The organism is Paraburkholderia caribensis, assembly GCF_002902945.1.
Classification (GTDB): Bacteria; Pseudomonadota; Gammaproteobacteria; order Burkholderiales; family Burkholderiaceae; genus Paraburkholderia; species Paraburkholderia caribensis.
Window position 1 is genome coordinate 2,757,614 of the sequence record NZ_CP026102.1, and the last position, 57,671, is coordinate 2,815,284.

At 61.9% G+C, this 57,671-nt stretch carries 49 protein-coding genes and 1 pseudogene (2 of these 50 running past the window's edge); 24 read left to right on the top strand and 26 right to left on the bottom strand.

Going from position 1 to position 57,671, the window contains the following annotated elements; translation table 11 throughout:
- The 4 genes from C2L66_RS28890 to C2L66_RS28905 form a co-directional block, all read left to right on the top strand.
- On the top strand, positions 1 to 183 hold the 3' end of the coding sequence (locus tag C2L66_RS28890) for a porin (RefSeq protein WP_060604784.1). It extends 933 nt beyond the left edge of the window; only the last 183 of its 1,116 coding nucleotides appear in the window; the start codon falls outside the window, past its left edge; its stop codon occupies positions 181 to 183.
- Between the two features lie 60 nt (positions 184 to 243).
- On the top strand, positions 244 to 594 hold the full coding sequence (locus tag C2L66_RS28895) for a BON domain-containing protein (RefSeq protein WP_054933325.1): 351 nt from the start codon (positions 244 to 246) through the stop codon (positions 592 to 594).
- A 217-nt stretch (positions 595 to 811) separates the two neighbouring features.
- On the top strand, positions 812 to 1,771 hold the full coding sequence (locus C2L66_RS28900; protein ID WP_060604781.1) for a GlxA family transcriptional regulator: 960 nt from the start codon (positions 812 to 814) through the stop codon (positions 1,769 to 1,771).
- A gap of 81 nt (positions 1,772 to 1,852) precedes the next feature.
- Positions 1,853 to 2,602 (top strand): SDR family oxidoreductase, encoded by a 750-nt coding sequence (locus C2L66_RS28905; protein WP_060607042.1) that lies wholly within the window; start codon positions 1,853 to 1,855, stop codon positions 2,600 to 2,602.
- Positions 2,603 to 2,648: 46 nt separating this feature from the next.
- On the opposite strand, the gene C2L66_RS28910 is transcribed toward C2L66_RS28905, so the two are convergent.
- The 17 genes and pseudogenes from C2L66_RS28910 to C2L66_RS28985 form a co-directional block, all read right to left on the bottom strand.
- Positions 2,649 to 3,224, bottom strand: a complete 576-nt coding sequence (locus tag C2L66_RS28910; protein ID WP_158512173.1) for a nucleotidyl transferase AbiEii/AbiGii toxin family protein — start codon at positions 3,222 to 3,224, stop codon at positions 2,649 to 2,651.
- 115 nt (positions 3,225 to 3,339) lie between these two features.
- Complete coding sequence (locus C2L66_RS41860; protein WP_231950077.1) at positions 3,340 to 3,657, bottom strand: hypothetical protein; 318 nt, start codon at positions 3,655 to 3,657, stop codon at positions 3,340 to 3,342.
- 45 nt (positions 3,658 to 3,702) lie between these two features.
- Positions 3,703 to 3,861 (bottom strand): annotated as a pseudogene (locus tag C2L66_RS42415) (helix-turn-helix domain-containing protein); the annotation flags it as partial.
- Positions 3,862 to 4,208: 347 nt separating this feature from the next.
- Positions 4,209 to 5,612 (bottom strand): MFS transporter, encoded by a 1,404-nt coding sequence (locus tag C2L66_RS28920; protein ID WP_054933320.1) that lies wholly within the window; start codon positions 5,610 to 5,612, stop codon positions 4,209 to 4,211.
- A 26-nt stretch (positions 5,613 to 5,638) separates the two neighbouring features.
- On the bottom strand, positions 5,639 to 6,895 hold the full coding sequence (locus tag C2L66_RS28925) for an NAD(P)/FAD-dependent oxidoreductase (protein ID WP_060604775.1): 1,257 nt from the start codon (positions 6,893 to 6,895) through the stop codon (positions 5,639 to 5,641).
- A complete protein-coding gene (locus tag C2L66_RS28930) occupies positions 6,888 to 7,853 on the bottom strand; it encodes a VOC family protein (protein ID WP_060604770.1) in 966 nt (321 codons plus the stop codon). The genes C2L66_RS28925 and C2L66_RS28930 overlap by 8 nt, the downstream gene beginning before the upstream one ends.
- A 13-nt stretch (positions 7,854 to 7,866) precedes the next feature.
- Complete coding sequence (locus tag C2L66_RS28935) at positions 7,867 to 9,363, bottom strand: aldehyde dehydrogenase (protein ID WP_060604768.1); 1,497 nt, start codon at positions 9,361 to 9,363, stop codon at positions 7,867 to 7,869.
- A 24-nt stretch (positions 9,364 to 9,387) separates the two neighbouring features.
- The gene (locus C2L66_RS28940; protein WP_054933316.1) at positions 9,388 to 10,218 is read right to left on the bottom strand and encodes an aspartate dehydrogenase; all 831 of its coding nucleotides are present in this window, start codon (positions 10,216 to 10,218) and stop codon (positions 9,388 to 9,390) included.
- Positions 10,211 to 11,869, bottom strand: coding sequence for a thiamine pyrophosphate-binding protein (locus C2L66_RS28945; protein WP_060604765.1), 1,659 nt, complete (start codon positions 11,867 to 11,869; stop codon positions 10,211 to 10,213). Before C2L66_RS28945 ends, C2L66_RS28940 begins: the two co-directional genes overlap by 8 nt.
- Positions 11,862 to 12,668, bottom strand: a complete 807-nt coding sequence (locus tag C2L66_RS28950) for an SDR family oxidoreductase (RefSeq protein WP_060604762.1) — start codon at positions 12,666 to 12,668, stop codon at positions 11,862 to 11,864. The genes C2L66_RS28945 and C2L66_RS28950 overlap by 8 nt, the downstream gene beginning before the upstream one ends.
- Positions 12,668 to 13,528: an IclR family transcriptional regulator gene (locus C2L66_RS28955; RefSeq protein ID WP_054933339.1), complete on the bottom strand. Its 861-nt coding sequence runs from the start codon at positions 13,526 to 13,528 to the stop codon at positions 12,668 to 12,670. Before C2L66_RS28955 ends, C2L66_RS28950 begins: the two co-directional genes overlap by 1 nt.
- Positions 13,525 to 14,418, bottom strand: a complete 894-nt coding sequence (locus tag C2L66_RS28960; RefSeq protein WP_054933313.1) for an alpha/beta fold hydrolase — start codon at positions 14,416 to 14,418, stop codon at positions 13,525 to 13,527. Before C2L66_RS28960 ends, C2L66_RS28955 begins: the two co-directional genes overlap by 4 nt.
- Before the next feature lie 25 nt (positions 14,419 to 14,443).
- Positions 14,444 to 14,983, bottom strand: a complete 540-nt coding sequence (locus C2L66_RS28965) for a cupin domain-containing protein (RefSeq protein ID WP_035999007.1) — start codon at positions 14,981 to 14,983, stop codon at positions 14,444 to 14,446.
- A 35-nt stretch (positions 14,984 to 15,018) separates the two neighbouring features.
- Positions 15,019 to 15,777 carry an SDR family oxidoreductase gene (locus tag C2L66_RS28970; RefSeq protein ID WP_054933312.1) on the bottom strand — a complete coding sequence of 253 codons (759 nt, stop codon included), beginning with the start codon at positions 15,775 to 15,777 and terminating at the stop codon, positions 15,019 to 15,021.
- Entirely contained in the window at positions 15,770 to 16,858 is a 1,089-nt protein-coding gene (locus C2L66_RS28975) for an aromatic ring-hydroxylating dioxygenase subunit alpha (protein ID WP_060604759.1), read from the bottom strand. Before C2L66_RS28975 ends, C2L66_RS28970 begins: the two co-directional genes overlap by 8 nt.
- A gap of 54 nt (positions 16,859 to 16,912) precedes the next feature.
- A complete protein-coding gene (locus C2L66_RS28980) occupies positions 16,913 to 17,224 on the bottom strand; it encodes a recombinase-like helix-turn-helix domain-containing protein (protein WP_035999001.1) in 312 nt (103 codons plus the stop codon).
- Between the two features lies 1 nt (position 17,225).
- Positions 17,226 to 17,543, bottom strand: coding sequence for a non-heme iron oxygenase ferredoxin subunit (locus C2L66_RS28985; RefSeq protein ID WP_035998998.1), 318 nt, complete (start codon positions 17,541 to 17,543; stop codon positions 17,226 to 17,228).
- Positions 17,544 to 17,984: 441 nt separating this feature from the next.
- On the opposite strand from C2L66_RS28985, the gene C2L66_RS28990 reads away from it, so the two are divergent.
- A complete protein-coding gene (locus C2L66_RS28990; protein WP_060604756.1) occupies positions 17,985 to 19,058 on the top strand; it encodes a porin in 1,074 nt (357 codons plus the stop codon).
- 108 nt (positions 19,059 to 19,166) lie between these two features.
- Here the strand turns inward: C2L66_RS28990 and C2L66_RS28995 are convergent, their stop codons facing one another.
- The 9 genes from C2L66_RS28995 to tssB all read right to left on the bottom strand — a co-directional run bounded on the left by C2L66_RS28995 (position 19,167) and on the right by tssB (position 29,876).
- Positions 19,167 to 20,102, bottom strand: coding sequence for an IclR family transcriptional regulator (locus tag C2L66_RS28995; RefSeq protein ID WP_054933309.1), 936 nt, complete (start codon positions 20,100 to 20,102; stop codon positions 19,167 to 19,169).
- Between the two features lie 69 nt (positions 20,103 to 20,171).
- On the bottom strand, positions 20,172 to 20,576 hold the full coding sequence (tssE, locus tag C2L66_RS29000) for a type VI secretion system baseplate subunit TssE (protein ID WP_060607039.1): 405 nt from the start codon (positions 20,574 to 20,576) through the stop codon (positions 20,172 to 20,174).
- 26 nt (positions 20,577 to 20,602) lie between these two features.
- A complete protein-coding gene (gene tssH / locus C2L66_RS29005) occupies positions 20,603 to 23,332 on the bottom strand; it encodes a type VI secretion system ATPase TssH (protein WP_060604753.1) in 2,730 nt (909 codons plus the stop codon).
- Between the two features lie 101 nt (positions 23,333 to 23,433).
- Positions 23,434 to 23,919 carry an Hcp family type VI secretion system effector gene (locus C2L66_RS29010; protein ID WP_042304470.1) on the bottom strand — a complete coding sequence of 162 codons (486 nt, stop codon included), beginning with the start codon at positions 23,917 to 23,919 and terminating at the stop codon, positions 23,434 to 23,436.
- 12 nt (positions 23,920 to 23,931) lie between these two features.
- The gene (locus C2L66_RS29015) at positions 23,932 to 25,635 is read right to left on the bottom strand and encodes an OmpA family protein (RefSeq protein ID WP_060607031.1); all 1,704 of its coding nucleotides are present in this window, start codon (positions 25,633 to 25,635) and stop codon (positions 23,932 to 23,934) included.
- A 5-nt stretch (positions 25,636 to 25,640) separates the two neighbouring features.
- Positions 25,641 to 26,324: a DotU family type IV/VI secretion system protein gene (locus C2L66_RS29020; RefSeq protein WP_054933307.1), complete on the bottom strand. Its 684-nt coding sequence runs from the start codon at positions 26,322 to 26,324 to the stop codon at positions 25,641 to 25,643.
- Positions 26,321 to 27,673 carry a type VI secretion system baseplate subunit TssK gene (tssK, locus tag C2L66_RS29025; protein ID WP_082670464.1) on the bottom strand — a complete coding sequence of 451 codons (1,353 nt, stop codon included), beginning with the start codon at positions 27,671 to 27,673 and terminating at the stop codon, positions 26,321 to 26,323. The genes C2L66_RS29020 and tssK overlap by 4 nt, the downstream gene beginning before the upstream one ends.
- A 118-nt stretch (positions 27,674 to 27,791) precedes the next feature.
- On the bottom strand, positions 27,792 to 29,339 hold the full coding sequence (tssC, locus tag C2L66_RS29030) for a type VI secretion system contractile sheath large subunit (protein ID WP_060604750.1): 1,548 nt from the start codon (positions 29,337 to 29,339) through the stop codon (positions 27,792 to 27,794).
- Between the two features lie 30 nt (positions 29,340 to 29,369).
- Positions 29,370 to 29,876, bottom strand: a complete 507-nt coding sequence (gene tssB / locus C2L66_RS29035) for a type VI secretion system contractile sheath small subunit (RefSeq protein ID WP_054933305.1) — start codon at positions 29,874 to 29,876, stop codon at positions 29,370 to 29,372.
- Positions 29,877 to 30,141: 265 nt separating this feature from the next.
- Between tssB and C2L66_RS29040 the strand changes: the two genes are divergently transcribed.
- From C2L66_RS29040 to gsiD, 19 genes are all read left to right on the top strand, one after another.
- Complete coding sequence (locus C2L66_RS29040; RefSeq protein ID WP_082670415.1) at positions 30,142 to 32,478, top strand: type VI secretion system Vgr family protein; 2,337 nt, start codon at positions 30,142 to 30,144, stop codon at positions 32,476 to 32,478.
- On the top strand, positions 32,471 to 33,403 hold the full coding sequence (locus C2L66_RS29045) for a DUF4123 domain-containing protein (RefSeq protein ID WP_060604744.1): 933 nt from the start codon (positions 32,471 to 32,473) through the stop codon (positions 33,401 to 33,403). The genes C2L66_RS29040 and C2L66_RS29045 overlap by 8 nt, the downstream gene beginning before the upstream one ends.
- A gap of 8 nt (positions 33,404 to 33,411) precedes the next feature.
- Positions 33,412 to 36,339 (top strand): T6SS effector BTH_I2691 family protein, encoded by a 2,928-nt coding sequence (locus tag C2L66_RS29050; RefSeq protein ID WP_148654607.1) that lies wholly within the window; start codon positions 33,412 to 33,414, stop codon positions 36,337 to 36,339.
- Between the two features lie 167 nt (positions 36,340 to 36,506).
- On the top strand, positions 36,507 to 37,448 hold the full coding sequence (locus C2L66_RS29055; protein WP_148654606.1) for a DUF6708 domain-containing protein: 942 nt from the start codon (positions 36,507 to 36,509) through the stop codon (positions 37,446 to 37,448).
- A 78-nt stretch (positions 37,449 to 37,526) separates the two neighbouring features.
- Positions 37,527 to 38,630 (top strand): DUF6708 domain-containing protein, encoded by a 1,104-nt coding sequence (locus tag C2L66_RS29060; protein WP_148654605.1) that lies wholly within the window; start codon positions 37,527 to 37,529, stop codon positions 38,628 to 38,630.
- A gap of 78 nt (positions 38,631 to 38,708) precedes the next feature.
- Positions 38,709 to 39,812, top strand: coding sequence for a DUF6708 domain-containing protein (locus tag C2L66_RS29065; protein WP_148654604.1), 1,104 nt, complete (start codon positions 38,709 to 38,711; stop codon positions 39,810 to 39,812).
- Positions 39,813 to 39,862: 50 nt separating this feature from the next.
- Positions 39,863 to 40,126, top strand: coding sequence for a PAAR domain-containing protein (locus C2L66_RS29070; RefSeq protein WP_060604733.1), 264 nt, complete (start codon positions 39,863 to 39,865; stop codon positions 40,124 to 40,126).
- An 87-nt stretch (positions 40,127 to 40,213) separates the two neighbouring features.
- On the top strand, positions 40,214 to 41,314 hold the full coding sequence (locus C2L66_RS29075; RefSeq protein WP_148654603.1) for a hypothetical protein: 1,101 nt from the start codon (positions 40,214 to 40,216) through the stop codon (positions 41,312 to 41,314).
- Positions 41,315 to 41,676: 362 nt separating this feature from the next.
- Positions 41,677 to 44,901 carry an ImcF-related family protein gene (locus C2L66_RS29080; RefSeq protein WP_233444988.1) on the top strand — a complete coding sequence of 1,075 codons (3,225 nt, stop codon included), beginning with the start codon at positions 41,677 to 41,679 and terminating at the stop codon, positions 44,899 to 44,901.
- Positions 44,902 to 44,937: 36 nt separating this feature from the next.
- A complete protein-coding gene (gene tssA, locus C2L66_RS29085; RefSeq protein ID WP_060604724.1) occupies positions 44,938 to 46,545 on the top strand; it encodes a type VI secretion system protein TssA in 1,608 nt (535 codons plus the stop codon).
- 51 nt (positions 46,546 to 46,596) lie between these two features.
- Positions 46,597 to 48,396 (top strand): type VI secretion system baseplate subunit TssF, encoded by a 1,800-nt coding sequence (gene tssF / locus C2L66_RS29090; protein ID WP_060604721.1) that lies wholly within the window; start codon positions 46,597 to 46,599, stop codon positions 48,394 to 48,396.
- A complete protein-coding gene (gene tssG, locus C2L66_RS29095; protein WP_082670414.1) occupies positions 48,393 to 49,469 on the top strand; it encodes a type VI secretion system baseplate subunit TssG in 1,077 nt (358 codons plus the stop codon). Before tssF ends, tssG begins: the two co-directional genes overlap by 4 nt.
- A 31-nt stretch (positions 49,470 to 49,500) precedes the next feature.
- The gene (tssJ, locus tag C2L66_RS29100) at positions 49,501 to 50,163 is read left to right on the top strand and encodes a type VI secretion system lipoprotein TssJ (protein WP_060604718.1); all 663 of its coding nucleotides are present in this window, start codon (positions 49,501 to 49,503) and stop codon (positions 50,161 to 50,163) included.
- 314 nt (positions 50,164 to 50,477) lie between these two features.
- On the top strand, positions 50,478 to 51,431 hold the full coding sequence (locus tag C2L66_RS29105; RefSeq protein ID WP_060604716.1) for a MurR/RpiR family transcriptional regulator: 954 nt from the start codon (positions 50,478 to 50,480) through the stop codon (positions 51,429 to 51,431).
- The gene (locus C2L66_RS29110; protein ID WP_060604713.1) at positions 51,428 to 52,423 is read left to right on the top strand and encodes an isoaspartyl peptidase/L-asparaginase family protein; all 996 of its coding nucleotides are present in this window, start codon (positions 51,428 to 51,430) and stop codon (positions 52,421 to 52,423) included. Before C2L66_RS29105 ends, C2L66_RS29110 begins: the two co-directional genes overlap by 4 nt.
- A 34-nt stretch (positions 52,424 to 52,457) precedes the next feature.
- The gene (locus C2L66_RS29115) at positions 52,458 to 54,380 is read left to right on the top strand and encodes a dipeptide ABC transporter ATP-binding protein (RefSeq protein WP_098021617.1); all 1,923 of its coding nucleotides are present in this window, start codon (positions 52,458 to 52,460) and stop codon (positions 54,378 to 54,380) included.
- Between the two features lie 99 nt (positions 54,381 to 54,479).
- Entirely contained in the window at positions 54,480 to 56,042 is a 1,563-nt protein-coding gene (gene gsiB, locus C2L66_RS29120; RefSeq protein WP_054933290.1) for a glutathione ABC transporter substrate-binding protein GsiB, read from the top strand.
- Positions 56,043 to 56,132: 90 nt separating this feature from the next.
- Entirely contained in the window at positions 56,133 to 57,053 is a 921-nt protein-coding gene (gene gsiC, locus C2L66_RS29125; RefSeq protein ID WP_054933289.1) for a glutathione ABC transporter permease GsiC, read from the top strand.
- A gap of 7 nt (positions 57,054 to 57,060) precedes the next feature.
- On the top strand, positions 57,061 to 57,671 hold the 5' portion of the coding sequence (gene gsiD, locus C2L66_RS29130) for a glutathione ABC transporter permease GsiD (protein ID WP_054933288.1). It continues 295 nt past the right edge of the window; 611 of the gene's 906 nt are visible here — the first part of the coding sequence; it begins with the start codon at positions 57,061 to 57,063; its stop codon lies off the right edge, out of view.

Below are 57,671 nucleotides of genomic sequence, written 5' to 3' on the forward strand. Positions count from 1 at the left end.
GACAACACATGGGGCGTGCAGATCGGCGCAGACCACAGTCTCTCCAAACGCACAGCGCTGTATGCACGCGGCGGCTACATGCGCAACAACGGAACGGCCACGATGAGCTGGCCGGGTGTCGCGGTGTCGAGCCCCGGCACGAGCCAGACACTTGCGGTGGCCGGGATGACCCATCGCTTCTGAACGCGGCTTCGAGGCGCGGATTGCGCCGCCCAACCATTCAACCGATAAAAGGACAGCAAATTGAAGATCATTCGAGCCGCTCATATCGTGGCTGGCGCCGTGGCCATCGCGATTTCGTGTCATGCATGCGCGCAGGCAAGCAGTGCCGCAAGCGCATCCGGAACAGTGGCGAGCCCGGCCACGCAATCGGGCAAGGCAGCTGACCGGGCACTGCGCAAGCGCGTGCTGACAGCGCTGGCGCGGGCAAAAGGTCTGCGCGCGACGGGCATTACGGTGCGCGCGCGCAACGGAGCGATCCTGCTGGAGGGCTGGGTACCCGAGGAAGAACAGGTCGACCTGGCAACGCGCGTCGCCCGAGGCGTGCCCGGCGTGGCTTCCGTGGAGAATGCGCTCACCCTTTCGACATTCTGAGAAGCTCGACCCATCTTAAGAATGCCCGTCGGGGTCGCGACCGATCCTGCATGGTCGCGCGGTCCCTCATCGGGAGATCCAAAGCCGGGGTTCGTGTGAGACGGCACCCGGCCTTCTGCCCGCGCCGAATCAGCTAACAAGCATTTTTGCTATCCTCTTCCCTCGCGCAAGTCGTCTGCTGTCGTTTTCCATCACGCGTTGTCTGCGAGGTCACTGAATGCCGAGCGTTGCCATAGCGATCTTTCCGGGCGTCCAGGCGCTGGATGTCGCGGGTCCTCTCGATGTGTTCGCCGAGGCTAATCTGTTCATCGACGGCAAGGCGCGCTATGAAGTGACGCTGCTCGCGGCGGACAGCGAACCGCTGCGCGCGTCGAACGGCATCCGGTTCGTCGCCGACGAAACCTTCGACCAGCAGCGCAGCACGTTCGATCTCGCCCTGATCGCAGGCGGTCCCGCCTTGCCGGAGAGCACGCCCGACGCGCGTCTCACGCACTGGCTCGCGAACGTCGCGTCGCGATGCGAACGCTACGGCTCGATCTGCACGGGCGCGTTCGCGCTGGGTCACGCGGGCCTGCTCGACGATCGCAACGTCACGACACACTGGCAGCACGCGCAGCAGCTCGCGGCGCAATTTCCGAAAGCGCGCGTCGATTTCGACCGTATCTATCTGCGGGACGATCGGCTCGTGACGTCGGCGGGCGTGACGGCGGGCATCGACCTCGCACTCGCGCTCGTCACCGAAGATCACGGCCCGCAGACGGCGTTGAAGGTCGCGAAGCGCCTCGTGGTGTTCTCGCAGCGCCAGGGCGGGCAATCGCAATTCAGCCCGTACCTCACCGCACCCGCAGACGAAACGTCGCCTGTTGCGAAAATCCAGACCCATGTGATGGCGAACATTCGCGACAACTTTACGGTCAGGCAACTCGCGGATGTGGCCGGTATGAGCGCGCGTAATTTCGCGCGCATCTTCGTGCAGGAAACGGGCGTGACGCCGCATGAGTTCGTCGAGCGCGCGCGGATGGATGCTGCGCGCAAGCTGCTGGAAAGCAGCGGCGCCGCGCTCAAGACGATCGCCTACGATTGCGGCTTCGGCACGGCGGACCGCATGCGTATTGTGTTCACGAAGCGCATCGGCGCGACGCCCAAGCAATACCGCGAGCGCTTTCGGCACGAGTAAGCGAAGCGGCTGCACACGTCGAATGCGCGTGAGAAAATGATGAACTGGTCAACGGTCTCATTGAATATCGGGCACATCGACATGAACGCTACTACTTCCGTTCGCGCCATCGTCACAGGTCATACGCGCGGCCTCGGCGAGGCGATCGCACAACGGCTGCTGGCACAAGGCATCGCCGTGCTCGGCATTTCGCGCTCGCGCAACGAAGCGCTCGCGAATCAGGCCGGCTTCGAACAGGTCGCGGTCGATCTGGCGGATGCCGAACGCCTGACGCAATTTCTCGCGGGCGACACGTTGCGCAACTTCCTGAAAGGCGCGCAAACCGCATTGCTGTTCAACAATGCAGGGATGGTGCAGCCGGTCGGCCCCATCGAAGCGCAAGACGTTGCGGCGATTGCGCAAGCCGTGACGCTGAACGTGTCGGCGCCGCTGATGCTGGCGAGCGCGTTCGCCACGGCGAGCCCGGACGCAGCCGACCGGCGCATCGTGCATATTTCGAGCGGCGCGGCGCGGCATCCGTATTCGGGCTGGAGCATTTACTGCGCGACGAAGGCCGCGCTCGATCACCATGCGCGTTCTGTCGCGCTTGACCAGAATCGCGCGCTGCGCATTTGCAGCGTGGCGCCGGGTGTGGTCGATACGAACATGCAGGCGGAGATTCGCTCGACAGGCCTGGAGAAATTCCCGATGCGCGAGAAGTTCGAAGAACTGAAGCGAGAGGGGAAGCTGGCGACGCCGGAAGAGTCGGCGGGCAAGCTGGTTGATTACGTGTTGAGCGAGACGTTTGGGGCGGTCGCGACGGCGGATGTGAGGGAGTTGCCGCAGGGGTGAGGACTCCGTGAACAGTGCGTCGAGTTTTTGCTCGAAGCACCGCACATCAACCCAACGAAGGCCGACGCTTCGAACGCGACGACTTGTTGCGCGCCTCCCGTTTTGACTGCGACAGGAACGCGACCACCGTATCGTAGCAATGCTGAAACGTCGGCCTGTACTCCAACGTAATGATCTTGTCGAACTCCGCCTCCAGCCGCTCGCGGTGTTCCTGCAGGCGATCAATAATTATCTGCGCGCGCTCGCGCAAGACCTTGGCCTCGCGCTCACAGTCATCAGGGCACCGTTCGAGCACGAGCGCCATGTCGAACAGATCTCGACTCGTGAAGCCAGCCGCGCGATAAAAAGCCCTCTTCGCGACGATCTCGACGGGCGTTTCCGTCGTCACTGTTCTGCCGCGAATCTTCCTGACGGCCGTCGGCTCACTCGTCAACGTCGGTGAGATGACGAAATCAATGTCGCCGCCCTTGCCGATTATCTTCAGATAGTGCGCGGCTTCGACGTACTCAGTCGCAAACTCCTCGGCTGTGTCGTTGAGGCGCGGCGAAAAGAACGTCAGGTATTGTGGATCTGTGATGAAGATATCGATGTCCTTGCTGTACCTATGATTGAAGTCCAGCATCAGCATCGTCCCACCGCCAAACCGCCATTTTGGCGGGCGTTCGCCAACTTTCTCGCAAGTGTCGATTAACGCGACGGCATGATCGAACAGGCTCTCCCACGTTTTCGTATCGATATCAGGCAAGGCAGAATTCCTCGGGGACATTCAGTTTGCGCCGCGCGGCCCATTCCTTGAGCTTTTCGCGAATCAATTTCCGCGTTGCTGCGTCGTATCCGGCTATCACCTTCTCGAACAGCATCGGCGGCGACTCCTCAACTGCGTAGTCGATGTGCGTTCGCCAGCGCGGCGGCACGTCGCCCGTCAGCAGGAAGTTTTCCATGATCAGCGGTGGCAGGTCGCCGGCATAGCTCGTCGAAGCGGTCTGGCACAACGCGAGCAGCGCTTTTGAAAAGCTCCCGGCTTCGTCGGGAACGATTTCGATGCGCTCGCCCAACCGCGAGAGCACCGTCAGAAGTACATGCGTGCCGACATTCCGCCCTGCTTCCAGATCCGCGACCACACGACGGTTCACGCCTGCCACGCGTGCAAGCGCGTCTTGCGTCAGACCGGCAAGTTTCCTTCGTTGCCTGATCTGCTCCCCGACGGCAGCGGGGGAATGGGATGGGATGTGCGCGCTCATGTACGTTTTATAGTACATTTTTCGCAGGTGCACAACGACGCGAAACAGACGTTCACGTGACGGCGATCACCCTCGAAGATCGCGATCGCGCGAAATCAATCTCCTGAAAACTCTCACCTTTGGGTCACATGCGAGTATCCCGAGTTACATGAAGCGCAGGTCGTTGCCTCCCCGCTGCAGCCAAAAGCGCGGAATCTCGGGCAAAACCGGGCTTTTTCGACCCTGCGATCGCGACAGACCACGCATGCGGTGAGTGAACATCATCTCCCTCGCCTCACTCCCGAAAACCCTCACCTCAAAGCAACTCGGGCCACGACGCGCAACACCCGCGCATCGTGGCCCGATCTTGAACACGTCAGCGAAACTTAAGCCTCCAGCTGCTCCAGCACCTTGCCCTTCGTCTCGATCCCGAGAAACTTCACGGCGAGCGCCGCGCAAAACGGCACGACGGCGAGCAGATAAAACGCCATATCGAGATTCCCGCCAACCATCGTCTTCGACACCAGCGTCGGCGCAAAAATCGCCGCAAGCTTCAGCCATGCGCCGCCGACACCGCACCCAAAGGCGCGAATACTCGTCGGATACAGCTCAGGCGTGTACACATAAGCCGTGATGAAACCACACGCCAGCCAGCCGAGCGCGAACGCACAGCACGTCGCGACCACGTACACGGAAGCGTCATGGAACACGCCCGCCAGCACCAGCGACAACGCGCACAACATGAACGACCAGTTGATGATCGGCTTGCGGCCCACCTTGTCGACCAGCATCGCGCACAGCAGCGAGCCAAGCACGCCGAGCACGGAAGCCGCGACAGCCAGATTCAGCGCGAGCTGCAACGGCGCGTGATACACCGTGCGATAGATCGTCGGCAGCCACGTCGACAGACCATACTGGATCACGCCGCACGTCATCCACAGCATCGCGACAGCCACCGAGCGCCTCCAGTACGCCTTGCCGAACAGATCGCTCATCTTGCGCTTCGGGTGACGCGCAGCCATCGCTTCGAAACCAGCGGGATCTTCCATCGGCGGCAGCGCGCTTTTGGCGGTACGCTCGAATGCGTGCACGGCATCGGCGGCTTCGTTCATGCGGCCACGTTCAGCGAGCCAGCGCGGCGATTCGGGTACGAGCCTGCGCAGCACGAAGAACAGAATCAACGGCATGCCGCCGATAAAGTACATCGCCTCCCAGCCAAAGCGCGGCACGATCCACGCGCCCAATGCATTCGACGCCAGCAGGCCGACCGGGAACACGATCTCGTACAGCAGCACGAAGCGCCCGCGCCCATGCGCGCGGCAAATTTCATTGATGTACGTCGCGGCCACGGGCAACTCGCCGCCCAGCCCGATGCCCTGCACGATGCGCAACACGAAGAACACCGCAAACGTCGGCGCGAAGCCGCAAGCAATACTCGTAATGCCGATCAGCCCTGAACTCAGCGCGATCGCCTTCACGCGGCCGTGACGCTCCGCATACCACGGAAACAGAAACGCGCCGATCAGCTGACCAACCGAACTCGCACCGATCATCAGGCCCACGTCCCACGGCGTCAGATGCCATTTGCCGATCAGGATCGGCAGCGTCGCGGCGATCGCGATGACGTCGAAGCCGTCGAAGAACGTCGCGAGACCGATCAGTATGCGCGCGCGCACCAGCATCGCGTTCGCGGGCAAGCGTTCGAGCCGCGCAATGATCGAGCCGCGCGTCGCGGGATGGGAGACACCGGCGCTGCTGTGTGCCTCAAACGTATTGTCGATAGTGCTCATGCGTCGTTTCTCCGCCCCGTACTGTGTTAGGCAAGCGCCTTGTCGGCATCGGCCAGAGCCGCGACATCGACCGTGCGCCCCTGGGTCATCCATTTGCGCGCGAGCTTCAGGTCGCGCGGCGTGTTGATTGCGATCACGCCGCGCACGCCACCGTCCGCGACATGAAAGAGCGTGGCGCGGCGCGCGCCGACATCGCCGCGCACGACGAGTTCGGCATCGGCGGGAATGTCGCCGAGAATCTGCAGATTCACGTCGTATTGATCCGACCAGAACCACGGAATCTCCGCATACGGCTCGAACTGGCCAAGCGCGGCCTTCGCGACGACGATCGCCTGGTTCTGCGCATTCGCCCACGATTCGAGGCGCACGCGCCGTTTCAACCATGCGCTCGGATGATTCGCCACATCGCCGCAAGCGAAGATGCGCGGGTCGTTCGTCATGCCGTGTTCGTCGACGACAATGCCGTCGTTCACGGGCAAGCCCGCCGCTTCGGCAATCGATGTATGCGGCGTGAGCCCGATGCCCGCCACGGCGAAATCGGCATCGATGGTCGAGCCGTCCGCGAGCGTCGCGCGTACTTTGCTTGCGTCTTCAGGATGCGTATCGAGCGACGTCAATGCCGCGGACAAACGCACGTCGACGCCATTCGAGCGATGCAGATCCAGCAGAAAGTCCGACACGACCGGCGGCACCGAACGCGCACACAGACGCGGCGCGCCTTCCACGACCGTCGCCGCCACGCCGAGCTTGCGCGCCGTCGCCGCGACTTCGAGCCCGATCCAGCCACCGCCGATCACGAGCACATGCTGGCTGGCGCGCAAACGTTCGCCGAGCGCCGACGCTTCGTCCAGGGTGCGCAGATACGCGATGTAATCCGTCTTCACCAGCGACGCCGGCAACTTGCGCGCCGCGCCGCCCGTTGCGATCACGAGCCGGTCGTACTGCACTGCGCGGCCCGATTGCGTGCGCACGATGCGTTGCGCGCGATCGATCTGCGTCGCGACATCGGGTTGCCATGCTTCGACATCGAGCGAAGCAAAATCGTCGCTTGCGAAGAGGCGCACGGTGTCGATATCGGCATCGCCCGACAGCACCGCTTTCGACAGCGGCGGCCGCTCATAGGGCAGATGAATTTCATCCGCGATCATCACCAGACGGCCTTCGAAGCCTGTCTTGCGCAGCGTCTTCACGACCCATCCCGCCGCCTGTCCGCCGCCGATCACGACGATGGTCTGCGGTGCGTCCGCGTCGCTGGCAGCGTGTGAAATGACAGCGTCAGTCATGTTTGCGCTCCGTCATGAACTTGCCTTCCGGCGCCTTCGCGTTCTTCTGACGACGCGTGTTGCCGTCGATGCCGCCGTCGATCGCCCATTCGGCGAACACGGTCGGGCCGGGTTCGAAATCGCGCGGCTGCCATTCGGGCGTCAGTTGATCTTCGTCCGCGTAGTACTCGATCAAACCGCCCGCCGGATTCTGGAAGTACCAGAAATACGCGGACGAAACGGGGTGACGCCCCGGCCCGAGTTGCGTGTCCCAGCCGCAACGGCTGACGTGCATGCCGCCGCCGAATACTTCGTGGATGTCGCGCACGGTGAACGCGACGTGGTTCAACCCGCGCTTGCCGGTCGGCAGTTGCAGCAGAAAGATGTCGTGGTGGCCGCCGTGCGGCGCGCAGCGCATGAATGCCCCGCGGCCCGGATAACGGTCCGACATTTCGAAGCCGAGCCGTTCGTGATAGAACTTCTCCTGCTCGGCGAGACAGTTCGTGAAGAACACGACGTGGCCCACTTCGACGGGTTCTGCGCGCTCGTAGACCGGGCTGGGCGTATCGACGCGCAGCGTCTGGCCCCACACGTTCGAGGGCGAGCCGTGCACCTCGACCGCGCGCTTGCGCGTCACCTCGATGCGGATCGCCATGCCGTTCGGATCGATACAGCCGACGGCGTCGTCGCTCGCGTAGTAGCCTTGCGCGCCTTCGAGGCTCGCGCGATATGTGTCGAGATCGGACGGCGTGGCGACGCCCCACGTCACTTCACGCAGCGTCGGGCCTTCTTCAAAGGCGGGCGGCAGCGACGGATCGTTCGCGATCACCGCGAGCACCGTGCAGCCGTTCAACGTTTCGAAGCGTGCGCGCGTTTCGTCGTGCGCGGTTTCCTTCATGCCCCAATCGGCGAAAAAGCGCCGACAGGTCTCGAGATCCGTCACACCGTACGTGATCTGTTCAATGCCGAGAATGCTCATGTTGCGTGCCTTTTCAGTTCGCCCACGCAAGCGGGGCGTCGTTCAAGCCCCAGTAGAGGCTCTTTTGCTGCATGTACTCACGAATGCCCAGGCGGCCTTTTTCGCGGCCCATGCCGCTTTCTTTCCAGCCTGAGAACGGCGTCGAAATCGAGAACAGCTTGTACGTGTTGATCCAGACCGTGCCCGCTTCCAAAGCGCGCGCGACGCGCCATGCGCGCTTGTAGTCGCGCGTCCAGATGCCGGCGGCGAGACCGAATACGCTGTCGTTCGCTTCTTTCAGCAGCGACGCTTCGTCGTCGAACGGCATCGCGACGAGCACGGGCCCGAAGATTTCTTCCTGGCAGATACGCGCGCAATTCGACAGGCCTTCGAGAATCGTCGGCTGATAGAAGAAGCCTTGTTCGCGCCTGTCGCCCACAGGCCGCTCGCCGCCGCACAGCAGACGTCCGCCTTCTTCGAGACCCAGCGCCACATAGCGCTCAACCGACTCGCGATGCTTCGCGGAAATCAGCGGCCCCATCTGCGTGTTCTCGCTCGCGGGATCGCCGACGCGCAATTCACGCGCTTTCGCGGTGAGGCGCTTCATGAACTCGGGATAGATCGAGCGCTGCACGAACAGACGCGAGCCCGCAATGCACGCCTCACCCGACGAACTGAAGATGCCGTACAGCACGCCGTTCACCGCGTGATCGAGATCGGCGTCGTCGAAGACCATCGTCGGCGATTTGCCGCCGAGTTCGAGCGACACGGGCATCAGCTTGTCGGCAGCGATGCGCGCGATGCCGCGCCCCACTTCCGTGCCGCCCGTGAACGACACTTTCTTGACGAGCGGATGACGAACCAGCACATCGCCGATTACCGAGCCCTTGCCGGGCAGCACGCTCAACACACCCTTCGGCACACCCGCTTCCTCGCAGATGCGCGCAAGCGCGAGCGATACGAGCGGGGTGATTTCAGCCGGCTTCAACACGACGGCGTTCCCGGCTGCCAGCGCGGGCGCGAGCTTTTGCGCATCGGAAGCGATGGGCGAATTCCACGGCGTAATCGCCGCGATCACGCCGATCGGCTCTTGCACGCTCATCGTCAGATAGTCGCCGCGCGAAGGCGTCACCTCTTCGTCGAGCGTTTCGAGGCATGCTGCGAAATAGCGAAACGTATTCGCCGCGCTCGCGACCAGCACACGTGTTTCGCCAATCGGCTTGCCGTTGTCGCGGCGTTGCAGCTGCGCGAGTGCTTCGTGCTTCGCCATGATCAGATCGGCGATGCGATACAGGATCAGCGCGCGCTGATGCGGCTTCAGACCGGACCAGTTCGGCTTGCGCCACGCCATGTCGGCGGCCTCGATGGCTTCGCGCGCGTCGTCGGCATCGGCCGTCGTGATTTCGGCGTTGACCGAGCCGTCGGCGGGATAGACGCTCGCGTACAGTGCGCCGCGGCCACGCTTCCATTCGCCGCCGACGAAGATATCGGCGGTTGGCACGAGGCTCGAAATGATGTCGGTGTGGGGCATGTAGTACTTCCTTTGACTGTCAGATCAGATCACGCAGCGGGCCGCGCGATTGCGCAGCGCGCGGATCGCGCTGAACGCGGTCAATGCAGAGGTCTTCGGATTGTCGGGCAGCGGCTTGCCGCTCATTTCGAGCGACATCTCGCCGAACGCGCCGCGCGCGACGATGCGATGCACGTTGCGCGTCACGGCAGGATCGGCGATCAGACGCACCATCGTCTGATCAAGGCCGAGGCCTGCAAGCGCAACAGTTGCCGCAACGTTCGCGTTCTTCGGATACAGGCGTGCCGCTTCGCGCGCGCTGCCTTCGAAAATCACGCGCGCTTCCGTCAACGTCTGCAGATCGCAGAGTTGTTCGGCGGGCGTGCCGAGCCAGCCCGTCGGCGGTTTGCGGCCGATGTACTGCACTTCGTCGAGGCCGCCGAGCTTAGCCGCCGCAAGCGCGTCGATGCCGCCAATTGCGCCTGACAAAAGCGTCACGGTTGCGTGGCCTTCATCGGCGGCGGCGTTCAGCGCTTCGAGCAACGCAAGGTCCGACAGCGCGCCGATCGAAGCAACCGCGCAATCCGTGCCCGCCTTCAGCAGCGGCACGACGTGGCTCACCAGCGCGCCGTGCCCCGCGCATTCGAGCGCGAACTGCGGACGCGACTTCAGCGCATCGACGGACCACACGACATCCACATCCGGTCCGACCTGCTCGCGCACGGCGTTGGCCTGATGCTCGGGCACGATCACATGCGACACATGAACTTGCGGATCGGCGGCGACGGCGTGATACACCGTCTGACCGATGGCGCCGAAGCCGATCATCGCGATATCGATGGGCGCGTGACGATTGATGCCCGCAACGTTAGGCATGTTCAGGCTCCTGTTTGCGCACGGGCGGGCCGGCGAATGCCGTGGCGAATGAACCGACAGACAGCATGTCCACTTCGACCAGCACCGGGCCGCTCTTCGCGATGCCTTCGCGGATCACGTCGTCAGCCTGATCCAGCGACGAAATGCGATAGTGGGTGAGGCCGAAGCTCGCGCAGAACTGCGCGAAATCGGGTTGATGCAGTTGCACGTAGCAGCGGCGGCCGCCGTAGTGCGCGTCCTGAATGTTGCGGATCACGCCATAGCATTGATCGTTCATCAGCACGATCATCACGTTCGCGTTTTCCTGCACGGCCGTCACCAGTTCGCCGACGTTGACCATCAGACCGCCGTCGCCGACGAGGCACACGGTCTTCGCCGCCGCATCCGCGAGCGCCGCGCCGATCGCCATCTGAATGCCCTGGCCGATGCCGCCACCGAGCGCATGCACGCCCGCGCGCGGCTGGAAGATCTTCAGCATGCGGTTGCCCCACGTGCTGTTGGAGATCGTCACGTCGCGCACCCAGTTGTAGTCGCGGCCCACGGCATGTTGCAACACGTCGACGAGGCGCTTGTACGGTCCCAGGCCCTTACCCGTTTCAGCGACAGCGACCTCGCGCGTCGCGGCGAGATCGCCTGCAAATGCCGGGTCGATCTTCATGCGGCCTTCGAGCAGCGTCGCGAGTTGATCGAGCACGGCGGCTGCGTCGCCATGAATGAACAGTTCGTTGCGATAGCCACGGTTGTCGGCGAGCGCATCGGCATCGACGCGGAACAGCGGCTGCGGCAGCGCGAGCTTGTACTTGAGCGTTTCGTTGCCGCGCAGACGCGAGCCGACCACGAGCAGCGCATCGCAGCTCTTGTAGAACGTCTCGACAGTCGGCTGCACGTTGAATGCGCCGAGCGTCGCGGGATGATCTTCGGGCAGCACGCCACGGCCCTGCACGCTGGTCACGACGCCGAAGCCGAGCTTCACGAGGCGCTCGACCTGAGCACGCGCATGACGCGTGCCGCCACCGAGCCACAGCAACGGACGCTTCGCCTTCGCGAGTTCGTCGGCGAGTTGCGCGACGCGTGCCGTGTCGTGCGTCAGCGTGTTGATGTGCGGCGCCGCCATGTCGACGGGCCATTCGATCTCGGCGGCCTGGATGTCGATTGGGATCTCGACGCTGACAGGGCCGCTCGGCGCGGTTTGCGCGACGCGCACGGCTTCGCGGATCGTCGCCAGTGCGGTCTCGACGGAGCGCACGCGGTACGCGGCCTTCGAAATCGACGAGAGCATCGCCAGTTGATCGGGTGCTTCGTGGATGTACGCGAGGTCCTGATCCAGATACGTCGACTCGATCTGACCGGTGATATGCACGAGCGCCGTGCCTGCCGTCAGCGCTTCGACCATCGCGCCCGCCGCGTTGCCGGCAGCCGTGCCCGTGCTCGTGAACGCGACGCCGAGGCCGCCCGACACGCGCGCGAGACCATCGGCCATGTTCAGCGCGCCCGCTTCGCCGCGCGCGCCGACATAGCGGATGTTGCCGCGCGAATGGATCGCGTCGAGGATCGGCATGTTGTGAATCGAGATCACGCCGAATGCGGTTTTGACGCCACATTGCTCGAGAAAAGCGGCGATCAGTTCGCCGACGGTGGTTTTGTTAGACATGACGTGCAACGCCTCCGGAGACATCGATATGGCTTCCCGTCGTGTACGACGACAGGGGTGTAGCGAGATAAAAGAGCGCTTGTGCTGCCTCTTCAGGAAGGCCTAAGCGGCCGAGCGGAATGTTTTTCTTGCGCGCGAGTTCGCGGGTCCAGTCTTCCCAGCTTTGGCCCGGCTGCGCCTGCGTTTGATAACGGCGTCGCCACTGACCCGACTCGACCAGACCGATCAGAATCGAATTGACGCGAATGCCCTGCGGCGCGAGCTCGACGGCCAGCGACTTGATCAGGTTCTGCACGCCTGCCCGCGCCGAAGACGTCGCGACCATGTGCGGCTCCGGCTGCAACGCGAGCAGCGAATTCACGCAGACGATCGAGCCGTTGCCATGCTGCGCGGCTTGCGTGAGCATCGGCAGAAAGGCGCGCGTCGGGCGGATGACGCTGAAGTACTTGAGGTCGAGTTCTTCGCGCCACGCTTCGTCGGTCGTGTCCGCGAAGGTCGATACGCGGCCCTGGCCTGCGTTGTTCACGAGCATGTCGGCGCGGCCAAACCGTTGCTGCACCTCGTTCGCGAACTTCGTCACTTCGTCTGCATCGAGCACGTTGCAGCGTGCAGCAAGCAATTGCGCTTGCGGAAACTGGGCGCGCAAAGCAGCTTCGGCGCTTGCGAGCCGGTCGGCATCGCGTCCGCAGATCGCCACGGATGCGCCCGCGCGCAAAAAGAGTTCGGCGGTTGCGAGGCCGATGCCGGACGAACCGCCCGTCACCACGGCAACCTGTCCGGTGAGATCGATTTGAATCATCAGAGCCCCAATGCCTTCATGTACCTGCTTTCCGCCGACGGCCGGTAGTTCAGCCGCAGCGACAATTGCTCCGCCGCGCCGCGCACCTTGTCGATCAGGCCGCCGTCGAGCAGCGCCGCGTCGATCTGCGGGCGCGGAATGGTGGTGGTGATGACAGCGGCGATGCGGCCCGTGTCGTTGCGCACGGGCGCACTGATGACGGAGATACCGTTTTCGAAGGACGATTCGCTGATCGCGAAACCGCGCACCGCGTCGTCCCTCACGCGCTCGTATAGTTCGTCAACGGTAGCGGGCGTGTGTTTCGTGAAGCGTTCGAGCGTCTTCTCCGGATACAGCGCGCGCAGTTCGTCGAGCGAGAGATCGCCCATCAGCACATGACCGTGCGTAGTCGCATGCGCGGGTAGCCGCGTGCCGACGTTGACCTTCACCGAACTGAACACGGGCGCATGACTCTGCGCCTTCGCGACGAACACCACGTCGCGGCCGTCGCGGATCACGATGTGCGTGGTCAGCCCCGTTGCATCGCGCAAAGCTTCGATCAACGGCAAGCCGAGATCGGTGAGTTCGAGCGAACTGAGATATTCGAAGCCGAGGCGCAGCACCGCGACGCCCAGGCGATAGTTGCGGTCGCGATCCGCGCGCTCCAGAAAGCCCAGTGATTCGAGCGTCTGCAGCAGACGGAACACCGTCGTGCGCGGAATGCCGAGGCGCTTCGACAATTCGGGCGCGCCGAGCACCGGTTCGCGCGGCGAGAACTCCGTGAGAATGCGCAGGCCGCGTTCGAGTCCGGGCACGCGATAGCCCGCGTCGTTGCGGTCGTCTTCTGCTTCAGGCGCAGTGCCCGTCAATTCGGGGGTCATGCTTTGCTCCATTGACCGTCGCTCGCGCGGCAGAATGCGTCGATGAGCGCGGTGTATTCATTGGCCGCTTCGATGTAGCCCGCGTGACCCGCGCGCGGGATGATCTGCAGGCGCGTGCGCGCCGCCTGTGCAATCCGCTCGCATGACGACGGCGGGGTGATCGAGTCCTCCGCCCCGACCGCGACGGCGATTGGGCCGTTGACCCTCGCGACATCGCTGGCGAGATCCGCGTTGGCGAGCAGATGCGTCGCCTGCGCGTAACCCGTCGGCACGATGCGCGACATGTTCCAGCGCACCCAGTCGCGTGATGCTTCATCGGCGTACGGCGACAGCATGTTGGCGCTGCGTTGGTCCGCGAGACCTTGCGGGCCGAGTTCGGCGAGCATCGCGAGACGGCTGTCGCGCTTCGACGCGCGCACGTCTTCGGATGCCGTGCCGTAGCCTGCCGCGGGCGAAATCAGCAACAGCCCCGCGACGCGTTGCGCACGCGATGCCGCGTACGAGCCCGCGATGATCGCGCCGAGCGAATGGCCGACCAGTACGCAACGTTCTACGGCGAGCGCATCGAGCCATGCGTCGAGCGCGCCGGCATATTCATCTGCTTTGGGCGAAGCCGATGCAACAGGCGTCGATTCGCCATAGCCCGGCGCGTCCCAAGCGAACACGCGGCGCGTCGTGCCCAACGCGTCGAGTTGTTGCACCCACGAAGCCGCGCCCGAACCAATGCCGTGCAACAGCACGAGCGGCAACGCATCGGCGTGCCCAGCACCCGCTTCGCGATAGCCGATCGCGCATTGCGGCGCAATCGCGATCCGCCGTGCCGGGAAGTGCGAGAGGCGCGTTTCCAGCGTGACGGTTCGATCGACAGTGACGGGCAAGGCTGCGGACATGGGCATGACTTCGTGAGTGGTGGGATTACTTCGCGAGATCGCGCTTGATCTTTGCGAGCGGCGAATCGGGCGGATACGTCGGCGTGATCGGCTTCGACGAACCGAGCATCACGCACATCAGCGCGTCTTCTTCACCGATGTTGATTTCCGTGCGATACACGCCCGGCGGCACCGAGATCAGATCGCGTTCTCCGAGCACGGCTTCCCATGTTTGCCCGTCGCGCTCGCAGATCACTTTCATCTTGCCGCGCAATACGAAGAAGATTTCTTCGACATCGGTATGAATGTGGCTCGGCCCGATGTTGCCGGCGGGAATGACCATCGTCGAAAACGTGAAGTTGCCTGCGGGCACGGTGTTCATGTCTTTAGCGACACCCGTGCCGCCCGTGCCGACATAGCGCATTTGCGCGCGACGGTACTTCGGGTCGTAGTCGGCCTGGAACTTCAGCGCGTCCCAGTCGTAGCGGCGCGTTTCGAACCGCGCGACGCGCGTGTCCATCCATTGTTCGAAGCTTGCGTCGGCGGGTTGATCCCACGATTTGCGTTCGAGATCGGCGTCGGCCATTGTTTTCTCCATGTGGTTTGCTGGTTCGAGCAAGGTCAATTCATCACGAAGCCGCCGTTCACGGGCAGCAACTGGCCCGTTACGAAGCGGGCGGCATCCGTCAGCAGGAAAAGCACGGGGCCCGTCACGTCGTCGGGCACCTGGGCGCGCGTCAAGGCACGGCCTTTCAGGTAATACTCGTGGCGTTCGGCGGGCACGTAAGCGGTGGCTTCGACTTCCGTCAACCCGGGCGCAATGGCGTTCACCGTGATGCCGTGCGCGCCGAATTCGCGCGCCAGCGAGCGCGTCATCGCGATGACCGCACCCTTGCTCGCGACGTACGCCAGCAACTTCGGCGCGCCCCACATCGCCGTGTCCGACGCGATGTTCACGATCGCGCCGCGCTTCGAGTCGCGCAGATGCGGCAGCGCTGCTGTGCACATCAGCCACGTGCCGCGCACGTTGACGTTCATCACGGCGTCCCACGTTTGCGTGGTCAACTCCTGCGCGAAACGTCCGCCTGAGTTGGTGATGGCGGCGTTGTTGATCAACGCGTCGATGCCGCCCATCTTCTGCGCGGCTTGCGCGACGAATGCATCGATGCTGTCGGGACTCGCGAGATCGAGTGAAATGAAGTGGACCTTCGCGCCCAGCTTCTCCGCAAGCGCGCTGCCTTCCGCTTCGAGCACATCGCCGAACACGACATGCGCGTCTGCTTCGGCAAGCGCCTCGATGAACGCTGCGCCAAGCCCGCGCGCGCCGCCTGTCACGACGACACGCCGTCCACTCAGGCCGGAGACCGTGACATCAGGCATGAGCGTGCCCCGTCGACGTCAGCGCGCCTGCTTCCGCCTGCTTCGCATTGAGCGCTTCGAGATCCGCGAAGTGCTGTTGCGCGCGTTGACGCAGCATGCGGCGCACGCGCGTCATGCCGACATCGTGTTGATAGAGGAATTCGTGAGCACGCGCATTCGGTGCCAGGCTTTCGAGCACATAGCGATCCTGTTCGAGCACCGCCCAGTGCAGCCCTTCGAGACGATTGCGATACAGGAAGCGCCATGCGTCGCGCTGCCAGCCGCTCACCTTGCGCGTGCGCCAGAAGTAGACCTGGCAGTTGTCGTTATCGACGGGCACTGCAAAGCCGACAATGCCAAAGCTGCCGCCCGGGCCGAACTTCTTCTTATAGGGAATCGCGAGACGCATCCACAGGCAACCCGTTTCACCGAGTTCGACCCAGTCGAAATTCACGTCGCGCTGGCCGACCTTCTCGAACATGAGGCCAGTCTCTGTTTTACGCACGCGCATGTCGGCCTGCTTGTCGCCTTCTGCCATCGAATGAGACGTCGCGTGCAGATACGCGCCGTGCATCGGGTCCATCACGTTGTCGATCGCATACTGATAGTTGCACTTCCAGTTCGATACGCACAGGAACTGCGAGTACTCCGCGCCGACCAGTTCTTCGGGCAGGGCGAGCGGCGTCGGCTCCTTGTGCGCCTCGTCGCCGAACCACAGGAAGATCGCGCCCGCATGTTCCTCGACGGGATACGACTTCACGCACTTCTGGCCTTCGAGCGGACAGGCCGACACGGCAGGCACGGACTGCACAGTGCCCGAGCCGTCGACTTCGATGCCGTGATACCAGCATGCGACGCGATTGCCGAGATTCCAGCCGAGCGACAGACGCGCGCCGCGATGCGGGCAGCGGTCTTCGAGCGCGTGGACTTTGCCGTCCTGATCGCGCCACAGCACGATCTGCTCGCTGAGTCGCGTGAGACCGATGGGCGCATTGCCTACCTGCCAGCTCGGTGCGACGGGATACCAGTAGTTCTTGATGCCGCGGTCGAGATAAGCCTGAATCGGATCGGCCGCGGGGCTCGTTGTATTGAGAGACGTCATGGGGAAACTCCGTGTTCGCTTGGGTCGTGCGCTGGGTGGTCGAATCGCGCGGCGTTACTCGGCGAGCAGCCGCAGTTCCGCTGCGAGACGCTCTTCGCTCCACTGCGCGCCTTCCGGCGTGCGGAATCCAACGCCGTTCAGACCTGCCACCACTTCGTGCAATTCGACGGCACCTGCTTCGAACACCTGTTCCAGTGCATTGCCGAAGTCGTTTTCGTATTGCGTCGGCTCAGCCTTGCGCGTCTGCCAGATCATGTTCCCGGTCTCGCCCGGCTTTTCGATCACGCCCTTGCCGGCGACGTTGTTCGGCTGCGGCGCGAGCCACGGCTTCAGGAAAGGATTGAAGTTCACGACGGCTTCTTTCATGTCATTCCACCTTGATCTGGATTTCTTCACCCGCGAGGCGCACCGCGTACGTCTTCAGGTCGCGGCCGCCCGGTTCCTTCAGACACTTGCCCGTCGGAATATGAAAAACGGCTTCGTGCAGCGGACATTCGACCGTGTCGCCGTCGATGAAGCCTTGTGTCAGCAGCGCATACGCATGCGGGCAGACGTTCTCGAGCGCGTAGACCTCATCGCCCACCTTGTAGATGCCGATTTCCTTGCCGTCGCCGAGCTTGAACTCGACGGGCGCGTCTTCGGATAACGCGCCGGCGTGTCCGGCGCAAAGCCACTGTTCACTCATTTCTCACCTTCTCCGACCAACCGGTTCCGACCGTTTGACGTTCCACCTACGGAACATCAGTTTATGTATGGTCAATTATAGGAAGATGTTTGCGCGGACAAAATAAAAATTCTGCGCTTCCAGGGAAAACACCGACAGCGGCTTTTTCGCAACGTAAGAAGGCCGTAAACCGGGCCAAATCAATGGGTTGCTGCGCATAAAGAGCGCGCGCGTACGGCATCCGGGTCATCCGACGAATGAGGGTTTTCACTGTCGCAAAAACTTTTTTGATCGCGCTATTGACTCTCTATACTTTCCATAGGCGATACATAAGCCCATAGGTGGAACACGAAGCGGATAGCCAACTCAGCAGGCGACCAGAAGGCCATCCAGAGAGATGACAGGCAAAGGAAGAGAAACCGGCACGTCCGGCTCTCGACTACACGATCAGGAGTACCAAGGGTGAAACGCATCATCGCTGCGGGCGCGGCAGGACTTGTGGTGACATCGACGGCATGGGCGCAAAGCAGCGTCACGCTGTACGGCAGCCTCGATGCCGGCATTGCTTACGTGAGCAACGTCGGCGGGCATACGAAGTGGATGGAGGAGCAAGGCAACATGCAGCCGGACCGCTGGGGCCTGCGTGGCGTCGAAGACCTGGGCGGCGGTCTGCACACGGTCTTCCAGCTGGAAAACGGCTTCTATACGAACACCGGCAACTTTGCGAAAGCGGGCACGCTGTTCAACCGGCAGGCTTACGTCGGCATCAGTTCCGACCAGTTCGGACAGGTCACGCTCGGCCATCAGACGCCGTTCAACTTCGACATGCTCGGCCCGCTCAGCACCGCGTATCTCGCGGCGAGCTGGTTTGCGTTCCACCCGGGCAATATCGACGAACTGGCCGACACGGGTGTCGTACCGTTCGACAACTCCGTGAAGTTCAAGTCAGCCAGCTACGCGGGCTTCACGGTCGGCGCGATGATGGGCCTCGGCAATACGACGAACTTCTCGACAGGCAAGACGATGAGCTTCGGCGTGAACTACGCGAACGGCCCCTTCAAGGCAGCGGCCGTGTATTCGAACGAGCACAACCGCACGCCTTCCATCATCACGACGGGCATCAACAGGTTCCAGGGCGTGCCGGCCGCAACCTACTCCGCCGACAAGGTCGAGAACATGGGCGCGGGCCTGTCGTACCAGCTCGGCAAGCTGCTCGTGCATGCGCTGTACACGCGCGTGAAGTTGCAGTCGAACGGATTCTCGGACACGTATCAGAGCTGGGACGCGGGCGCGAACTATCAGTTCACGCCGGCCAACACGCTCGCGGGCGGCGCCGCGACGACCACGCTGTCGGGCCGCCGCTGGACGCAGTTCGAAATCGGCGATATTTATGCGCTGTCCAAGCGCACTCAGGTCTATGTGAACGTGCTCTACGAGCATGCGAACGAGAATGCGAACGCTGCGTTCTTCACGGCCGGCGTGTCGGGCGGCCGCAATCAGGCGATCGTGCTGACGGGCATTCATCACTCGTTCTGAGCGATGTTGTGAGGCCTTTTTTAAGGCTCGAAATGAAACAGGCGGCCCATCGAGGCCGCCTGTTTTCGTCTTCTGCCCCGCTTTTGCGACGCGACAGAGAGGCCGCGTCTAGCGACGCGTTTGCGCGAGCGTCGGATCGTCGGCGGACGGTCGATAGTTCAGGCGCGCCGACAGATCGAGCGCCGCGCTGCACACCTTCGCGACGAGCGGTGCGCGTTCGTCGTCGCCGATATCGGAACGCGGCACTGTCGTCGTCATCGCCGCGACGATCTTGCCCGTCTGATCGCGCACGGGCGCGCTGACCACGGATATGCCGCGCTCGAACGATGCCTCGCTGATCGCGTACCCCTGGGCGGCCGTTTCGCGGATTCGCTCGTACAGTTCGTCGACGGTGGCGGGCGTGCGGTCGGTGAAGCGTTCGAGTTGCTGCTCGGGATACAGCTGACGCAATTGCATCAGCGAGAGATCGCCCATCAGCACCTGGCCGTGGACGGTCGCGTGCGCGGGAAGCCGCGTGCCGACGTGCACCTTCACCGAACTGAACATCGGATCGTGCGTCTGCGCCTTTGCGACGAACACCACATCACGCTCGTCGCGTATCAGCAGATGCGTGCTCAAGCCTGTCTGATCACGCAGCCGTTCGAGGATCGGCGTGCCGAAGTCGGTCAGTTCGAGTGAACTCAGATACTCGAAGCCAAGGCGCAGCACCGCGACGCCAAGACGAAAATGCCGGTCGCCATTCGCGCGTTCGAGAAAACCGAGTGCTTCGAGCGTTTGCAGCAAACGGAAGGTGGTCGTGCGCGGAATGCCGATGCGCTTGGACAGCTCGGGCGCGCCGAGCACGGGTTCGCGCGCCGAAAACTCGGCGAGAATGCGCAAGCCGCGTTCGAGGCCGGGGACGAGATAGGTCGAGCCGCCGCCGGCTTCCTCTTCGGCGGATTCCGCGATTTCCGTGCTGCTCGCGGTGTCCTCGTCGGCCGATGCGCGCGCCGCCTGAGGTCCCGCAGCCCGGTGTCCCACTCCTGTCGTATTTTCTCTTGCCATGTCCGGCTGTGTCGTTGAACCGTCGAAGATAGAGATGATAGCGCGAAGGGGTGGGTGGGGAGGCGAGAGTCAAAACCGGTCTATATCCCGGTTCAGCATCTTCAGCCGGGTGCGCCCGTCCGGCGTGAAGTGCGTGCCGAACCGCACCAGCCCTTGCTTGTGCAGATGGCACGACATCGTGAAGCTCAACAGCATGCCAGCCTCGGTGTCGTCGATCCTGATGTCGATGCGAGCCAGACGCGGTTCATATTTGAGCAGCGTCACCTCGATCTCGCGTCGAAGTTTGTGCGCCGACGCCGGCAAGTGCCGGTAAATCTCCGACAAATCGGCGAGACCATAGTCCGGCAGATGCACAAGTCCGTCGCGGCGACTATTCAGAATGCGATGGATGTTGTCCTGCACGGACAGAAACGTCTGTGTCTGCGCGTCGAACTCGTCGACGGCTGCGCCGTTCGCGAAGTGCCCGGTCACCATTTCGAAGAGCCCGGGACCGCCTCCGTTCACGCGACAGCCTCATCGGCAAGCAACGTTTCTTCGAAATCGACGATCACGCCTTCCGTCTCGCTAACCGACACCCTTATCGTGGCTGGCAACTTGCCTTGCGCCGATCGCACCAGCAACTCGCGCGACAGCACGGGCAGAATCTGTTGATCGAGCAAGCTGTCGATATTCCGTGCGCCCGAGTCTGGCGTCTGGCAGGCACGGACAATTTCATCGATCAGCGTGTCGTCGCAGATCAGCGCGACTTCGAAACGTTTCGCGATCCGGTGCGCGACCTTATCGATCTTCATGCGTACGATCGTCGCAAGCGTCGAAGTCGAAAGCGGCCGGTAGATCACCGATTGAAACCGCGCGAGCAAAGCCGGTTGAAAGTGCTCGACCAGCACGGGACGAACACGGTCCATCAGCAGCGCGTCGCTCACAGGCACATCTTGCGCAATTTCGCTCGCGTCTTCATTGGCCGTTTCGATCGCGGTCACGATTTGCTCGCTGGCCAGATTCGACGTCATCAGAATTACCGTGTTGCGGAAGTCGATGATGCGCCCTTCGCCGTCGCGCATGAAGCCACGGTCGAACACCTGATAGAACAGGTTCAACACATCCCGGTGTGCCTTCTCAACCTCATCCAGCAAGATCACGCTGTACGGCCGCTGACGCACCGCTTCTGTCAGCACCCCGCCCTGCCCGTAACCGACGTAGCCGGGCGGCGAACCTTTGAGTTGCGATACGGAGTGCGCCTCCTGATACTCCGAAAGGTTGATCGTAACGAGCGCGCGTTCGCCGCCGAACATCAAGTCGGCCAGTGCACGCGCCGTCTCCGTCTTGCCGACGCCCGAGGGCCCCACCAGCAGGAATACGCCAAGCGGCGACTCTTCGGACCTGAGACCCGCTTTCGCCGTGCGCAGGCTCTTGCCAAGTACGGCAAGTGCGTCGTCCTGACCGACGACGACCCGCGCGAGCCGCGTTTCGAGTTCGACCAGCGTCGCGAGTTCGTCTTCGAGCAGACTGCCGGCGGGCACGCCTGTCCAGTCGGCAATCACGGACGCGATCGCGGCTTCGTCGACTTCCGCGTGAACCAGCGCCTCGACGCCGTGCCGCGTAAGCGCCGCGTGGGCCTCGCGGATGGACTGCTGCAGTGTGCCGCGCGTTGCTTCGTCAGTGGTTGCCCGCCATTGCTCGCGTAATTCGACGACCCGCGCCGCCGCTTTCTTTTGCGTGGCGAATGCGGATTCCAGTTCGTGCAGCCCGGCGCGTAGTTCATCGAGCTGTTTGTCGATGGTGCTCACGCGCTCGCGGACGTCTGCGGATGCCGCCGCCTGATCCTCGATCAATGCGAGGCGCTCGACTTCGAGCGCCGCTTTCTCTGCCTCACGCGTGGAAATGGCCAAAGGTGTCGCCTCACCGCTCATTCGCACGCGTGCGGCGGCCGTATCGAGAAGATCGACGGCCTTGTCCGGCAACTGGCGCCCTGTCAGATATCGACGCGACAGCTTCACAGCGGACGCCACGGCCGCGTCGGTGATATGCACGCGATGATGTTGCGCGTAGCGCTCTTTCAACCCGCGCAACATCAGACACGCATTGTCATCGTCGGGCTCGTCGACCTTGACCATCTGAAAGCGCCGCTCCAATGCGGCATCGCGCTCGAAATACTGCTTGTACTCCGACCATGTGGTCGCAGCAATCGTGCGCAACTCGCCGCGCGCGAGTGCCGGCTTGAGCAGGTTCGCTGCGTCCGCGCCGCCCGCGGAATTGCCCGCGCCGATCAAAGTGTGGGCTTCGTCGATGAACAGCAGAATCGGCACTGGCGATTGCTGCACGGCCTCGATGACGTTTTTCAGGCGCTGCTCGAATTCGCCTTTGACGCCCGCGCCCGCCTGCAGCAGACCCAGGTCGAGCGTCAACACGCTGACGTCGCGAATCGCCAGCGGGACATCGCCTTGCGCGATTTTCAACGACAGACCTTCCACCAGCGCCGTCTTGCCGACTCCGGGGTCGCCCACCAGAATCGGATTGTTCTTGCGCCGCCGCGCAAGAATGTCGACCATCTGGCGAATCTCGACGTCGCGGCCGAACACCGGGTCGATTCGCCCCTCGCGCGCCTTCTGCGTGATATCGATGGTGAAGCGCGAAAGCGCGTCATTCGAATGCTGACGGCCGGACGCGTGAGCGCTTCCGTGTCGCGAGACCGGGTGCGGCGCCGCTTCGGCCTGTGACTGCGCTGCCGCGTTCGCGTCGCCGCGCGGCGCTTCGATAGAAATCCCGTCGAGCTCCGGCATCACGCGTTCGATCTGCGCAGGCGATACCGACAGCAATGCCCACGCATCCGGCGCGCGCAGCAGCGATGGCGTATCGGCCAGTGCTGCCAGCAGATGCGCCGAGCGAATGACGGTGCTGCCCGTTCCTGGCGAGTCCAGAGAAGCACGCATCCACGCTGCTTCGAGCAACTGTCCAAGACGGTTCGACAGGCCAGGCTTGCCGCGCAACTCATGCGGCAAGCGGTCGATTGCACTCAGCAAACCGTTCCAGATAGCGTCGACGTCCAGTTCATAGCGCCGTATGAGCGCCACGAGGTCTCCGTCTCCGAGTTCGAGCAGCTTGATGAGCCAATGCTCGACCTCGATATCGCGATGGGCGCGGGTTTCGCACAGGCTCGCGGCGTCGGCGAGGGCGTGTGCGCAATGCTCGTTCAGGCGGCGCAGGAACAGGGAGAAGTCTCTGGCGATCATGGCAGAAGGTAGGCGGGGCACAGGCCGGTCCGCACAAGCGGACCGGAGACGATGACGGTCCCTCGAGGCAGTCGCCAGACCGGACCGTCATGTTCGAACGCTTATGAGCGCTCGTTCCACGTATCGCCGTGGATGATGTTGCCATCCTTGTACGACCACGTGATCTTTTCGTAGCGCAGTTCGATTTCTTCGAGATGGTTGTGCTTCTCGAATTCGGGGATCTTGATGTCGAGCATCTTCGGACGCACGGCCACGACCTTGACGTTGTCGAGCTTGGTGTTGAAGTATTCCTTCTCCTTGCCCGCGTCGTCGATCTTGTACCACTTGATTTCGACCGACTTCAGCGTCTGGCCGCTGGTCACGGCCTTGTACAGGTACGGCGTCGACGCGTCGGTTTCCTTCGTGAAAGTGATCGGCGCGTGGACGCGTGTGCCCGTCAGCTTGCCCGTGTTGCCGTCGGTCGGAATGTGGATACCGTGATCGAACTGGACCACTTCCACGCTGCCTTCGCGATCGTGAACGGTGACCGAGCCCTTGATGTCGGCGCCGCCATCATCCTTGAGCCACATATATGCGGGAATTGCCATTTCTTCTTCTCCTTATGAGCAGGCCGGTTGGCCATGGGTAAAACCGTCGCCGCGATCGGCACGGCAGTCGGGTACTAGAGTGATCTCGACGCGCCGGTTCGCCGCGCGTCCCGCCTCGCCGTCATTCGACGCTTTGGGGCGCGTGTCGCCGTAACCCTGTATCGCAAAGCGCGTGACGGACAGGCCGGACGCATCCGCAAGCCAGTCGCGGACGGCAGAGGCCCGGGCCTCCGACAGCGCCAGGTTGCCGCCCCTGCTACCGACGGAATCTGTGTGGCCGGCAATCAAGATCCGCTTGTCCGGGTGCGCCTTGATCATTTCGAGCGCGCCGATCAACGCGCGGTTTGAGCCGGACTTGAGCTTCGGACTACCGCTGTCGAAGAGCGACATGCTGTCGAGTTCGATCGTCGACGGCGCGGGGGCGGGCGGCTGATAACCAGCAATCAGCCGATTGACGACAGGCAGCAATGGCGCGCCGCGATACAACCCGAGACCGAGCCGCGGCGGCACACCCGCACTTGCGTATTGCTCCAGATCGTCCCGGTCCCGCTTGACTGCCGCGAGCGCGTCCACGCGCGCGGCGTCCTGTGCCGGTGGTATCGCCTCATAGCGCGCCATATGGGCCAGCACGCCGGAAACGAGCGCGCGGTTCTGCCACGCGGAAGCTGCGGCGGCCGCACAGAACCACACGGCAAACCACACGAACGCATGAGCCAGCGCGACGGGCAACGCCCGACGAACCGGCTGCGGCGCGATGCCACGAATCAGCGGGATCGGCAATGGATAGCGCTGGGTGATACCCGCGGCGGCCGGCAGATCGAGCGCCGTCGTCGAGGCGACGAACTGTCCGTACAGCGAATCGGGAACCACCGGGCCCGCTACAGCCGTCACACCGAAAGCGTTCAGCGTCAAAGCCTGCATGCCGCGCTGCGTGTCCACCAACGGTGGCAAAACAGCTCCGAAAGCCCAACGTGCGAGAGCGTCCAGTTGTATTGCAGTCAGCGCGCGCGGCCGGCGGTCCTCCGGCACCGCCCTTTCGGCGAATGCGCCGAGCAAGACCGAAAGCTGCTCGGCCGTCGAATGCGGGTCCAGCTGGACCGAAGCGGAAACGCCGAACCAGGGGCAATCGAGCGACCTGTCGCGGGTTTCCGTCGCGTACAGCGCGATGCATACCGGCAGCCTGTATCCCACCGCGCGGCCAGCTTCGTTGATCGCGACACGCCAGCGTTTGAGCGTCGCCTGCAAAGTGACGGCGCTCGCCGGGTCGTCGGACGTCATCAGCCAGGCGACGGCATCGGGACCCTGGCCGCCGCGCCAGCGCTTCAGAGCATCCGCGAGGTGCATCAGCTTCGACGGATCGTCATGACGCACCCAGATCGCCGCATCCGTGACGATGACGGCGTTTTTGTCGAAGACGCGCGAAAGCACGCTACCCGGTTCGCCAACCGTCAGCACGAGCGGCGTGTTGCGTTTGATGTCCGCGGGCAACGACGCGAGCGCGCAATCGATGGAGCGCAGCACGTGCTGTGTCGAGGCGCACCGTGCCCACATCCGACGCGTCGCAATGACGATACAAGCCAATACAGCCAGCAATACGAGCGCGGCGCACGACCCGTTCCAGCCGGCTGTGAACGGAGAAAACAGGGCGAGCCACGTCAGCGCAAGCAGCGCAATCCAGACAAAGACGGATCGCCAGGGATAAGCGGATACGGACATGACGATCAACGCGCGAGGTTTTCGATCGCAGCGGACAGCCATCGATCGAGCAACAGATACACCACCCCTGACGCCAGGCAAGCGGCCACCACCCACGCAAGCGCATTCATGCGGCGATACCACGGGCGCGACCAGGGAGCCGTCGTGACGACGGTCGTCGTGGATGGGTCGGCACGCCGCCAGCCTCCACGCTCAAGCCGCTCGTCGATTGACCGTATCAGCGCGAAACGCGCTTCATCGCCGTCGAGTGCGAACCGGCCGTGGAATCCAAGACTCAACACCGCATTGAAAATGGCGAGCAGTGTGAGCGACGGCTGCCGTTCCGAGAGCCTCCGCTCGATCCGGCGAATGAGCTCATCTCCCGCGTCATGGCTGCGAAACTCTGCAACCTGCAATGGTTCCCGTTCCCAGTGGTCCCGGTCGGAGCCGACCAGATGACCCAGAGCGGCTTCGTCCAGCAACGCGCATTGCGCATAAGCTGCGTCTTCGACGATATCGGCGGGATGTCCAACGGCTCTCATCTGTTCGCGCAGTCGGCCGACCTGGTCCTTGCACGTAGCGCGGAACGTGTCGTACACCTGCGGTGCGCCATCCTGCATCAGGCCAGCGACAAGCAAGGCCGTGTCGCGCAACGCGACGGGTAGCACATGGGAATCGGCCTGGGTCTGCGAGCGAATCATGTTGGTCATGTCGGCAGCACCGCGTAGAGCTCAAGCGACACATCCGGGATCGATGCCGGAATGTAGAACTGACACGCGCGCGCGGCGAGCATCCTGGAAAACGCCGGATGTGAGCCGTCGAGCGCGAAGTATTGGTTCTCAATGCGCACAGGAATGGCTGCGGGTAGACGCGACATCGTTCGCAGCGGGATGCCCGGCAAGGCCGAATTGACGATCTGCTCGACCTCATCCGGCGCACCTGCCTTGCACAGCCGGGGCAACTGCTCGAGCAGCTGATGCGCCGCCACGCCCGCTTGCACGGACAGGTAGTAATCGGCGCCCTCGACCAGCCGCTGATCGTTGAAGCGACCCACCCACACCGTCGGCTTGATGCGTTCAAGTGCAACAGGCACGACGCGCGATGGAATGACCGTGTCCAGCAGTGTCCGGATCAGCGACTCCAGCTCTGCGAATACCGGTTCCGGTGCACGGTGATCGTACGCGGGAATGGACTGCAACGTGTCCGACGTCGAGAAAGTCAGCAGCGAGCCCGCCAGGCGCGCGAGCACCGCGTACAACCGCTCGGGATGCTGGTCCGGCGCCTGGCACAGACGCGCGAGATCCGGCCACGTCGTATTGACGCTATGCAGTAGCCAGAAAAGCGATACGTCCGCCACCGCGTAATCAGCTATCTGATCTGAACGCTCGCGACGGCGCACCGCGAGACTCGCGCTCTTTGCCAGCAGGATTTCCGATAGCCGGTTCATCCGTCCGAGCAGTTGTTCGTTCGCGGACAACGTGAGGCAAGGCGGCACGAATGACGTGTCGAACTCGAAACGCCCTTGCGCGTTCCGCACAACGCGACCGATTGGACAGGTCACGTAATCTCCGTCGCCCGTCTGCTCGAAATCGAACAGCAATGCGAGCACATGCCGCTCGACGCTGATTTCTTCCTTTCCCTCACCGTTGATGTCAACGACCTGCAAGTACTCACGCAGAAAACGGCGCGGACGAGCGGGACGTTCGCCGTCCTCGATGCAGTTGCTGCCTTGCGGATCGATCAGCGGCAGCCCGACCAATACCGTTGCCGCGTCCAGGTGTGCGGGCACTTCGCCGAGATCGCGTGCCGGCGGCAGTCGATCCGACGTTTCCGAATCGACATACGTTCCATCCGGCAGCCGCGCCGCCAACGAGGTCAGGTGCAACCGGTTGATAGACAACGCGTGCGTGTCGAACGCAACGCGATTGACGCCCCAAGGGTCTGGACTGGCAATGCGCGCCACTCGCTCGTCAGCAAACCGGTCCCACATCGCTTGCTGTTGAAAGTGCTGCGGGGTCATGAAAATACCCTGCGCCCACAGCGGCCTCGTAATCTTCATCATGCCTGGCTAATGCGCGAAGCTGGGCACTGGTTCGCAGTGCCGTGCCTCGCAAAACGACGGGGCTGCACAGCGGCGCTATGCCACCGTGCAGTCTTCGCTATCTGAAGTAGCGTAATCAGTTCTTTGCCTTGGGCATCTGCGAAACGAGTGACAGATTGATATCCATCCCCTCGATCTGGAAGTGCGGGACAATGAACAGCTTCACGCGGAAGAACCCGGGGTCGTCCTCGATGTCTTCGACTGTCACCTGAGCTTCGCGCAGCGGATGCGACGCCTGCAGATCGTCGCCCGGATCGGTCATCTCGGTTACCAGAGACTTGACCCACGTGTTCAGTTCAAGCTCGAGCAGACGACGGTCCTTCGTCGTGCCGATGTTCTCGCGCTGAATCAGCTTCAGATAGTGCGCGATACGCGACAGCAGGAAAATATATGGCAAGCGTGCATTCACGCGGCTGTTCGCGGTTGCTGCCTTGGTCTCGAACACCGTCGGCTTCTGAGCGGAGTGCGCGGAGAAGAAGCATGCGAAGTCGTGATTCTTGTAGTAGGACAGCGGAATAAAGCCCAGGTTGGCGAACTCGAATTCACGCGTTTCGGGAATCAGTACTTCGCTCGGAATCTTTGCCTGATTGCCTGTGCCCAGGTCGTACAGATGAATGGGCAAGTCTTCGACCATTCCGCCCGCTTGAGGACCGCGAATCTGCACGCACCAGCCATTCTTGATGAAGCTCTTCACCATGTTCGCCGCGAAAGCGAACGACGCATTGGCCCACAGATAGCGGTTATGGTCGGGGCCCTTGACCGATTCCGTATAGTTAAAGGCGCGTACGGGAACGGTGTCCTGACCGTATGGCAGACGCGCAAGGAAACGCGGCAGCGTGAGGCCGATATAGCGGGCATCATCCGAATCGCGGAAACTCTTCCACTTCAGGTATTCGGCGCGATCGAAGTAATTACCGATGTCGCGAATACTCGCGACCTCTTCCATCGTTTCCTTGCCAAAGAACTTTGGCGAAACCGAACCGATGAAGGGCATATGCGCAGCGGCGGACACCTTTGCGATATTGCGCAGCAATGCGATGTCCTGCGGGCCACGGTCAAACTCATAGTTCGAAATGATCGAGCCGATCGGCTCGCCGCCTGGCGTGTCGTACTCCTGGATGTACGTGTGCAGGTAAAGACCGCTCTGAATGACCTCAGGCGTGTCTTCGAAATCCTGGCGTAGCGCGTCTTTGGACACATCCAGCACTTCAATTTTCACGTTCTTGCGGAAATCCGTACGGTCGACGAGGAACTTGAGGCCACGCCATGCCGATTCGATTTGCTGGAACGCCTCGTTGTGCATGATCGCGTCGAGCTGACGGCTGATCTTTTGATCGAGATGCTCGATATGAAAATCGAGCAGGCTGCGGTCGAGACGATCGACCTGCTGCGACGAGTCCGCGATCATCTTCAGGAACACGTTCATCGCCTGGGCGACACGTTCGTCCAGCGACGACTCCGATAACGCGTCCGCACTCTGGAACGAATCGGTTGGCCGGGCCGCCGTGACGGGCTTCAGGTTGATCTTCTCGCAGAGCGATTCATACACGCTCTTGCCAGGCGCATCCAGCACTACCGTATCTGCACCAGCCGTCTCGTGAATACGTGTTTCGTTTTTCGCCATGATAGTTCTGCTCTTCTGGATAAACGGACCTTAGGCAGCCGGGGAACTGGACGCGCCAATCTTTGACAGATCGTCGCGCAGGCGATCGGACAGTGCGGGGTCCTTCAGGATGCGTTCGAGTTCGCGGCGGAACGTGGCGTTGTCGAGGAGATTGGATTTCAGATCACGAAGCAGATTGCGAGCCGACATCAGCGCACGCAACTCGGGCACCTTGCTCGCAACGTTCTCGGGCTTGAAGTCGTCCATCGAACGAAATTCCAGGTCGACCGGTAACTCCGATCCATCTTCCGCGAGCGTGTTCTCCACGGCGATACGAGCCTTGGGTGCGTAGTCGGACAGGACGGCATCGAAATTGTTCTTGTTGACGTTGACCTTTGCGCGCTCTGCGAGAGGCCGGTTGTCCTGACCGTTGCTGTAGTCGCCCATCACGAGCAGCTTGAGCGGCAACTCGACCTTCTTCTGCGCGCCGCCCGTATGCAAATCGAGCTTAAGGTTGATCCGTGCCTTAGGCACCTCGTTCTGAAAACTTTCAGCCATGTCTACGTCCTTAATATCTTATTTATCTTAGTTAGGATTCCGTGCCTTATGAGGAATATTTTTAACACGGTGCGATCTAGAGCATCAGCGAAATTCAGCCGGGTTTGGGTCAAATTTTGTAAAAATTACGCTAACTCAACAAACGATCAAAAGGTCACTTCACAACAAGACGTCAAACGTTTATCTTGTGCGCCCAAACGGGTGTTTGCACATCGCTTCCGTTAATCCGTCTTGTGTAGGATTACGCACCATCAAAGGAGTAGGAATGTCCGACATCCAGAAGTACACGACTCTTTCTCCCGCGGATTCGAGACTCGTGACGGGCAGGCAAGCCTATTTCCTGGATGTATTGGGCGCTGGAAATGGAAGCCCGATGTCGGTGATCTCGTTCGAAGCCGTCGAGCGCATCGGCGAGCCTTATCGCATTACTCTTACCCTCACGCATCCGGACCAGCTTGCCAGGTCCGACTACCTCGGCAAGGACGCGAAGTTCTCGATCGTTCCCGCCGACGTGCAGCCTCGCAGGTTTTCAGGCTGGATCACCCGCTTCTCAAAGCTGAAGACCACGAGAGACTTCACCAGCTATGAGATCGTCGTCGAGGCGCACCTTTCACGCCTCGCATCGGTTCGCGCGAGCCGCATCTACCAGCATCAGACTACGCCCGAGATCATTGAGGCCGTGCTGCGAAAGCATGGTTTTCAGGGGCATCAGTTCCGCTTCCGGTTACGTCGTCAATATCCCCAGCATGCTTTCAGAATGCAGTATCAGGTGAGCGATCTGGCCTATGTGCAGATGCTTATGCAGAAGGAAGGCATCTGGTGCCGTATTGCGGAAGACGAACACGGCGATGTGGTCCATTTCTCCGATGACATTGATCACTATGTCTATCAGCCCCGACTCGATGTGCCCTATCGAGAGACGGCTGGGCTGGAAGCGGGTGTGGAAGCCGTATATGGACTAAGCACGCATTCGTACAGTGTCGCGCAGGGTTATACGGTTGCCGACTATAACCCCGATAAGGCCTGGGAGCGCTTTAAGGCCAACGCCAATGTTGCAAGCGAGGATGCCACAACCTACGGCAAGCCCTACATCTATGGCACCAATCATCTGGATGCCGACGGCGCGCAGTGGGCAGCGCAGTTGCGTCATGAGGCAGCGATTGCATGGCAGATCATCTATGAAGGCGAGAGCAACGTGCTCGCGCTGCAACCCGCGCGCATCCTGCACGTCGATGCGCCGCTCGCCGATGCGCCTGACGGTCAGGTTGTCGTCGAGGTAAGGCATCGCGGCGCGCGCGATACGGCTTATTCCAATTCCTACAGGGCGATTCCTTCCGGTCGGCGATTCCGGCTCAGGCTCGATGAAGATGCGTGGCCCCGTGTTATCGGCTCGCTGAGCGCACGCGTCACGTCGCCCGGTAAATACAAGTATGCGTATTTGACGCAGCAAGGCTATTACGTCGTCCGTTTCGACCTGGATTTCGACGAATGGAATCCGGGCGGGGAAAGTGTACCGCTGCGGCTCGCAAAACCTTTTGCAGGCGCGCTGCAGACAGGGTTCCACTTTCCGGCGTTGGATGGGACGGAAGCTGTTGTCGAGTTTCGCGATGGTGATCCTGATAAGCCGTATATCGCCGCGTTTCATCATCATAGCCAGGCGGTTGATCACGTTACTAGCGACGATCGTTGGTTATCGCGCAACGTCATTCGCACGCAGTCGAATAACAAGCTGCGGATGGAAGATTGGGAGGGGCAGGAAGGGATCAAGCTGTCGACCGAGCATTCGGGGAAGAGCCAGCTCAATCTCGGGTATCTGGTTGATGCGAAGAAGCAGAAGCGGGGGGAGGGGTTTGAGCTCAGAACGTCTGGGTATGGGGCGATTCGCGCGGGGAAGGGGTTGTTTATCTCCGCCGATGACCGGCCCAACGCGAGCGGACAGCAACTGGACATGCAGCAGGCGCAAGCGATGCTGGCGAGCGCGCTAACCCAGATGAAAGCGCTGGGCGAAATGGTCAAGACTGCCCAAGCGGTACTTGCCGACCTTGAAGGCCAGAACACGCTCAATAACGCTGCACTCAAAAATCTGCAATCGCCGTCCGTGCTGGTATCCGCTCCAGCGGCCATCGCGCTTGTCACGCCAGAAACGATCCAGCATAGCGCAGGAGATAACGTCACGCTTACGGCGGGCAAAAATATCGATGCTGGGGCGATGGAAAACTTCACAGTCGCCGCCGGTCAGATCGTGTCCGTCTTTGCAAATGCCGGGGGCATGAAGCTCGTTGCCGCACAAGGAAAGAATGAGATCCAGGCGCAGAGCGGCAGCATCGAGATGACAGCGTCCCAGAACATCAAGATGCTGGCATCTGAAGGAAGCGTCGAGATCAGCGCAAAGGGCAGCCTCTCTCTGAAATGCGGTGGTGCGGAAATCAAGCTGGCAAACGGGAATATTGAATTGAATTGCCCCGGCGACGTCAAGCTCAACTGCATCACGCTGCAAAAAGGCGGTCCCGTGAACGCCAACGCGGAGACAAAATCGTTCGACATAATCAGTTGCCTTTCTGCCTTGCAACGTGTGACATCGGCAGGAGGCGCGTTTGTCTGAAGCAACTGGATTCATTGGTGCGCTGCGTCGAAAGGACGCTGGTTTCATTGCCGCTCAGCTCGCGCAGAATGCCACGGAGCAATCGCAGCGCGTTGCGGTCTTCGTTGATCCGACACTTGGCGATCCTTTCCCCGAGCTGCATTCGTCGAATGACATCCCCGTCTATCGCCTTGCCCTGCCCGAGAAGAAGGTCCCACGTCACGCGTGGCCGTATCTGCTCCTGCTTCCAGCTGATCTCACGGGTCAACGACTGCTCGAACGTTCCATTTCACTCGCGCAAGCCGAGGTCGACGATTGGAAAAGCGGCAAAGGTACGGCACGGAGCGTGTGCGGATGGCTCTCTCTTTCGGGCGATGAGCAATCACTCGTGGACGCGTTGACTCAAAAAGCGATCCTGCCGCTCGATGACAACGAATGTGTTGTTTTTCGCTTCTATGACCCTCGCGTCTTAGGTCATCTGTTCCGCTACCTGCGCGAGTCTCAGTTTTTTAGTGGCTTACCTACGCTTCATCACTGGTCGTTTCTCGACGTTGACGCGCAGCTATTGGTGCTCCCGCAGCAAGACCCGCCCGATTCGATAGCGCCCGTGTGGTTCATGACGCGAGAGCAGCGCAATGGTGTCGCTCGCATCGAAGCGTTGAACAGCGTACTTCGCGACTTCGGAACCGACGTGGCACTTGGCGATCTTGTCGACGCAGCGCTTGCCCGCTGTCAGCAAATCCATGGCTGGACCGAGACAGTCGACCTTCATGCCTTTGGGACGCTGGCAGTGCGATGTCACGCCAGCTTCGACAAGCATCCTTTTGTTGCGGCCCAGATTGCACATCTACGCCGCGAGAACGAAGCATTTTCCGGCTGGGCGAACAGCATCGAGGACAGTCGATGGCGCGACATCGCGGCGGAAATCAATAGCGGGAACATCTGAGAACGAATATGGGCTGTCCAAACTGCATCAAGGAAGGTCTCGCGATCCTGCCGGTTCGCTATGCCGTCGCGCCTGCCAGTGTCACGAATGTCGGTGCACTGCCTTCGCCGTTAGGCGAACATGTAACAGACAAGCCGCTAAAAGCGTCCAGGTACATTCTTCGCCAGCTCGACCGGGGATTCGTCTATGTTCTCTACCCTAATCGGGGCACGCGTCAGAGCCGTTGGGTGGTGTATGAGGTAGGTCCGGACGCCTGCATGAACATCTACGCCGACCCTCGACAAGTACCATCGGCTCCCACTGAGAAACCCCTTGATGCAACGTGCAAGGCGAAGAAAGAAGATTTCGCCGCGCAAACCATCGCGATTCCGTCACCACAATACGTACCACATGTATGGGTCGCATTCAGCCGATACAGACTGACAGACCGTGTACTGACCGCCCTGGAGACGTCTCCAGAACCGCGCATGCAAAAAGTGGACGTACAAAAGGCGATCAACGGCAAGGAGGTCAAGCATGCGCTGCCCGCAACGCAAAACAACCTGATCAATTACGTCGCCGACTTCTCGACGCCCGAGGGATGGAACAAGCTGAATGGCAGCGGCAAGCTTACAGTGCCGTTGAACCAGCGGCACGATCAGGCCGCCGCGATGCAGACCAGAATGGCGGAGATCGCGCAGAAAGCGAATGGCAAGGGTATTGTGCTTGCGCTGTTCGACCCTATCGGCATGACTGCCGATCTCAACGCTTTTCGCAATCAGGAGGTCGGACAACTGGCGGCGTATCAGGCGGGACATGCGCGTGAACGCTTCGTTGGAGACGCCATCCTTGGGTTCAAGACGGTGTTCGAAAAGAAGGGGGAGTCGGCGCAATGGGAAGAAAAATTTCTCAAGCTCTACGATGCAAAGCGATTGGACGACGATCAGCAGGCGCACAAGAAGGAAACTGACGCTAAAAACACACAGATCGACCTGCTGTCAGATGACGTAGCAAAGTGGAACGGCAACTCGAACGCTGATCTGCGCTGGCAGGACTTCGACCTCAAAGATATGAAGTCGTCGCAAGACCGGCAGACGGCGTTCGCTCTTTGCGTGCACGGTATGGGTAAAACCAAAGCCGAGCTTGACCTGTGGGATGTCTGGTTTGCAGCCAATGCAAAAGATCCTTACACGCCGCTTTGGGGAGCGCTTGTGGGGTCGGCGCCGGGCCTTGCCAGGCATCTGACTGGAACGGGCCTGCCTGACATTGGCCGGCTCGACAAGATGAATGATACGGTCAAGAGTTTCATTGCGATCAGAGAAGAATACAAAGCCTGGCTCGAAAAAAATCCCCCTTCCGCGGCACTCGGAACCATCGCAGTCGCAGCTTCCGCGCAGTTTCCGCGTCTTGCGAAGGTCAATCCTGCGCTCTATCAGAAGGCGGGGTACTTCATTCTTGTCATCGTCTCTGCGACGACAAAGACAGTTGTGTCCGGGAATACCGTTGTTGTGAACAAGACGAGCGAGCTCGTCGCAATGATGTTTCGTGGCGTGTGGCCGCCCAAAGGCTCGCCACTAAAGATGGTGAAAGCGGACAGCGCGGCGACCAAAACTGTTTATGTCGCGACTGCTGAGGGAGTGGCGCAGATTGTCGAAGAACAGACGATTGTCAGCAAAACCGCTATCGGGATGTGGATGCCTGCGGAAGCGATCGAAGGGACGCCCGTGAAGGGTGTGTCGCAGGTGCCGTTGGCACTTCCTGCGCCGGAAAAATTCAATGCGTTCGAAAGGCTGATCGGCTTTGCTAAAAATGGGCTGCCATGGGTAGGTTTTGTACTCGCCTCGATCAATTTGGCGGGCATCAGCATGAGCATGGGCAGTGCACAGCCAGGGGCAAATACGCCGGATGTGTACGCCGGTCTCGTGTCCGGGATGCTTGCAGTGATCGGGGCAATAGGGGAATTGACTGCGCTGGGGATGGAGAAGGCAGCGGTTGGACTCGCGAAGACCGCCGCCGCGAAGGTGGCATTTGGTGGAGGGTTGTTTGCGGCGGTGTCGACATTTGCCGAGAGTGTGCAGATGTATTTCAAGTATGTGGATCGGAAGTCCGTGGGGAATGACGAGGCCGCAAATGCTTACGGGATTTCAGCTTTCTTATTTCTAAGCGCATCAATCGCCTCTGCAGGCGGTGCGTTTGCAGTTGGGTCTGCTGCTGGTGCCTTCACTGGCGTGCTGGCATTCCTTGCACCCGTCGGCGCTGCTGCGACCACCATTCCTATGATCGGCTGGATCGCCGCCGGGGTCATTTTCATTGGTCTAGGTGTGTGGTTCGCATGGCAAGCGATTGTCGCTACCAATTCTCCTTTGCAGGACTGGCTGGCGATGAGCTACTACGGTAAAGCTCCCAAGCGCTATCGCGATCCCCGGGCAGAAATGGCAGCGCTTCGCGATGTAATGTATGCATACCGTCTGGAGACGGATTGGTCCGGTTTGCAAATGAACCGGGCAATCGTGGGCGTGACAGGCTACGACTCGGTGAGCTTCAGCCTTTCGCTGCCGGGCGCATCGACGTCGAGCGTCATCAAATGCGCGATCTCGCTTGCCGACAGCAACTCCAACAAAACCATCCTGAACGAAGAAGTTCATCCCGCATCGTACCTGCCTGGTGAACTAAGCGATCCACACATGCAGGAGATGCGCCCAATGCCCACGGCATCGAAATCGCCCATGAGCTTCTATTGGGAGGCACCTCCACGCCTGGTGAAAAGTCCTTCAGGAGGATACGAATACAAGGGTGTCTTGCGCGTCGATCATCGGCAGTACAGTGTCGCGACGATCAACTTGCAGTACTTCCCGGATCCGGCTCAACCCGATCTGGTCATTCCGACGGATGGAAAACCTGTCCTGGTCGAGCGCGGTGTTGGAGCCGATATTCTGTCTGGCCTTCTTTCTTATTAAACACAATGGCTACAGTCAAGCTAAAGAAAGAAAGCTGGTGGATCCGTCGCATGCGCAAAGCGGGAGCGTATGGTCCGCTGGATCGTGCATTGCGCCAATGGCGATCTCTCGGTTCCGTGCGGACCAACACTGGCGTCCCGCCCAACGGCGATCGCATGGTCTACCGGATGAACCACACCACCCTTGAGATTGGGCAAGGAGTGAGTACGTTCAAGGGTATGGTTGGGTTGGCCGCATTCGTGTTTCTTTTGTGCACGCTTTCAGGAACATATCTCATAGTTAGCACGTTGAGCGCGCATGAATGGGAGGTTGATCATTTTGGTGTGGCCTTCTCTGTTATTGGCAGTCTGTTTTGCATCCCGATGGGTATATGGTTTTTATCCATCTTCCTGACCGACTTCTTCGGCTACACGGATGCGCTGCTACGTTTCGACCGCACTCGTCGCAAGGTGTGGATGTTTGTCGGCACACGTACGCCAATCGAACTTGACTGGGACAGGCTCACCCCCGTCTCCCAGGGCGTCACTCCCGCCAACACCAACGTCAACACCTTCCGCGCCGTGCTGCTCGTCGATCTCGATGAACAGGGCGAGGTCAGATTCGATGGACACTTTCCGCGCATCGCCAGTCTCGGCCAGACTTCGCTGAACAAACAGTACGCGCTTGGCCAGTACGAATACGTGCGCCAGTTCATGGAAGCCGGTCCCGCCAGCCTGCCGCGCTGCGAGACCTATCTCGAACACCGTACAGGCCTGCGCGATCTCCTGAGCTTCTTCGATCTGCTCGACATTCCGCGCAGGTTCGACTGGCACGATCCGCAGATGAAGGGGTTCGGCCTGCTGCTGTTAGTCACCCTGGCCTGCACGGCGATGGCGCCGATGATCATGCTCTTCAGCATCGCCAGCTGGATCGCCTATCGCTGTAACCGCGTTCCCACCTGGCCCGCACAGATCGAGGCCTGCGCCGCCGAAGGGGGCGTGATGCGCCCGCCCGCAGATGCCCACTCACAGCGCCAGCCCATCGTGTGGAAGGAAGTACCGTTCATCCTGCTGTGGACGGGTAGCGCGCTGGCTTTTTATACGTGGGTTGCGTCGTGGTTCCTAAAGTAATCCCGTCTCTCAATGTGTCCGTCATGGTTGGGTGCTGCATGGCAACTGACCCGGCAATATGCGTCCACTAAAAACACAATGGCTACAGTCAAGCTAAAGAAAGAAAGCTGGTGGATCCGTCGCATGCGCAAAGCGGGAGCGTATGGTCCGCTGGATCGTGCATTGCGCCAATGGCGATCTCGCGGTTCCGTGCGGACCAACACTGGCGTCCCGCCCAACGGCGATCGCATGGTCTACCGGATGAATAACACTACCCTTGAGATCGGACAGGGGGCAAATACGTTCAAGGGGATGGTTGGGCTCACGGGACTTATTATGTTTGGCGCAACGATTTTCGGTGTATTCCTAACCATAGACTTCCTCTCATTTATCGTATGGACTGCGCACCCGGTTAGCACGATATTTGTGCTTCTTATGGGTCTGCTCTGCATCCCAATGGGTGTATGGTTTTTATCCATCTTCCTGACCGACTTCTTCGGCTACACGGATGCACTGCTGCGTTTCGACCGCACTCGTCGCAAGGTATGGATGTTTGTCGGCACGCGCACGCCAATCGAACTCGACTGGGACAGGCTCACCCCCGTCTCCCAGGGCATCACTCCCGCCAACACCAACGTCAATACCTTCCGCGCCGTGCTGCTCGTCGATCTCGATGAACAGGGCGAGGTCAGATTCGATGGAAACTTGCCGCGCATCGCCAGTCTCGGCCAGATTTCGCTGAACGAACAGTACGCGCTCGGCCAGTACGAATACGTGCGCCAGTTCATGGAAGCCGGCCCCGCCAGCCTGCCGCGCTGCGAGACCTATCTCGAACACCGTACAGGCCTGCGCGATCTCCTGAGCTTCTTCGATCTGCTCGACATTCCGCGCAGGTTCGACTGGCACGATCCGCAGATGAAGGGGTTCGGCCTGCTGCTGTTGGTCACCCTGGCCTGCACGGCGATGGCGCCGATGATCATGCTCTTCAGCATCGCCAGCTGGATCGCCTATCGCTGTAACCGCGTTCCCACCTGGCCCGCACAGATCGAGGCCTGCGCCGCCGAAGGGGGCGTGATGCGCCCGCCCGCAGGTGCCCACTCACAGCGCCAGCCCATCGTGTGGAAGGAAGTACCGTTCATCCTGCTGTGGACGGGTAGCGCGCTGGCTTTTTATACGTGGGTTGCGTCGTGGTTCCTAAAGTAATCCCGTCTCTCAATGTGTCCGTCATGGTTGGGTGCTGTATGGCAACTGACCCGGCAATATGCGTCCACTAAAAACACAATGGCTACAGTCAAGCTAAAGAAAGAAAGCTGGTGGATCCGTCGCATGCGCAAAGCGGGAGCGTATGGTCCGCTGGATCGTGCATTGCGCCAATGGCGATCTCTCGGTTCCGTGCGGACCAACACTGGCGTCCCGCCCAACGGCGATCGCATGGTCTACCGGATGAATAACACTACCCTTGAGATCGGACAGGGGGCAAATACGTTCAAGGGGATGGTTGGGTTGGCAGGACTGTGTGGTTTGATTTCGATGGCGACCGCATCGACACTTTTGCCAGAAATTTTCTCTAGCGGAATGTGGCATACAAGCTATCTGGCCGTTGTTATAGCGGCTTTGGCGTGTCCCTTGCTCATATTTTTGAGTTTGCTTTTTTTATCCATCTTCCTGACCGACTTCTTCGGCTACACGGATGCACTGCTGCGTTTCGACCGCACTCGTCGCAAGGTGTGGATGTTTGTCGGCACACGTACGCCAATCGAACTCGACTGGGACAGGCTCACCCCCGTCTCCCAGGGCGTCACTCCCGCCAACACCAACGTCAACACCTTCCGCGCCGTGCTGCTCGTCGATCTCGATGAACAGGGCGAGGTCAGATTCGATGGACACTTTCCGCGCATCGCCAGTCTCGGCCAGACTTCGCTGAACGAACAGTACGCGCTTGGCCAGTACGAATACGTGCGCCAGTTCATGGAAACCGGCCCCGCCAGCCTGCCGCGCTGCGAGACCTATCTCGAACACCGTACAGGCCTGCGCGATCTCCTGAGCTTCTTCGATCTGCTCGACATTCCGCGCAGGTTCGACTGGCACGATCCGCAGATGAAGGGGTTCGGCCTGCTGCTGTTAGTCACCCTGGCCTGCACGGCGATGGCGCCGATGATCATGCTCTTCAGCATCGCCAGCTGGATCGCCTATCGCTGTAACCGCGTTCCCACCTGGCCCGCACAGATCGAGGCCTGCGCCGCCGAAGGGGGCGTGATGCGCCCGCCCGCAGATGCCCACTCACAGCGCCAGCCCGTCGTGTGGAAGGAAGTACCGTTCATCCTGCTGTGGACGGGTAGCGCACTGGCTTTTTATACGTGGGTTGCGTCGTGGTTCCTAAAGTAATCCCATTTGAACAAGTCATTTGATACAGCGTCATCAACGCGCGAGGAACAATGAAAGGACTCATCTACGAGGGTGACCCCACTGACAGGGACGGTTATGTCATGACGGCAACCTCCACATTTTTCGAGAACGGAAAACGCGCTGCTTTGCTGGGCGATCTGGTGAACTGCCGGATAGAGGGGCATGGTGTGAACCCCGTTATCGAAGCAGAACAGACGATGATCTGGGATGGCAAGCCACTCGTCGTGCATGGATGCAAGGCTGCTTGCGGATGTCGCGTGTTATCGACGCAGTCGTCAGCGATGGTCGGATAGGCGATGCCGTGGCCCATTCCCGTTCTGCGGCCTCGGCCAGAGCCAACGTCATTGCGCTGGCGGAATTGGCTCGCCGCGTTTGTCCTCGTGATGACCGTTGGCGCCGCGCTTGTATTGCTGTTGTGGCCACATGATCAATCCACGCAATCTGGAAAATTCTGGATTCTCCTATTCGGTGCGCCTGCTGTTGTCTTCATGGGTATGTTTGGTGCGCGCCTGACGTACTACGAGCATGCAAAATTGGAGCAGGACGTCTGGGCCGAAAAGCGCGAGCTTCTCGACAACGAGTGGGCGCAATGGGGGCGCCGTTGCCTCTGTATCCAGGCGAGCTGTGTCTTCTCGTCTGCTGGCGGTCAAATCGATCAATGGGTGCAAAAGGACAGAGAACTTCCCGTCAATCTGGGGCGAAGTCTGACACTCGGATGGTCATTTGCTTATTCGGCCGAGCAATGGGTTACGCATTTGCTAGAGCTCGTGATCGAACGCCTAGGGGAACATATTGAGCGCATCAAAGATTTGCTGGTCGTCGAAATTCTTGTTGATCCCGGCACTTTCGCAGCGCTTCGGGACACGGCGTTCGACTCGGCGAAGACACTTGATGGAATTCTCGTCAAGAGAGCCATCAAATTGCCGCTGACGGTAAAGATGCTTTCCGAGTCAGGTCTGGAACGACTGTATCACTGTGTCGACCAGCATTTCACCGCACCCCTGCTTCTCATTGCAGGGCAGCGGGCAACCGATGCTAATTCGTATAGCGAAGGTGCTGTATCTCTGCTTATTGGTACCACGGACCATCGCGCTCCGACTGCGGAAAGTCACGTACGGGTATATCGGCCCATGCTGTCAAACGTCGAAGCGTTATACGCGGATCTCGGACAGGTGCGTCGAATCCAAGGCGGAGCGGATAACGACGCGGACATATGGGACACCGGTCTCGACAAGCATGCGCTAGGCACGATACGGAAAGCTTCGAGCGACGCCGGAGGCGGGCATGTTGCTAATGAAAGGGACACGCTGGAGAACAATTTCGACGAGGTAGCCGGGCTGGCCGGTCCATTGAGCGGCTGGGTTGCGCTTGGCCTTGCAATTCAGGCGGCAACCCGCAGACAGCGTTCGCAACTGGTAGTTTCGGCAAACGGCTCATCGGCAATCACTATTGTCATGGCCAGAACAAATCACAGCAGCTAGATAAAGTGAAAACCAAAATACGCTATGGGTCGTCATTGCTCGTAATTGCCGCGTGCCTGGCAGTTGCCGGTCTCTTAGGCTTTACCGTAGAAAAGGGCGCGCTCTTCGCATGGTTCAGTTCGCACCGTTTGGCTTCGATCTTGATAGGCGGCATAGTGGTCGTGTTTGCGTATGCCGCGTATTCAAAGAGATCGGCGGAAGAGCGCGAAGTAGAGGCGCTGATTGAGAAAGAAGGGCTCCGACCAACCGTTATTGCCGACGGTGATTCAGGGACCAAGGTCGTCGGTGCAGATTTGGATCCTCTTCGCCAATGGCTGCGAGAGAGCAACGGCCTCCGTTGGCGCTACCGCCAACCCTGGCTCTTGCTAACCGGCAACGACACCGCCATCACCAGCCTGGTCCCCGAACTCAAAAACCAATGCTGGCACATCACCGACGACGCCATCCTCCTCTGGCAAAAGCCTGTAGCCGAAGGCCGCCCCGACGACACCTGGCTGCGTGAGCTATACAAACTGCGCCGCCGCCGCCCGGTCGACGCGATCGTGGTAGTCGGCGATGCCGCGTCCAACGCTCCAACGCCAAGCCGTGACACCAACGCCGCCGGCATCCAGCTCGCGCACATCGCTTCGCGGCTGCGCTGGTCTGCACCTGTGTACGTGCTCGACTATCCCGAACTCACGACCAAGGCAGTTGTAACGCCGCCCCTCATCGGCTGCGAGTTCGAGAACGCCTCCAGCGCACGCGCGATCGAAACCGCGCTTCTCGCGCTGAACACGCGACTGGCCGATGTGAGCATTGCGCAGATGGCAAGCGACGACAGCAATCGCTACACAGGCCAATTGTCCCAATACCTCGATAAGCGCATCGCGCCACTGTCAACGTGGATTGCAGGGATCAACTCCCGCCAACGCCGCGCAATCAACGTGCGCGGGGTGTTCTTCGCTTCCCGCAAGCAGTCGGATCAGACCGAAAGCACGAACGCGGCACCCGGCATCGGTGAGCACCTCTGGTCTCACCTCGCCACCGACGCCCTCCGCACAGGCGGCCACCGCATCGGCCTGCATCCCGTCAGCGTCTTCTCGACTGCAACACTCGCAGCCATCGCACTATGGACCACAGGCCTGCTCCTCTCCGCCGCCACCAACGCCCGCGACCTGGTCCTCACCAGCGAAGCCGTGCACAACCTGAACACTGCGCGAGACTCCGCCACGCGTCTGCGCAACCTGCTCGCACTCCAGCAACGCATCGCACTGTACGAAGACCGCATACAGCACCACGCTCCGCTCCCAACCCGCTTCGGCCTGAACCACGACGCACCAACACTCGCGGCCATCTGGAAGCCCTACTCGCGCACCGCCCGCGACACGCTTATCACACCCGTACAGCAGAACCTCGAAGCGCAACTGGTCGATCTTAACCAGATGCAGACCGCCCAGTTCGATAGCCAGACGAGCCAGCTTGCGCAGGACGGTCACAAGACCTTGAAGACCTACCTGATGATGTCGGAGCCTGCAAACGCCGATCCATCGTTCATGACGCCATTGCTGCCGCACTACTGGAACATCGCCGCCGACCTGCCGCCAGGCGAGAAGCTCGACCTCTCGCAGCGTCTGCTCGGCTTCTACGCGGAGCACCTGAAACAGCACCCGGAATGGCGCATCGACGCCCGCGACGACCTCATCAACGGCTCGCGTCAGACATTGCTCGTCGTGATCGGCGTAAAGAATTCCGAAGACACGATCTATCAGGACATCGTCGCGTCCGTCGGCAGGAAGTATCCGGACCAGACGCTCGCCTCTCTGACAGCCGGCACCGACACACGTGGCCTGTTCCGCACCTCGGCCTTCGTTCCCGGCGTATTCACGCGCGAGGCGTGGGAGGGCACGATCGCCCAGGCCATCGACGACGCCGCAAAACACAACGGCACCGCCAGCGACTGGGTGCTCGCCGGCGCCAACACGACAAACAGCACACAGCAAGCGCAAACCGCATCGTCTCCCGAGGCGCTGAAAGCCGCCCTCATCAGCCATTACTTCGCCGACTACGCCGAACACTGGCAAGCCTTCATGAACACGATCCAGTGGGAGCGCGCACCGTCGATGCCCGCCGCCATCGGTCAGTTGAAGGCCATGGCCGACGCGCGCCAGTCGCCACTGATCGCGTTGATGAAGTCGCTCGAGTATCAGGGCAGCGCGGGCGCCCAGAAGGCCTCACTATCCGACACGCTCGTCACGAAGGCGCAGAACATCTTCGGCGGCAACAAGGCCGATGAACCGCAGGCAGCACGCCCCGATCCCGCAGGGCCACTCGGGCCGTCGTTCGGTCCCGTGCTGCGCCTCGTCGCACAGGGCACGGGCGGCGATGCCCCCTCATCGAACAACAAGACGGCAGCCGGCTACAGCGATCTGAGCCTGCAACGCTATCTGGAGCGCGTCACGACGTTACGGCTGCGGCTGCAGCAGATCGGCGACAGCCCGGACGCCGACGCACAGGCGCGGCAGGTCGCGCAAACGCTTTTCCAGGGCAAAGGCTCGGAACTCGCCGACACGCAGTCCTACGCGCGCCTGATCGCCGCGAGCGTCGGCGCGCAATGGGCGGGCATGGGCGATGCCCTGTTCGTGCGCCCCGTCGCGCAGGCCTTGCAGACCGTGCTCCAGCCTGCCCAGGCGAGCCTGAACGAAGCCTGGCAGCAGAGCATCGTCTCGGCGTGGAACCGCTCGTTCGCGGGACGCTATCCCTTCACCAGCACCGCCAACGACGCCTCGCTGCCCGAACTCGCGCGCTTCCTGCGACCGCAAGGCGGCCTGATCGCCGCGTTTCTCGCGAGCCAGCTTGCGGGCGTGCTGGAGTTGCAGGGCGACCAATGGATGCCCGTCACCACGGCAACGTCCTCGCTCGTCTTCGATCCGTCATTCCTTACCGCTATCAACACGCTGCAACGGATTGCAGGGCACCTGCTCGCGCAGGGCGAGCCGCAGTATCGGGTCGAATTCAAACCCGTGCCGTCGCCGGGCATCACGGATACGCTGCTCACCGTCGATGGCCAGAAGCTGCACTACTTCAACCAGCAGGAAACCTGGCAACCGATGAACTGGCCATCGAACGATCCGCAGAGAACGGGCACGCGCCTCGAATGGCAGACGGAGAAGGCAGGCACGAACCGCAGTCTGGAGTTCGACGGGCGCTGGGCATTCGTGCGCATGCTCGAACACGCGCGCGTGGAACCCGTCGATAGCGCAACGTACATGCTCACCTGGCAGGCTTCGCCGTTCGTGCGTGAAATCAGGCCGGCCGCCGCGAAGTCCGCCAGCGACCCCGCCTACGACATCGATACGCTCATCGCACAGGAGCCCGGCAAGCCTGCGCCTGGCAGCGACACGCATGCACTGGGCTACATGATGCGCACCGACGTGGGTAAAGGTCCGCTCGAACTGCTTGCGCTCAAGGGTTTCGTGCTGCCTTCGCGCATCTTCGTGAGCCGCTCACCGGGCACGGCGAACATGGCAAGGGACAACAGTCCGCCGCCTTTGCCGAAGGCCGCGCTTGAAGCGGGCAAACGCGCGGCCATACCGCTGCCGCAGAGCTGAACTGAACTGAGCCAACGAACAGTCCAATAAAAAACAATGAAATTCTCCAACCTCCTCGACGCGCTATTCGGCACCCGCCCGCCATCCGACCTTGCGCGCTCGACACAATCGCGTTGGGACGACTGGCTCGCGCCCATCAGCGAAGACATGCCGACGGGCAGCGATCCCGCCTACGACGACGACTTTCTGGCGATCAAGGAAGAAGTCGCCAGGCTCGGCGGTATCGACGATACGAAGATCGTCGATACCGCCGAACGGTTGCTCAAACACGGCGCGAAAGACGTTCGCGTCGCGGCCTACTACATTTACGGTCGCATGCGTCGCGACGGCGCGGAAGGCGTGGCATCCGGCTTTGAACTGCTGTCGGCACTGGTCGACCGGTTCGGCGAAGGGTTGCTGCCCGGGCGGGTCGCCACGCGCAAGACCGCATTCGAATGGCTCGCGGGAACGACATTCGCCGACCGTCTCGATCGCGTGAACGGACTGAGCGGGGCGCTGCTCGAACGCACGCTTTCGGCGCTCGCGCTGATCGTCGAACGCACGTCGCAGTGGCCCGAAGCCGCGCGCCCGGCCCTGGAGCCGCTGTTCCGCCGTTTCGAGAACCGCCTCGAAACGCCACAACCTTCAGATCTCGCGCCAGGCGTCCCGAGCGCATCGGCATCGAACGCGGCCGCCGGCAGCGGCCCTGCCGTCACGCTTGCAGGAAGCACAACGGTCGCTTCAACAAGCGATCTGCTCGACCGCGCCCGGCATATGGCGCAATTCCTTCGCGAGCAACCGCACGGTTATCTGGCCGCATACCGGTTGATGCGTTGCGTGCGTTGGGACACGCTCACGGAAGTGCCGCCTCACGAGGCTAGCGGCAAGACGCGGCTCGTCGCACCACGCGCGGAACTGCGCGCAAACCTGAAACGGCTGGTGCTGCAAAAGCAATGGCCTGAGCTTCTCGAACGGATCGAGAGTGCGTTTGCGGAAGGCGCGAACCATTTCTGGCTCGACCTCCAGTACTACGCGTTCACTGCGCAGGAACACGCGGGCGGCGAATACGCCCGCGTACGCGAACTCGTCGCAACTGACTGCGCACTGATGCTCGAGCGTCTGGCGGGACTGGAACGTCTGTCATTCACAGACGGTTCGCCGTTCGCCGACGACACCACGCTCGAGTGGATCGCCCGTCACGCGACGGTGCGCGACGTCGAGAAAGGCGACATGGTCGCGCCGATCAGTGTCGGATCGGCGGACAACGACTGGGCCGAAACGGAATCGCAGGCGTACGACCTCGCGACGAATCAGGGCATCGAAGCGGCGTTTTCATGGCTGCAACGTCTGCCCACGCACGGCGGCGAGCATGGCGAACGCGAACACTTCCTTCGACAGTTCGTGATGGCGCGTGTCGCGGAACGGGCGCAGCGCCCCGACACCGCGCTGCATCTGCTCGCCTCGCTCGACGAGTTCACGCGGCGCTTTCAGCTTGCCGCATGGGAGCCGTCACTCGCTTTCGAGGTCAAGCTTCAGTTGCTGAATCTGCTGAAAATCCGCGTCAACCGAAAGGACGCCGACAAGACCACGCTCGCCGCGCGAATCGACTCGCTGGCGGCCGAACTGACGGCAATCGATCCGGCGCGCGCCGTCGTGCTGGCCTGATCGCGCGACAGCCTCAACCGCTGACTAACCGGACACGGACACACACCTGCAATGAGTTCTCCCACCAAGGACAGCGACATCCTCCGCTATTACGAAGCGGAAATGCGCTACCTGCGCGACGCCGGCAAGGAATTCTCCCGCGCATTTCCTGACCGCGCGCGCATGCTCAATATCGATCGCATCGGCGATCGCGATCCTCACGTCGAGCGCCTGTTTGAAGGCTTCGCATTTCTGATGGCGCGCCTACGTCACAAGCTCGACGACGAGTTGCCCGAATTGACAGAAGGTCTGGTCAGCATGCTGTGGCCGCACTATCTGCGCATGATTCCATCGCTGTCCATCCTGGAGATGATTCCGACGCCGGGTGCGCTGCAAAAGCACGAGACGCTGCCCGCCGGACTCGAAGCGCTGTCCGAGCCAATGGGCGACGACGGCGAGGCATGCATCTATCGGACCACACAACCAGTCGATCTCTACCCGCTGCATCTGACGGAAGCGAACACCTATGCCCGCGAAGACGGCCGCTCCGTGATCCGTCTTCGGCTGGAACTCCAGCCGCAGGCCCGGCGCGAACAGCTCCAGGTGCCGCGTCTGCGTCTCTATCTCAACGCCGACCGCCCGGTCGCGCTCACGCTGTATTCCGCGTTGACAGCCGTACCCCTCGCCGTGCAGGTCCGCGTGCCGGGCTTTCCGCAAGAGCGTCCGGGCGCGCCGCAACCCATGCCCGGACTGCGCATCGAGCCCGCGGGCTTCGCCGCCGAAGAGCGTCTCTGGCCGAAAGCCGACAACGCGTTCGGGGGCTATCAGTTGCTGCTCGAGTACTTCACTTTCCCCGGAAAGTTCATGTTCGTCGACCTCGTCGGTCTCGACATTCAGGCGGTGCCCGCTTCCGCGAGCCACTTCGATGTCGAGATCGTGCTGGCTCAGCCGTACCCCGACGACATGCGTTTCAACGCGGACAACGTGCGCCTCTACTGCACGCCGATCATCAACCTGTTTGCGCTCGAAGCCGCACCAATCACCGTCACGCAGTTCGAGACCGAGTACCGCGTGAACGCGCGCGAACAATATGGCGCGAGCGTCGAAGTCTATTGCGTCGATTCCGTCCAGGGTTTCGAAGCAGGCACAGGCCAGCGCTTCGAATACGTGCCTTTCGCAGCGTTTCGTCATCGCGGCGGCATGCTGCGCCATGAAATGCCAGAGCGCTACTTCCATACCCGCGTACGGCGTGGACCGGCCGGCCGGTTCGACACGTGGCTGGTGCTCGGCGGACACGTATGGGAACGGGCTGACGCGCTGCCGAAGGAAACGCTGTCGCTGTCAGTGACGGGCACCAACGGCATGCTGCCGCGCAAGGCGCTGCGCGAAGCGGGCATCAACCGGATGCGCGGCGGCTTCACGAACATCGGCGCCGTGCGCAATCTGTGCGCACCAACCCTGCCCGTCTATCCGCCAACGGGCGACCGCTTCCAGTGGCGCGTGCTGTCGCATCTCGCGCCGAACTACCTGTCGCTGCTGAACGCTGAAATCCTGCGCGGCAGTCTCGCGCTCTACGACTGGACGGACGGCGAGTTGAACCGTCGGCGCATCGATGCCATCACCGATGTCCAGCATCGGCTCTTGCAGAAACTGGTGCGTGGCGGCTTGCAACGCGGCGTCGAGATAATCGTCACGATCGACAGCGGCCGTTTCGCGGGCAACGGCGATCTCGAACTGTTCGGCGGCATGTTGAACCGGTTCCTCGGGCTGTACGCGTCGCTCAACCTCTACACCAAGCTCGTCATCGTCTCGCAGCCAACGGGACGGCGCATCGAATGGCCCGACACCAAGGGGGAAGGAGCACCGTTTTGAACGACCCGCATTTCGCGCTTTTGCGATCCACCCGTCACGACACCATCGACACCGTCGACGCCGAACGCACGTTGCTGCCCGCGCTGCTCGATCACGCGACGCAGATGAACTTCTTCCGCTTCTGCCAGCTCATCGAACTGGCCGCGCCGGATCGCCCGCCCATCGGCACGACGGATTCGCCAGCGGACGAACCCGTCCGCTTTCGTTCGCACGCGCGCCTGGGGTTTCCGCGTCGCGAGATCGATGCGATCGAAAGCGATCCCGACGACCCGCTGAAACCGCCGTCCGTCGTGACGACTTTTCTGGGTCTTTATGGTGTCGATGCGCGCATGCCATCGTACTTTGCCGACGAGGTCGCGCAAAACCGCGAGGGCGCAGAACCGCTCGCCGCGTTTCTCGATCTCTTCCATCACCGCGTCGTCACGCAGTACTACCGCGTATGGCGCAAGTATCGCTATCCGGCCGGCTTCAGAAAGGACGGCACCGACGAGGTCTCGCGCTACCTGCTCAGCTATGCGGGACTCGGCATCGGCACGCCTGACATGGCGCGCGCGGTCGGCACACGCAAGCTGCTGTCGATGCTCGGTCTCGCCGGTCACAAGACGCGCACGGCTGAAGGGCTTGCGGGCGTGCTTCGGCACGCGGTGCCCGATACGGATGTCGACGTCGAAGAGTTTCATTCTGTCTGGGTCAACGCGACCGGCGATCCGCGGGCGGCGCTAGGCGAGTCCTGTCTGCTCGGCCGCGGCTTCTACGACAGAAGCAACAGCGTGCGGATCGTGCTCACGCCGAACACGCGCGAATCCGTGCTTGCGCTGCTGCCTGGTCACACCGCGCATCGCGAGGTGATGACGCTGCTGCGCTTCTACCTTGGCTACGAAGCGCAAGCGAACCTCGAAATGCACGTCGCTGCCGACCTGATGCCGCCACAGAAGCTCAGCGCGGATGAAGTGCGGCTCGGCTTCACGACGCGCCTGGCTGGCGCGGGGCTGTCGACCCGCGACGGCGGGCACACCCGCGTGCAACTCGGCGTATGGACGGGCAGCAGCGGCGATTGCCCGCCAATGCATTGATCGACAGAACACCTCAAACGAATCCGAAACCATGAACTGGAAAACGAACGCGCCCGGCGTGGGCGCATTGATGTTGACTGCGTTGACCCTGGCAGGATGCGGACTCACTCAGGCCGTGTCCGACAACACGGTAGATGCGGCGAAATGGGTCTTCACGACTCAGGTCAAGACAATGAGTGTCGATCTCGTCAGCCGCGCTTCGCTGAACGAGAACGCCGTTGGTCAATCGCTGTCGACGGTCGTGCGGCTGTATCAGTTGAAGGATGCGCAGAGCTTCCAGCAACTCGAGTACGCGCAACTGCAAACCGACGATCTGGACGCGCTGAAGGCCGATCTGCTCGCAACCCGTGATGTCGTGCTACGCCCCAACGCCAGCGCCAGCATCAACGAGCCGATGAAAGAAGACACACAGTATGTCGGTGTCGTCGCGCTCTTTCGCAATCCGGACCGCGACTCGACGTGGAAGCTGGTGGTCCCGAAGAAGCAATGGAAGAAGACCGATCCCGTGAAGATCGTGGTGCGCGGCAATGTGATGGAACTCACGGAGGCGAAGCCGGAGCCGGTGAAGCACGACGCGCCACAGCAGAGTGCGCCCAATGCCGCCAGCGCTCCGGCTACGGCAACGCAGAAAGCGAAGGCCGCTGCAGCGATCACGACGGGGTCCATCACGGGGGTTCAGCCAGTCGAAGATTAACCGCCCTTTGGCCGTCGACGCACGCGCGCACCGACGGCCGATCTGCCCGCAACGCGGCATTGCCTTCGGCAAGACCGCTTCCCACGCTGCCGTCGAGCAGCACCTCTCTCGTCTCACTGCCGCTCACGCGGCGGTGCGCCATCCCCAAGCCTGATCTGAACGAACGCCCGTCGACGATCGACTGGCGCTGCGAAAGTACTCATTCCCTCTCCCTCGTACAAACCCCCATCTGAGCGAAAAAATATTTTCACAAGATAATTTTCATGTAAATTCACTTTCATTCAAGTCAGCCCGACAGATTCGCTCCGACACTCATGGCCCGCCAACGTCCGAACGCGCCCACCGCCGCCGAGCCCGCCATCGCCGCCCGCATCACGGCTGCGATGCCGATCCTCACGCCTGTCCACCGGCGCATGGGCGAGTTCGTGCTGGCCAACCAGTTCCGCGCCGCGACCATGCGTATCGACGAACTGGCCACCGCCGTCGGCGCGTCCATCGCGACGGCGAACCGCTTTGCGCGCGCGCTCGGCTTCGACGGCTATCCGGCCTTTCGCGAGGCGCTGGTGCGCGGCTTCGAAGCGACGCTCGCCCCTGTCGAGCGTCTGCGTTCCGCGCAGGAATCGCAGACGAACGGCGACGAACTGTTCAGCGCGTCGCTCGAACAGGCCGCCACCAATCTCGGCACGACGCGCAGCACGATCGACGGCGCGGCCGCCGAAGCCGCCGTCGACGCGATCATCGCCGCACGGCGCGTGTTCATTCTCGGCTGCGGCGCGAGCGCATTCCTCGCGAGCCTGATGGAGCACAATCTGCTGCCGTATCACGACAACGTGCAGTCGCTCGCCCTGATCGGCGGACCGACACACGCGGCGCGCCGCCTGTTCAATGCGGGCAGGGGCGATCTGGTGATCGCCATCGCGTTTCCGCGCTATGTCGACGACACCATCGAGCTCGCGCGCCGCGCCGCCAGCCTCGGCGCAGACGTGCTCGCGCTGACTGACGGCCCGACCTCGCCGCTCGCCGCGCTCGCCACACGTTCGCTCTTCATCCGCGCCGAGCGGCGTCTCGCCGCGACATCGGAAGCGACCGTGCTCGCGGTGATCGAAGCGCTGTGCGACGCCGTCGCGTTCCGCGCCAAGCGCTCCGCGCAGGCCGCCGCCAACATGACCGAGTTCGTGTTGCCCTGGCTCACGGACACCTCGGCGCTGCAACCTCATTCGAAGACCGCCACGCGGCCCACCTCTTCCCAGGCAAAGAAGAACAAATGAACACCAATGCGGTAATCGCGATTCACGGCGGCGCAGGCACCATCGTGCGCGCGTCGATGGCCTCCGATGCGGAAGCCCGTTATCACGCTGAACTGCGCGCCGTGCTCGTCGCCGCGCAACGCGTGCTCGCCGACGGCGGCAGCGCGCTCGATGCCGTCACGCAAGCCGTGCGGCTGCTCGAAGACTGTCCGCTGTTCAACGCGGGGCACGGTTCGGTTTTCACGTCGGCGGGCACGCATGAACTCGATGCGTCGATCATGGACGGCCGCACGCTGGAAGCCGGCGCCGTGTCGTGTGTGAAGCGGGTACGCAACCCCATCGTCGCGGCGCGGCACGTGCTCGAATACAGCGAGCACGTGATGTTCACGGCTGAAGGCGCCGAAGCATTCGCACAGGCGCAAGGTCTGGAGTTCGTCGATCCATCGTACTTCCATACGGATGCACGCTATCGCCAGTGGGAGCTGGCGCGCGAACAGCAGCGCGCGATGCTCGACCATGACGGCGCAGCGCTTGCCGCGCAACAGGCATCGTCCGCGAACAACGAAGCGCTGCCTCACGAGCCTATCGATCCGAACAAAAAGTTCGGCACGGTCGGCGCGGTCGCCGTCGATCTGTACGGTCACGTCGCGGCCGCAACCTCGACGGGCGGCATCACGAACAAGCAGTTGGGGCGTGTGGGCGATGCGCCGCTGATCGGCGCGGGCTGCTATGCCGACGACGCAACTTGCGCCGTCTCGACCACCGGCTCCGGCGAGATGTTCATGCGCATGGTCGCCGCCTACGACGTCGCCGCGCAAATGGCCTATCGCGGCGTCTCGCTCGAAGAAGCGGCGAACGACGTCGTGATGAACCGCTTGCCGCGCATCGACGGACGCGGCGGCCTGATCGCCGTCGACGCGTACGGCAACGTCGTGCTGCCCTTCAACACCGAGGGCATGTATCGCGGCTATGCGCGCGTCGGCGAGGCGCCCGTCACGGCGATCTATCGCTAGTGCGCCGCCGCGTTTAAACCATCCCCTGTTTCAGATGCCGGGAGACATCATCGTGCCGAACACGCCGCACACGCCAACCCATCGACGCCCGCTAGACAGCCTGCCGCCGCAACGCGTCGTCGATATCGACCGCCTCACGGTCGCGTTCCGTCGCGGCGAGACCACGTTCAACGCGGTGCGCGATCTGTCGCTTTCCGTCGATCGCGGCGAGACGCTCGCTATCGTCGGCGAATCGGGCTCGGGCAAATCGGTGACCTCGCTTGCATTGATGCGCCTCGTCGAACATGGCGGCGGAAGCATCGCGAACGGCAGCATCGCGTTTCGTCGGCGCAACGGCAGCGTGCTCGATCTCGCGCAGGCATCGCAATCGACCATGCGTTCCATTCGCGGCGCGGACATCGCGATGATCTTCCAGGAACCGATGACATCGCTCAATCCCGTCTTCACGGTCGGCGATCAGATCGGTGAAGCGATCGCGCTGCATCAGAACATGAGCCGCAGCCAGGCGCACGCCGAAACGCTGCGTCTGCTCGATCTCGTGCGCATTCCCGAAGCGCGCCGCGTGGCCGCGCGCTATCCGCACCAGTTGTCCGGCGGCATGCGGCAACGGGTCATGATCGCCATGGCGCTATCCTGCAAGCCGTCTCTGCTGATCGCCGACGAGCCGACCACCGCGCTCGACGTGACGATCCAGGCGCAAATCCTGCAACTGATACGCGGCCTGCAGGACGAGATGAACATGGGCGTGATCTTCATCACGCACGACATGGGCGTGGTCGCAGAAGTGGCGGATCGCGTGCTGGTGATGTATCGCGGCGACAAGGTCGAAGAAGGCGAGTCGGCGCAACTGTTTGCGGCGCCTGCGCATCCTTATACGAGAGCGCTGCTTGCCGCCGTGCCGAAGCTCGGCTCGATGCAGGGCACGGACGCACCCGCGAAGTTTTCGTTGCTCAGGCTCGACGGCGAGCATGTGCAGCAGCCGCCTCCCAAAGACCACACGGCATCGACCACGTCGAAGCAGGCACAGCCGATTCTCCGCGTACGCGATCTCGTCACGCGTTTCCCCGTGCGCAGCGGTCTGTTCGGCAAGCTCACGGGCCGCGTGCATGCCGTCGAACGCGTCAGCTTCGATCTGCATGCGGGCGAAACGCTCGCGCTGGTGGGCGAATCCGGTTGTGGCAAATCGACGACGGGGCGCTCGCTGTTGAGGCTTGTCGAAAGCCAGAGCGGCAGCATCGAGTTCGACGGCAAGGACATCAGCTCGCTCACAGGTCCTTCGCTGCAGGCCTTGCGCCGCGATATCCAGTTCATTTTCCAGGACCCGTTTGCGTCGCTCAACCCGCGTCTGACAGTCGGCTTCTCGATCATGGAGCCGCTGCTCGTGCACAACGTCGCGAGCGGTAAGGAAGCACAGGCGCGCGTTGCGTGGCTGCTCGACAAGGTCGGCCTGCCCGCTGACGCTGCGCGACGCTATCCGCATGAATTCTCGGGCGGCCAGCGTCAGCGCATCGCGATTGCGCGCGCACTCGCGCTCAATCCGAAGGTCGTGATCGCGGACGAATCGGTGTCGGCGCTCGACGTCTCCGTACAGGCGCAGATCGTCAATCTGATGCTCGATCTGCAACGCGAGCTTGGCGTGGCGTATCTGTTCATCTCGCACGATATGGCCGTCGTCGAACGTATCAGTCATCGCGTCGCGGTGATGTATCTCGGCCAGATCGTCGAGATCGGACCGCGTCGCGCGGTGTTCGAATCACCGCAGCATCCGTACACGAAGAAGCTGATGGGCGCCGTGCCCGTCGCCGATCCCGCGCGCCGCCACGCGAAGCGCATGCTCGCCGCCGACGAGTTGCCCAGCCCGATTCGCGCGCTCGACAACGAGCCCGTCGTCGCGCCGCTCGTCGCCGTGGGCCCGGGTCATTTCGTGGCCGCGCACCGGATTGGCGGCGCTTACTAGACGTGCGGCACATCACGCCTTACCGGCAACAACCCAGTAGCCGCGCAGACCAGCGGCATAACAACAGGCAGTTCCCTCGCTCAGTGGAGTTCTGAAACGATGACTACGCTTCTCTTCTCTCAACCGTCTCGCCTGCGTTCGCTCGTAACGAGCGGCGCGCTGGTCTTTGCGATGCTCGCGTCGGGCGCCGCGCACGCGGCAACGACGGCCGTGATGGCCGTCGATTCGACCTTCACGACGCTCGACCCGTACGACGCCAACGACACCCTCTCGCAAGCCGTATCAAAGTCGTTCTATCAAGGTCTGTTCGGCTTCGACAAGGACATGAAGCTGGTCAACGTGCTGGCGACGAGCTACGAGGCAAGCCCCGACGCACGCGTCTACACGTTCAAGCTGCGCCAGGGCGTGAAGTTCCAGGACGGCACCGACTTCAACGCAGCCGCGGTCAAGGCCACGTTCGACCGCGTGACGGACCCGGCGAACAAGCTCAAGCGCTACAACATGTTCAGCCGCATCGAGAAGACGGAAGTGGTCGATCCGTACACGGTGAAGGTCACGCTGAAGGCGCCGTTCTCGGCGTTCGTCAACGTGCTCGCGCATCCGTCGGCTGTGATGATCTCGCCCGCCGCGATGAAAAAGTATGGCAAGGATCTCGCGTTTCACCCGGTCGGCACAGGGCCGTTCGAACTCGTGAAGTGGGACCCGGCGGGCGATCTCACCGTGAAGAAGTTCGACGGTTACTGGAAGAAGGGTTATCCGAAGATCGACGAGATCGACTGGAAGCCCGTGGTCGACAACAACACGCGCGCCGCGCTCGTACGCACGGGCGAAGCGGACTTCGCGTTCCGCATTCCGTTCGAGCAGGCCGCCGCGCTGCAATCGGAACCGAAAGTCGACATCATCTCCACGCCGTCGATCATCAACCGCTACGTCAGCCTGAACACCACGAAGAAGCCGTTCGACAACCCGAAGGTCCGCGAAGCGCTGAACTACGCGATCAACAAGGAAGCACTAGCGAAAGTCGCGTTCTCGGGTTACGCCGTGCCCGCCGATGGCGTGCTTCCCGAAGGCGTCGACTACGCGACGAAGCTCGGCCCCTGGCCGTACGACCCCGCGAAAGCACGCGCGCTGCTGAAAGAGGCAGGCTATCCGAACGGCTTCGAAACGACGCTCTGGTCGGCATACAACAACTCGACCTCGCAGAAAGCGATCCAGTTCGTGCAGCAGCAACTGGCGCAAGTGGGCGTGAAGGCAAGTGTCGAAGCACTCGAAGCAGGCCAGCGCGTCGCGAAGGTCGAAAGCGCGCAAGACCCGGCGACAGCACCCGTGCGCATGTACTACATCGGCTGGTCGTCGTCGACGGGCGAAGCGGACTGGGGCATCACGCCGCTGCTCGCGTCGTCGTCGATCCCGCCGAAGCTCGTGAACACTGCGTACTACAAGAACGATACCGTGGACAGCGATCTCACCAAGGCGCTCGAAACCACGGACCGCGCGCAGAAGGCCGCGCTCTACGGCGACGCGCAAAAGCGCATCTGGGCCGACGCGCCGTGGCTCTTCCTCGTCAAGGAGAAGGTCGTGTACGCGCGCAGCAAGCGGCTTGCGGGCGCGTACGTCGCGCCGGACGGCTCGTTCAACTTCGATGAAATCGCGCTGAAGTAACGCGCTGATGACGCTGGTCTCGAAGCGTGCATGTCGAGACCAGCGCGTTCGCTTCATGCAGCACATGCTTTTCGATGGCGGATCGCTCTCATGCTGAATTTTCTCGTCAAACGTCTGCTGGGCCTGCTGCCGACGCTCGTGATCGTCGCCGGCCTCGTGTTCCTGTTCGTGCACATGCTGCCGGGCGACCCGGCGCGGCTCGCGGCCGGCCCCGAAGCCGACGATGCAACCGTCGCGCTCGTGCGCGCCGATCTCGGCCTCGACAAGCCGATGCCAACGCAGTTCGTGAACTTCTTCATGCGCACGGCGCACGGCGACTTCGGTATCTCGACGCGCAGCAAGCGCCCTGTCTCCGCCGAGATCGGCGAGCGCTTCATGCCGACGCTGATGCTCACGCTCGTCAGCATGGTATGGGCGGTGATCTTCGGCATGACGATCGGCATCGTGTCGGCCGTGTGGCGCAACAAATGGCCCGACCGGCTCGGCATGACGATCGCCGTGTCCGGCATCTCGTTTCCCGCGTTCGCGCTCGGCATGCTGCTGATGGAAGTGTTCTCGGTCAAGCTCGGCTGGCTGCCGATTGTCGGCGACGGCTCGTGGCGCAGCTACGTGCTGCCGTCCATCACGCTCGGCGCCGCCGTCGCGGCCGTGATGGCGCGCTTCACGCGGGCGTCGTTCGTCGAGGTGCTGAACGAGGACTTCGTGCGCACCGCGCGCGCGAAAGGCGTCGCCGAACAATGGGTCGTCATCAAGCACTGCCTGCGCAACGCGATGATTCCCGTTGTCACGATGATGGGCTTGCAGTTCGGCTTTCTGCTCGGCGGCTCGATCGTCGTCGAGGTGGTGTTCAACTGGCCCGGCATGGGACGCCTGCTGGTGGACGCCGTCGCGATGCGCGATTACCCCGTGATTCAGGCTGAAGTGCTGCTGTTCTCGCTGGAATTCATCGTCATCAATCTGGTCGTCGACGTGCTGTACGCCGTCATCAATCCGACCATCCGTTTCAAGTGAGGTCCGCATGAGCACGACCGCCGACAACGCCCGCGCCGCCGCTTCCACCCGCGACGAAAACGCGATCCGCACGCCATGGAGCGAGTTCTGGCGCAAGTTCCGCAAGCAGCACGTCGCTCTCGCGGCGGGTGTGTTCGTGTTGCTGCTGATCGTCGTAGCGATTGCGGGCCCGCATATCGTTCCGTTCGACCCTGAAAACTATTTCGACTATGACGCGCTGAATGCGGGGCCATCGGCTGCGCACTGGTTCGGTGTCGATTCGCTGGGGCGCGATATCTTCAGCCGCATCGTCGCGGGTACGCGTATTTCGCTTGCGGCGGGCTTCGTGTCGGTGGCGATCGGCGCGATCGTCGGCACGTTGTTCGGCTTGCTCGCGGGCTACTACGAAGGCTGGTGGGACCGCATCACGATGCGGGTCGCCGACGTGCTGTTCGCGTTCCCCGGCATTCTGCTCGCCATCGGCATCGTCGCGATTCTCGGCAACGGCATGATCAATGTCATCGCCGCCGTCGCCGTGTTCAGCATCCCGGCGTTCGCACGGCTCGTGCGCGGCAATACGCTGATGCTCAAGCAGCTGACGTATATCGAAGCGGCGCGCAGCATTGGCGCGTCGGATCG

What these genes read in the sequence shown, in the direction of transcription:
- C2L66_RS28900 (WP_060604781.1), top strand. Translation starts at nt 812, where the DNA reads ATGCCGAGCGTTGCCATAGCGATCTTTCCGGGCGTCCAGGCGCTGGAT.
- C2L66_RS28905 (WP_060607042.1), top strand. Translation starts at nt 1,853, where the DNA reads ATGAACGCTACTACTTCCGTTCGCGCCATCGTCACAGGTCATACGCGC.
- C2L66_RS28910 (WP_158512173.1), bottom strand. Translation starts at nt 3,224, where the DNA reads ATGCTGGACTTCAATCATAGGTACAGCAAGGACATCGATATCTTCATC.
- C2L66_RS28920 (WP_054933320.1), bottom strand. Translation starts at nt 5,612, where the DNA reads ATGAGCACTATCGACAATACGTTTGAGGCACACAGCAGCGCCGGTGTC.
- C2L66_RS28925 (WP_060604775.1), bottom strand. Translation starts at nt 6,895, where the DNA reads ATGACTGACGCTGTCATTTCACACGCTGCCAGCGACGCGGACGCACCG.
- C2L66_RS28930 (WP_060604770.1), bottom strand. Translation starts at nt 7,853, where the DNA reads ATGAGCATTCTCGGCATTGAACAGATCACGTACGGTGTGACGGATCTC.
- C2L66_RS28935 (WP_060604768.1), bottom strand. Translation starts at nt 9,363, where the DNA reads ATGCCCCACACCGACATCATTTCGAGCCTCGTGCCAACCGCCGATATC.
- C2L66_RS28940 (WP_054933316.1), bottom strand. Translation starts at nt 10,218, where the DNA reads ATGCCTAACGTTGCGGGCATCAATCGTCACGCGCCCATCGATATCGCG.
- C2L66_RS28945 (WP_060604765.1), bottom strand. Translation starts at nt 11,869, where the DNA reads ATGTCTAACAAAACCACCGTCGGCGAACTGATCGCCGCTTTTCTCGAG.
- C2L66_RS28950 (WP_060604762.1), bottom strand. Translation starts at nt 12,668, where the DNA reads ATGATTCAAATCGATCTCACCGGACAGGTTGCCGTGGTGACGGGCGGT.
- C2L66_RS28955 (WP_054933339.1), bottom strand. Translation starts at nt 13,528, where the DNA reads ATGACCCCCGAATTGACGGGCACTGCGCCTGAAGCAGAAGACGACCGC.
- C2L66_RS28960 (WP_054933313.1), bottom strand. Translation starts at nt 14,418, where the DNA reads ATGTCCGCAGCCTTGCCCGTCACTGTCGATCGAACCGTCACGCTGGAA.
- C2L66_RS28965 (WP_035999007.1), bottom strand. Translation starts at nt 14,983, where the DNA reads ATGGCCGACGCCGATCTCGAACGCAAATCGTGGGATCAACCCGCCGAC.
- C2L66_RS28970 (WP_054933312.1), bottom strand. Translation starts at nt 15,777, where the DNA reads ATGCCTGATGTCACGGTCTCCGGCCTGAGTGGACGGCGTGTCGTCGTG.
- C2L66_RS28975 (WP_060604759.1), bottom strand. Translation starts at nt 16,858, where the DNA reads ATGACGTCTCTCAATACAACGAGCCCCGCGGCCGATCCGATTCAGGCT.
- C2L66_RS28980 (WP_035999001.1), bottom strand. Translation starts at nt 17,224, where the DNA reads ATGAAAGAAGCCGTCGTGAACTTCAATCCTTTCCTGAAGCCGTGGCTC.
- C2L66_RS28985 (WP_035998998.1), bottom strand. Translation starts at nt 17,543, where the DNA reads ATGAGTGAACAGTGGCTTTGCGCCGGACACGCCGGCGCGTTATCCGAA.
- C2L66_RS28995 (WP_054933309.1), bottom strand. Translation starts at nt 20,102, where the DNA reads ATGGCAAGAGAAAATACGACAGGAGTGGGACACCGGGCTGCGGGACCT.
- tssE (WP_060607039.1), bottom strand. Translation starts at nt 20,576, where the DNA reads ATGGTGACCGGGCACTTCGCGAACGGCGCAGCCGTCGACGAGTTCGAC.
- tssH (WP_060604753.1), bottom strand. Translation starts at nt 23,332, where the DNA reads ATGATCGCCAGAGACTTCTCCCTGTTCCTGCGCCGCCTGAACGAGCAT.
- C2L66_RS29010 (WP_042304470.1), bottom strand. Translation starts at nt 23,919, where the DNA reads ATGGCAATTCCCGCATATATGTGGCTCAAGGATGATGGCGGCGCCGAC.
- C2L66_RS29015 (WP_060607031.1), bottom strand. Translation starts at nt 25,635, where the DNA reads ATGTCCGTATCCGCTTATCCCTGGCGATCCGTCTTTGTCTGGATTGCG.
- C2L66_RS29020 (WP_054933307.1), bottom strand. Translation starts at nt 26,324, where the DNA reads ATGACCAACATGATTCGCTCGCAGACCCAGGCCGATTCCCATGTGCTA.
- tssK (WP_082670464.1), bottom strand. Translation starts at nt 27,673, where the DNA reads ATGAAGATTACGAGGCCGCTGTGGGCGCAGGGTATTTTCATGACCCCG.
- tssC (WP_060604750.1), bottom strand. Translation starts at nt 29,339, where the DNA reads ATGGCGAAAAACGAAACACGTATTCACGAGACGGCTGGTGCAGATACG.
- tssB (WP_054933305.1), bottom strand. Translation starts at nt 29,876, where the DNA reads ATGGCTGAAAGTTTTCAGAACGAGGTGCCTAAGGCACGGATCAACCTT.
- C2L66_RS29040 (WP_082670415.1), top strand. Translation starts at nt 30,142, where the DNA reads ATGTCCGACATCCAGAAGTACACGACTCTTTCTCCCGCGGATTCGAGA.
- C2L66_RS29050 (WP_148654607.1), top strand. Translation starts at nt 33,412, where the DNA reads ATGGGCTGTCCAAACTGCATCAAGGAAGGTCTCGCGATCCTGCCGGTT.
- C2L66_RS29055 (WP_148654606.1), top strand. Translation starts at nt 36,507, where the DNA reads ATGAACCACACCACCCTTGAGATTGGGCAAGGAGTGAGTACGTTCAAG.
- C2L66_RS29060 (WP_148654605.1), top strand. Translation starts at nt 37,527, where the DNA reads ATGGCTACAGTCAAGCTAAAGAAAGAAAGCTGGTGGATCCGTCGCATG.
- C2L66_RS29065 (WP_148654604.1), top strand. Translation starts at nt 38,709, where the DNA reads ATGGCTACAGTCAAGCTAAAGAAAGAAAGCTGGTGGATCCGTCGCATG.
- C2L66_RS29070 (WP_060604733.1), top strand. Translation starts at nt 39,863, where the DNA reads ATGAAAGGACTCATCTACGAGGGTGACCCCACTGACAGGGACGGTTAT.
- tssA (WP_060604724.1), top strand. Translation starts at nt 44,938, where the DNA reads ATGAAATTCTCCAACCTCCTCGACGCGCTATTCGGCACCCGCCCGCCA.
- tssF (WP_060604721.1), top strand. Translation starts at nt 46,597, where the DNA reads ATGAGTTCTCCCACCAAGGACAGCGACATCCTCCGCTATTACGAAGCG.
- tssJ (WP_060604718.1), top strand. Translation starts at nt 49,501, where the DNA reads ATGAACTGGAAAACGAACGCGCCCGGCGTGGGCGCATTGATGTTGACT.
- C2L66_RS29105 (WP_060604716.1), top strand. Translation starts at nt 50,478, where the DNA reads ATGGCCCGCCAACGTCCGAACGCGCCCACCGCCGCCGAGCCCGCCATC.
- C2L66_RS29110 (WP_060604713.1), top strand. Translation starts at nt 51,428, where the DNA reads ATGAACACCAATGCGGTAATCGCGATTCACGGCGGCGCAGGCACCATC.
- C2L66_RS29115 (WP_098021617.1), top strand. Translation starts at nt 52,458, where the DNA reads ATGCCGGGAGACATCATCGTGCCGAACACGCCGCACACGCCAACCCAT.
- gsiB (WP_054933290.1), top strand. Translation starts at nt 54,480, where the DNA reads ATGACTACGCTTCTCTTCTCTCAACCGTCTCGCCTGCGTTCGCTCGTA.
- gsiC (WP_054933289.1), top strand. Translation starts at nt 56,133, where the DNA reads ATGCTGAATTTTCTCGTCAAACGTCTGCTGGGCCTGCTGCCGACGCTC.